Annotated in this window: 56 protein-coding genes and 2 tRNA genes (1 of these 58 only partly in view); 33 read left to right on the top strand and 25 right to left on the bottom strand. The window is 62.8% G+C overall.

What is annotated here, in order from left to right; all coding sequences use genetic code 11:
• Positions 1-1167, bottom strand: the 5' portion of a protein-coding gene (locus CEW89_RS19170) for a multidrug effflux MFS transporter (RefSeq protein WP_096806988.1). The gene continues 78 nt to the left of window position 1, outside the view; only the first 1167 of its 1245 coding nucleotides appear in the window; it begins with the start codon at positions 1165-1167; the stop codon falls past the left edge of the window.
• 241 nt (positions 1168-1408) lie between these two features.
• Here CEW89_RS19170 and CEW89_RS19175 point away from each other — a divergent pair, with 241 nt between their 5' ends.
• From CEW89_RS19175 to CEW89_RS19210, 8 genes are all read left to right on the top strand, one after another.
• Positions 1409-2941 carry an acyl-CoA carboxylase subunit beta gene (locus CEW89_RS19175; RefSeq protein WP_096806989.1) on the top strand — a complete coding sequence of 511 codons (1533 nt, stop codon included), beginning with the start codon at positions 1409-1411 and terminating at the stop codon, positions 2939-2941.
• A 29-nt stretch (positions 2942-2970) separates the two neighbouring features.
• Positions 2971-3327 carry a hypothetical protein gene (locus CEW89_RS19180; RefSeq protein ID WP_096806990.1) on the top strand — a complete coding sequence of 119 codons (357 nt, stop codon included), beginning with the start codon at positions 2971-2973 and terminating at the stop codon, positions 3325-3327.
• On the top strand, positions 3324-3737 hold the full coding sequence (locus CEW89_RS19185; protein ID WP_198403460.1) for a DUF6497 family protein: 414 nt from the start codon (positions 3324-3326) through the stop codon (positions 3735-3737). The genes CEW89_RS19180 and CEW89_RS19185 overlap by 4 nt, the downstream gene beginning before the upstream one ends.
• Position 3738: 1 nt before the next feature.
• On the top strand, positions 3739-4146 hold the full coding sequence (locus tag CEW89_RS19190; RefSeq protein ID WP_096806991.1) for a RidA family protein: 408 nt from the start codon (positions 3739-3741) through the stop codon (positions 4144-4146).
• A gap of 14 nt (positions 4147-4160) precedes the next feature.
• Complete coding sequence (locus CEW89_RS19195) at positions 4161-4592, top strand: hypothetical protein (RefSeq protein WP_066705867.1); 432 nt, start codon at positions 4161-4163, stop codon at positions 4590-4592.
• 325 nt (positions 4593-4917) lie between these two features.
• A complete protein-coding gene (locus tag CEW89_RS19200) occupies positions 4918-5118 on the top strand; it encodes a glycine zipper 2TM domain-containing protein (RefSeq protein WP_066705778.1) in 201 nt (66 codons plus the stop codon).
• Between the two features lie 176 nt (positions 5119-5294).
• Positions 5295-7292, top strand: a complete 1998-nt coding sequence (locus tag CEW89_RS19205) for an acetyl-CoA carboxylase biotin carboxylase subunit (protein ID WP_066705776.1) — start codon at positions 5295-5297, stop codon at positions 7290-7292.
• Positions 7293-7401: 109 nt separating this feature from the next.
• Entirely contained in the window at positions 7402-8637 is a 1236-nt protein-coding gene (locus tag CEW89_RS19210) for a Y-family DNA polymerase (protein WP_096806992.1), read from the top strand.
• Position 8638: 1 nt separating this feature from the next.
• Here the strand turns inward: CEW89_RS19210 and CEW89_RS19215 are convergent, their stop codons facing one another.
• Positions 8639-9088 (bottom strand): DUF4174 domain-containing protein, encoded by a 450-nt coding sequence (locus CEW89_RS19215; protein WP_066705772.1) that lies wholly within the window; start codon positions 9086-9088, stop codon positions 8639-8641.
• Between the two features lie 103 nt (positions 9089-9191).
• Here CEW89_RS19215 and scpA point away from each other — a divergent pair, with 103 nt between their 5' ends.
• Both scpA and CEW89_RS19225 read left to right on the top strand, forming a co-directional pair.
• Positions 9192-11315 (top strand): methylmalonyl-CoA mutase, encoded by a 2124-nt coding sequence (gene scpA, locus CEW89_RS19220; protein ID WP_066705770.1) that lies wholly within the window; start codon positions 9192-9194, stop codon positions 11313-11315.
• A gap of 134 nt (positions 11316-11449) precedes the next feature.
• Positions 11450-11683 carry a hypothetical protein gene (locus CEW89_RS19225; protein WP_066705768.1) on the top strand — a complete coding sequence of 78 codons (234 nt, stop codon included), beginning with the start codon at positions 11450-11452 and terminating at the stop codon, positions 11681-11683.
• A 69-nt stretch (positions 11684-11752) separates the two neighbouring features.
• On the opposite strand, the gene nhaA is transcribed toward CEW89_RS19225, so the two are convergent.
• Positions 11753-12973, bottom strand: coding sequence for a Na+/H+ antiporter NhaA (gene nhaA, locus CEW89_RS19230; protein WP_066705766.1), 1221 nt, complete (start codon positions 12971-12973; stop codon positions 11753-11755).
• A 92-nt stretch (positions 12974-13065) separates the two neighbouring features.
• Between nhaA and CEW89_RS19235 the strand changes: the two genes are divergently transcribed.
• From CEW89_RS19235 to CEW89_RS19255, 5 genes are read left to right on the top strand one after another with little or no spacing between them, the layout of a single operon-like run.
• A complete protein-coding gene (locus CEW89_RS19235) occupies positions 13066-13698 on the top strand; it encodes a VOC family protein (RefSeq protein ID WP_096806993.1) in 633 nt (210 codons plus the stop codon).
• Positions 13695-14198 carry a GNAT family N-acetyltransferase gene (locus CEW89_RS19240; RefSeq protein WP_066705762.1) on the top strand — a complete coding sequence of 168 codons (504 nt, stop codon included), beginning with the start codon at positions 13695-13697 and terminating at the stop codon, positions 14196-14198. The genes CEW89_RS19235 and CEW89_RS19240 overlap by 4 nt, the downstream gene beginning before the upstream one ends.
• 52 nt (positions 14199-14250) lie before the next feature.
• The gene (locus tag CEW89_RS19245) at positions 14251-14934 is read left to right on the top strand and encodes a molecular chaperone DjiA (protein ID WP_066705761.1); all 684 of its coding nucleotides are present in this window, start codon (positions 14251-14253) and stop codon (positions 14932-14934) included.
• Positions 14935-14936: 2 nt separating this feature from the next.
• Complete coding sequence (locus tag CEW89_RS19250) at positions 14937-15977, top strand: endonuclease/exonuclease/phosphatase family protein (protein ID WP_198403570.1); 1041 nt, start codon at positions 14937-14939, stop codon at positions 15975-15977.
• 25 nt (positions 15978-16002) lie between these two features.
• Entirely contained in the window at positions 16003-16338 is a 336-nt protein-coding gene (locus CEW89_RS19255; RefSeq protein ID WP_244906106.1) for a hypothetical protein, read from the top strand.
• Positions 16339-16355: 17 nt separating this feature from the next.
• Here the strand turns inward: CEW89_RS19255 and CEW89_RS19260 are convergent, their stop codons facing one another.
• From CEW89_RS19260 to CEW89_RS19275, 4 genes are all read right to left on the bottom strand, one after another.
• Positions 16356-17909, bottom strand: a complete 1554-nt coding sequence (locus tag CEW89_RS19260; RefSeq protein WP_096806996.1) for a Ppx/GppA family phosphatase — start codon at positions 17907-17909, stop codon at positions 16356-16358.
• A 126-nt stretch (positions 17910-18035) separates the two neighbouring features.
• Entirely contained in the window at positions 18036-18719 is a 684-nt protein-coding gene (locus tag CEW89_RS19265) for a P-loop NTPase family protein (RefSeq protein WP_066705756.1), read from the bottom strand.
• A gap of 2 nt (positions 18720-18721) precedes the next feature.
• Positions 18722-19816 carry an AI-2E family transporter gene (locus tag CEW89_RS19270; RefSeq protein WP_096806997.1) on the bottom strand — a complete coding sequence of 365 codons (1095 nt, stop codon included), beginning with the start codon at positions 19814-19816 and terminating at the stop codon, positions 18722-18724.
• A 76-nt stretch (positions 19817-19892) separates the two neighbouring features.
• Positions 19893-21647, bottom strand: a complete 1755-nt coding sequence (locus CEW89_RS19275; RefSeq protein WP_096806998.1) for a methyl-accepting chemotaxis protein — start codon at positions 21645-21647, stop codon at positions 19893-19895.
• Between the two features lie 173 nt (positions 21648-21820).
• Here CEW89_RS19275 and proS point away from each other — a divergent pair, with 173 nt between their 5' ends.
• The 4 genes from proS to CEW89_RS19295 all read left to right on the top strand — a co-directional run bounded on the left by proS (position 21821) and on the right by CEW89_RS19295 (position 25864).
• A complete protein-coding gene (gene proS, locus CEW89_RS19280) occupies positions 21821-23158 on the top strand; it encodes a proline--tRNA ligase (protein ID WP_096806999.1) in 1338 nt (445 codons plus the stop codon).
• 139 nt (positions 23159-23297) lie between these two features.
• The gene (locus CEW89_RS19285; protein WP_066705748.1) at positions 23298-23804 is read left to right on the top strand and encodes a DUF2937 family protein; all 507 of its coding nucleotides are present in this window, start codon (positions 23298-23300) and stop codon (positions 23802-23804) included.
• A 91-nt stretch (positions 23805-23895) separates the two neighbouring features.
• Positions 23896-25191: a lipoprotein-releasing ABC transporter permease subunit gene (locus CEW89_RS19290; protein ID WP_096807000.1), complete on the top strand. Its 1296-nt coding sequence runs from the start codon at positions 23896-23898 to the stop codon at positions 25189-25191.
• Positions 25184-25864, top strand: a complete 681-nt coding sequence (locus CEW89_RS19295) for an ABC transporter ATP-binding protein (RefSeq protein WP_096807001.1) — start codon at positions 25184-25186, stop codon at positions 25862-25864. The genes CEW89_RS19290 and CEW89_RS19295 overlap by 8 nt, the downstream gene beginning before the upstream one ends.
• Here CEW89_RS19295 and CEW89_RS19300 read toward each other — a convergent pair.
• From CEW89_RS19300 to parE, 4 genes are all read right to left on the bottom strand, one after another.
• Positions 25861-26733: a phosphotransferase gene (locus CEW89_RS19300; RefSeq protein ID WP_096807002.1), complete on the bottom strand. Its 873-nt coding sequence runs from the start codon at positions 26731-26733 to the stop codon at positions 25861-25863. The two genes, CEW89_RS19295 and CEW89_RS19300, sit on opposite strands and share 4 nt — an antisense overlap.
• A 161-nt stretch (positions 26734-26894) precedes the next feature.
• Positions 26895-27317, bottom strand: coding sequence for an RcnB family protein (locus CEW89_RS19305; protein WP_096807003.1), 423 nt, complete (start codon positions 27315-27317; stop codon positions 26895-26897).
• A gap of 172 nt (positions 27318-27489) precedes the next feature.
• Complete coding sequence (locus CEW89_RS19310; RefSeq protein WP_096807004.1) at positions 27490-27990, bottom strand: hypothetical protein; 501 nt, start codon at positions 27988-27990, stop codon at positions 27490-27492.
• A 38-nt stretch (positions 27991-28028) separates the two neighbouring features.
• Entirely contained in the window at positions 28029-29984 is a 1956-nt protein-coding gene (gene parE, locus CEW89_RS19315; RefSeq protein ID WP_096807005.1) for a DNA topoisomerase IV subunit B, read from the bottom strand.
• A 184-nt stretch (positions 29985-30168) separates the two neighbouring features.
• On the opposite strand from parE, the gene ppk2 reads away from it, so the two are divergent.
• Positions 30169-31191, top strand: a complete 1023-nt coding sequence (gene ppk2 / locus CEW89_RS19320; protein ID WP_244906107.1) for a polyphosphate kinase 2 — start codon at positions 30169-30171, stop codon at positions 31189-31191.
• Between the two features lie 45 nt (positions 31192-31236).
• Here ppk2 and CEW89_RS19325 read toward each other — a convergent pair whose 3' ends face one another.
• Positions 31237-31881 (bottom strand): pyridoxamine 5'-phosphate oxidase family protein, encoded by a 645-nt coding sequence (locus CEW89_RS19325; protein WP_096807006.1) that lies wholly within the window; start codon positions 31879-31881, stop codon positions 31237-31239.
• A 112-nt stretch (positions 31882-31993) separates the two neighbouring features.
• On the opposite strand from CEW89_RS19325, the gene CEW89_RS19330 reads away from it, so the two are divergent.
• Positions 31994-32383 carry a winged helix-turn-helix transcriptional regulator gene (locus tag CEW89_RS19330; RefSeq protein ID WP_066705734.1) on the top strand — a complete coding sequence of 130 codons (390 nt, stop codon included), beginning with the start codon at positions 31994-31996 and terminating at the stop codon, positions 32381-32383.
• 11 nt (positions 32384-32394) lie between these two features.
• On the opposite strand, the gene CEW89_RS19335 is transcribed toward CEW89_RS19330, so the two are convergent.
• Complete coding sequence (locus CEW89_RS19335) at positions 32395-33351, bottom strand: isopenicillin N synthase family dioxygenase (protein WP_096807007.1); 957 nt, start codon at positions 33349-33351, stop codon at positions 32395-32397.
• Between the two features lie 179 nt (positions 33352-33530).
• Here CEW89_RS19335 and CEW89_RS19340 point away from each other — a divergent pair, with 179 nt between their 5' ends.
• Positions 33531-33995, top strand: a complete 465-nt coding sequence (locus tag CEW89_RS19340) for a GNAT family N-acetyltransferase (RefSeq protein WP_157779928.1) — start codon at positions 33531-33533, stop codon at positions 33993-33995.
• Positions 33996-34005: 10 nt separating this feature from the next.
• On the opposite strand, the gene CEW89_RS19345 is transcribed toward CEW89_RS19340, so the two are convergent.
• Positions 34006-34509 (bottom strand): HD domain-containing protein, encoded by a 504-nt coding sequence (locus CEW89_RS19345; RefSeq protein WP_066705729.1) that lies wholly within the window; start codon positions 34507-34509, stop codon positions 34006-34008.
• Complete coding sequence (locus tag CEW89_RS19350; protein WP_198403461.1) at positions 34502-34921, bottom strand: DUF983 domain-containing protein; 420 nt, start codon at positions 34919-34921, stop codon at positions 34502-34504. The genes CEW89_RS19345 and CEW89_RS19350 overlap by 8 nt, the downstream gene beginning before the upstream one ends.
• Positions 34922-35225: 304 nt before the next feature.
• Between CEW89_RS19350 and CEW89_RS19355 the strand changes: the two genes are divergently transcribed.
• The 4 genes from CEW89_RS19355 to CEW89_RS19370 all read left to right on the top strand — a co-directional run bounded on the left by CEW89_RS19355 (position 35226) and on the right by CEW89_RS19370 (position 37784).
• A complete protein-coding gene (locus CEW89_RS19355; protein ID WP_198403462.1) occupies positions 35226-36137 on the top strand; it encodes an EF-hand domain-containing protein in 912 nt (303 codons plus the stop codon).
• Positions 36138-36226: 89 nt separating this feature from the next.
• Positions 36227-36817, top strand: a complete 591-nt coding sequence (locus tag CEW89_RS19360; RefSeq protein ID WP_096807309.1) for an RNA polymerase sigma factor — start codon at positions 36227-36229, stop codon at positions 36815-36817.
• A complete protein-coding gene (locus tag CEW89_RS19365) occupies positions 36804-37238 on the top strand; it encodes a hypothetical protein (RefSeq protein ID WP_096807010.1) in 435 nt (144 codons plus the stop codon). Before CEW89_RS19360 ends, CEW89_RS19365 begins: the two co-directional genes overlap by 14 nt.
• Before the next feature lie 3 nt (positions 37239-37241).
• Positions 37242-37784 (top strand): periplasmic heavy metal sensor, encoded by a 543-nt coding sequence (locus CEW89_RS19370; RefSeq protein ID WP_066705721.1) that lies wholly within the window; start codon positions 37242-37244, stop codon positions 37782-37784.
• Between the two features lie 38 nt (positions 37785-37822).
• On the opposite strand, the gene CEW89_RS19375 is transcribed toward CEW89_RS19370, so the two are convergent.
• A complete protein-coding gene (locus CEW89_RS19375) occupies positions 37823-38323 on the bottom strand; it encodes a hypothetical protein (protein ID WP_096807011.1) in 501 nt (166 codons plus the stop codon).
• Positions 38324-38421: 98 nt separating this feature from the next.
• Positions 38422-39801, bottom strand: a complete 1380-nt coding sequence (locus CEW89_RS19380; RefSeq protein WP_198403463.1) for a diguanylate cyclase — start codon at positions 39799-39801, stop codon at positions 38422-38424.
• Between the two features lie 142 nt (positions 39802-39943).
• Between CEW89_RS19380 and CEW89_RS19385 the strand changes: the two genes are divergently transcribed.
• From CEW89_RS19385 to CEW89_RS19405, 5 genes are all read left to right on the top strand, one after another.
• Entirely contained in the window at positions 39944-40222 is a 279-nt protein-coding gene (locus CEW89_RS19385) for a DUF3572 domain-containing protein (protein WP_096807013.1), read from the top strand.
• 9 nt (positions 40223-40231) lie between these two features.
• Positions 40232-40939 carry an HAD family hydrolase gene (locus CEW89_RS19390; RefSeq protein ID WP_096807014.1) on the top strand — a complete coding sequence of 236 codons (708 nt, stop codon included), beginning with the start codon at positions 40232-40234 and terminating at the stop codon, positions 40937-40939.
• A gap of 130 nt (positions 40940-41069) precedes the next feature.
• The gene (locus CEW89_RS19395; RefSeq protein ID WP_096807310.1) at positions 41070-41669 is read left to right on the top strand and encodes a heme NO-binding domain-containing protein; all 600 of its coding nucleotides are present in this window, start codon (positions 41070-41072) and stop codon (positions 41667-41669) included.
• Between the two features lie 5 nt (positions 41670-41674).
• Positions 41675-42697 carry a GGDEF domain-containing protein gene (locus CEW89_RS19400; RefSeq protein WP_244906108.1) on the top strand — a complete coding sequence of 341 codons (1023 nt, stop codon included), beginning with the start codon at positions 41675-41677 and terminating at the stop codon, positions 42695-42697.
• A gap of 157 nt (positions 42698-42854) precedes the next feature.
• Positions 42855-42929: transfer RNA gene (locus tag CEW89_RS19405), tRNA-Glu, on the top strand.
• A 377-nt stretch (positions 42930-43306) separates the two neighbouring features.
• Here the strand turns inward: CEW89_RS19405 and CEW89_RS19410 are convergent.
• The 5 genes from CEW89_RS19410 to CEW89_RS19430 form a co-directional block, all read right to left on the bottom strand.
• Positions 43307-43381: transfer RNA gene (locus CEW89_RS19410), tRNA-Glu, on the bottom strand.
• A gap of 104 nt (positions 43382-43485) precedes the next feature.
• Positions 43486-45231, bottom strand: coding sequence for a single-stranded-DNA-specific exonuclease RecJ (gene recJ / locus CEW89_RS19415; protein ID WP_096807016.1), 1746 nt, complete (start codon positions 45229-45231; stop codon positions 43486-43488).
• A 214-nt stretch (positions 45232-45445) separates the two neighbouring features.
• Complete coding sequence (gene glpX, locus CEW89_RS19420; protein ID WP_066705708.1) at positions 45446-46420, bottom strand: class II fructose-bisphosphatase; 975 nt, start codon at positions 46418-46420, stop codon at positions 45446-45448.
• Between the two features lie 231 nt (positions 46421-46651).
• Complete coding sequence (locus tag CEW89_RS19425; protein WP_066705706.1) at positions 46652-47962, bottom strand: homoserine dehydrogenase; 1311 nt, start codon at positions 47960-47962, stop codon at positions 46652-46654.
• 89 nt (positions 47963-48051) lie between these two features.
• A complete protein-coding gene (locus CEW89_RS19430) occupies positions 48052-48438 on the bottom strand; it encodes a hypothetical protein (RefSeq protein WP_157779929.1) in 387 nt (128 codons plus the stop codon).
• A gap of 59 nt (positions 48439-48497) precedes the next feature.
• Between CEW89_RS19430 and CEW89_RS19435 the strand changes: the two genes are divergently transcribed.
• A complete protein-coding gene (locus tag CEW89_RS19435) occupies positions 48498-48980 on the top strand; it encodes a hypothetical protein (protein ID WP_096807017.1) in 483 nt (160 codons plus the stop codon).
• Between the two features lie 17 nt (positions 48981-48997).
• On the opposite strand, the gene CEW89_RS19440 is transcribed toward CEW89_RS19435, so the two are convergent.
• The 3 genes from CEW89_RS19440 to CEW89_RS19450 are packed head-to-tail and all read right to left on the bottom strand — an operon-like array spanning position 48998 to position 51998.
• Positions 48998-49714, bottom strand: coding sequence for a TadE/TadG family type IV pilus assembly protein (locus CEW89_RS19440; RefSeq protein ID WP_096807018.1), 717 nt, complete (start codon positions 49712-49714; stop codon positions 48998-49000).
• Positions 49715-49725: 11 nt separating this feature from the next.
• Positions 49726-50271, bottom strand: a complete 546-nt coding sequence (locus CEW89_RS19445; RefSeq protein WP_066705698.1) for a TadE/TadG family type IV pilus assembly protein — start codon at positions 50269-50271, stop codon at positions 49726-49728.
• Entirely contained in the window at positions 50268-51998 is a 1731-nt protein-coding gene (locus CEW89_RS19450; RefSeq protein ID WP_157779930.1) for a TadE/TadG family type IV pilus assembly protein, read from the bottom strand. The genes CEW89_RS19445 and CEW89_RS19450 overlap by 4 nt, the downstream gene beginning before the upstream one ends.
• Positions 51999-52361: 363 nt before the next feature.
• On the opposite strand from CEW89_RS19450, the gene dnaG reads away from it, so the two are divergent.
• Entirely contained in the window at positions 52362-54320 is a 1959-nt protein-coding gene (dnaG, locus tag CEW89_RS19455; RefSeq protein ID WP_096807020.1) for a DNA primase, read from the top strand.
• The last annotated feature ends 148 nt before the right edge of the window (positions 54321-54468 follow it).

Raw genomic sequence — 54468 nt, forward strand, 5'->3', positions numbered from 1 at the left:
CATGATGACGAGAAGCGGTGTGCCGCCGCTTTCCGGGCTGAGGACGGAGCCTGCGAAGGCCGAAAGCACCGCTCCGCCACCGATATACATGAAGCCGCCGAGCCCCGCCGCCGTGCCCGCCAGATGCGGACGCACGGAGAGCGAGCCGGCGATGGAATTGGGCAGTTGCAGCCCGTTTCCGGCGCCCAGGAGCGAGATCATGGCGAAGAAATTCATCGGGGTTGCGCGGTCTGCGAGGAAGGTCAGGAGGGAGACGAATACGCCGAGGGCGCAGATGCCTGCGCCGATCAGGATCATCGTGTTCATGCCGAAACGGGCGGAGTATCTTCCGGCGATGAAATTGCCGAAGAAATAGCCGATCGCCGGGGCGGCCATGTAGAGGCCGAGCTTGTCTTCTGTCAGATTGAACACCGTGGAGCCGAGGAAAGGCGCGCCGCCGAGAAAGGCGAAATAGGCGCCCGAGGCGGTGGCGGCGGAGAGCGCATAGCCGAGGAAGCGCTGGGATGTCAGAAGCTCCGGGAAACCGCGCAGCATGTCCTTCATCGAACCACCGGTTTTCGGTGCGGTTTCTCCTGCATCGAAGGTCACGAGGAGCAGAAGGACAAAGCCGACCCCGAACAGCAGCCAGAAGGCGCTTTGCCAGCCGTAGATATGGGTGAGAAATCCGCCGACCGTGGGGGCGACCATCGGCACCAGAGACATGCCCATGGTGACATAGGCGATCATCTGCGCGGCCTCTTCGCCGGGCACCATGTCGCGCACGATGGCGCGTGAGAGCACCATGGCGCTGACGATACCGGCCTGGGCGGCGCGCATCAGGAGGAAGGCTTGCGCGGAGGGGGCGTAGATGGCGCCGAGTGTGGCGGCGAGAAAGATCAGGATGCCACCGATCAGCACCGGGCGGCGCCCGAACCGGTCCGAAAGCGGACCGATGACCAGTTGCAGCCCGGCGTTCACCGCGAGGAAGATCGCGATGGAAAGCTGCATGACGCTGTAATCCGTGCCGAAATAGTCGGTCATCTCCGGCAGGGCTGGCAGGAAGACGTTCATCGTCATGGCCGAGACTCCGGCCATCAGCACGAGGGTCAGGATGTGCGGCGGGGTGCGGCGGTCGAGAAGGCGGGCCGACGGTGTGCGGTCCGGAGAGGAAATGCGGTTTTGCGACATTGCGCCACCATGAGGAGGGCGCTGCGATCTGTCTACGGGGAATCTGCCGCAGGCCGCTGTTGTTTTCGCACAGCCCAGGCGTTGGTTTGTGCGATGCAGGGTGTTTCGAGGGGGCGCAAACCTTGCAGATTTGCATTTTTCAGCGCAATGATTTTGCATGTTTTGCAAATCTGCCAGAACTTGCTTTGAAAGAATATTTCGCTGGCATATGGTGCCCGCGAAATGACGAGGAGGCTTACCCGTGAAAGACATCATTAAAGAACTTCACGATCGCCGCGACAACGCCCGCCTGGGAGGGGGACAACGTCGCATTGACAGTCAGCATGCCAAGGGCAAGCTGACGGCGCGTGAACGGATCGAACTTCTGCTCGATGATGGCAGTTTCGAAGAGTTCGACATGTTCAAGACCCATCGCTGCACCGAATTCGGCATGCAGGACAACAAATTCTACGGCGATGGCGTGATCACCGGCTGGGGTACGATCAACGGTCGCATGGTCTATGTCTTCTCGCAGGACTTCACCGTGTTCGGCGGCTCGCTGTCGGAGACTCACGCCCAGAAGATCGTCAAGATCATGGATATGGCGGTGCAGAACGGCGCGCCGGTGATTGGCCTGAACGACTCGGGTGGTGCACGGATTCAGGAAGGCGTCGACTCGCTTGCGGGCTATGCCGAAGTGTTCCAGCGCAACATCATGGCCTCCGGCGTGGTGCCGCAAATCTCCGTGATCATGGGGCCGTGCGCGGGCGGTGCCGTGTATTCGCCGGCGATGACCGACTTCATCTTCATGGTGCGCGACACCTCCTACATGTTCGTGACCGGTCCCGATGTGGTGAAAACCGTGACGAATGAGGTGGTGACCGCCGAGGAACTGGGCGGGGCCTCCACCCACACCAAGAAATCCTCCGTCGCCGACGGGGCCTTCGACAATGACATCGAAGCGCTCTCCGAAGTGCGTCGGCTGGTCGATTTCCTGCCGCTCAACAACCGTGAAAAACCGCCGGTGCGTCCGTTCTTCGACGCGCCCGACCGGATCGACGACGCGCTCGACACGATCATCCCGGACAATGCGAACACGCCCTACGACATGAAGGAAGTGATCCACACGATCGCGGACGAGGGCGATTTCTACGAAATTCAGGAAGATTACGCCAAGAACATCATCACCGGTTTCATCCGCCTCGAAGGCCAGACGGTCGGCGTGGTGGCGAACCAGCCGATGGTGCTCGCGGGCTGTCTCGACATCGACAGCTCCCGCAAGGCGGCGCGGTTCGTGCGGTTCTGCGATGCGTTCGAAATTCCGGTTCTGACGCTGGTCGACGTGCCGGGCTTCCTGCCGGGCACCTCTCAGGAATACGGCGGCGTCATCAAGCACGGTGCGAAACTGCTCTTTGCCTATGGCGAAGCGACCGTGCCGAAAGTGACGGTGATCACCCGCAAGGCTTACGGCGGTGCCTATGACGTGATGTCGTCGAAACACCTGCGGGGCGACATGAACTACGCCTGGCCGACCGCCGAGATCGCCGTGATGGGGGCCAAAGGCGCGACCGAGATTCTCTATCGCTCCGAACTGGGCGATTCCGAGAAAATCGCCGCCCGCACCAAGGACTATGAAGACCGCTTCGCCAACCCCTTCGTGGCGGCGGAACGTGGCTTCATCGACGAGGTGATCCAGCCGCGCTCGACCCGCAAACGTGTGGCCCGGGCTTTTGCGGCCCTGCGCAACAAGAAGCTCGATAACCCGTGGAAAAAGCACGACAACATTCCGCTTTGAGCGGGATCGTGTGACCCGCGAGTGATCCCATGGCCCGCCATGACTGGCATATCCTGAAGGACGAGGGCGCGCTGATCTTGGCGCGCCGTCTGCCCGCACGTTTCGATGTCGCCGCCACGGCGGTGATCGAAGGGGGCGCGGTGTTGCGCAAATCGCGCATCGCTTCTCAGGTACGCCAGGACATGTGGCGCAGCCTGCAAAACCTTCGGGGCTTTGCTCCGGTGGTGCGGGTGGCGGAGCGGGGGGAGGATCTTGAGATCACCGCCGGCGGCATGGTTGCCGGACGGTTTCCGAAATTCGAAACCGAGGCGTGCATTCGTGCGCTCCTTGATAGTCAAGATCACCGCGCCCGTTGGGTCCGGTTCGCCAGGGAGGGTGAAAGATGATCGCACGTGTGTCCGCATTTGCCGCGCTGGCGTCCGGCATGGCCTTTGCCGGTTTTGCCGAACTGGCCCCGCTTGAGGCGCAGGAGCTGAGCGTACCTTCGGGCCAGCCGGTGACATTCTTTGAGACCGTGATGGACCAGCCCGCCATGGGGGTGACCGCACGGTTCCGCTTTCTCGCCCCCGAGCTGCCTGCCTATCTGGAGCGGCTGTCCTATGAGGAGCTGGAAGCGGATCTGTCGTCGCTCTGCGTGAGCTATGCCCTGCCGCGGATCAGCGCGCCGGAACCCGCGATGATCGTCATTTCCCTGTCTTCCGCTCCGACGGAATTCGGCACGCCGGACCCGGATGTGGCGCAGGTCTTCGAGGCCTATCGCCCAATGGGCGGCAGTTGTGAATGGGAGGCGTTCTGAGATGGCTCCGAAATTCCACATGTTCTCCAACGGTCCGCGCCCGGTCGCACCGTTTTCCCACGCGGTCGAGGACGACGGCTGGGTGATCCTCACTGGCCAGATGCCGACCGAACCCACCGCGCCCGATGCGCCGCTGCCCGAAGGCATCGAAGCGCAGACCCGGCGGGTGATGGACAATCTGTTGCTCATTCTCGGCGAATTGGGGCTTGGTGCGGAGCATATCGTGCAATGCCGCTGCTTCCTCACCGAGTTCGAACGCGACTACGCCCTGTTCAACGAGACCTACAAAAGCTACTTCGCCTCAGACAGGCTTCCGGCACGCACCACGGTGGGCGTGACCGCATTGGCCGTGGGGGCTCTGGTCGAGATCGACCTGATCGCCCGCAGACCGCAGGAGGGCGAGAGCTGATGGCACGCGACTACATGTTGAAACACAAGGGATTTCCGGGGCGGCTTCCGGGCTCGGATTACCAGTTCACGATCCGGCGGGCGAACCCCAAAGGAGTGACGCCGCTCAAGGGGCTTGAGCGTTACAAGGATCGCAAATCGGCGGACAAACGCGCCGATGCGGCGTTCATGGCGGCGCTTTGGGCGCATTTCGGCGAAGAGGAATTCGAACGCGGCAACCTCGATGCCGGGCGGCTGTCCTGGCTTTTCGGTCGCGAAGTGGTGCCCGCCGACCCCGAGACTTTCGACCCGGCCTCCTATGAGGCGCTTCTGAAGATCGACGTCAAACGGGCGATGGCGGCCTTCCCCGAGATCTTTGCCGAAGGCGGAGACGAGGATGAGGAGATGCCGGACTGGGACGCCATGTGGAATGGCGACGACGACTACGACGGGGAGATGGACGACTGATGCGCGGGATTTCGCTTGGCATTCCGGGGTTTGCGCGAACTGCTGCCGAAAATGGCGGGCAGGGCGGGCGTGCCCTTGTGAGCATGGCCGGGCGGGTCCATCTTACTCACAGGCCGCACGGGACCAGCAACCCGTCGACCTGTTCTGAAAACCGTTACCCTTCCCCTCTGGCGAGGTCCGTGCTTCCCCCGCACGGCCCTCGCCTTTCTTTCCCTGACCTTGGGCGTTCTTCCGCCGAGGGGCTTGACGGGGCATTTCACGGCTTTGCGACGGCGCGCGATTGCGTTAGAATCCGCTCAGTATCAACCAAATCACGAGCAGAAAAATGCGCAAATCCATTCTCGTTTCCGCCCTTGTCTCCGTCGCGGCGCTCGCCGGCTGCATGCAGACCGACGGTGAACGTGCCCTCGCCGGTGCGGCTGCCGGTGCCGTCGTGGCCGATGCGACCGACAACAATGTGCTCACCGGTGCGGCTCTCGGCGCGCTCGCGGGCACCTATTGCGACGACGCGGGCGTCTGCAACTAATTCCATTCGTCTGACCGGCGCGCTCACGCGTCGTGACGCTATGAAATCGAAAAGCTCTCCGGACCTTTGCGTTCGGGGGGCTTTTTTCGTGACTGTAACCCAAGAGACAAGTTCCGGCCCGGCGCGTGGCGCGTCTGGCCGGGGCGGACCGATTTGAGAAAGGGAGAGGGCAGGACATGTTCGACAAGATCCTGATTGCGAACCGCGGCGAGATCGCTTGCCGGGTGATGAAAACCGCCAAGAAGATGGGGATCAAGACGGTCGCCATTTATTCCGACGCGGACAAGAATGCGTTGCATGTGGCGATGGCCGACGAGGCGGTGCATATCGGCCCGCCGCCGGCGAACCAGTCCTATATCGTCATCGACAAGGTGATGGACGCGATCAAGCAGACCGGCGCACAGGCGGTGCACCCGGGTTATGGCTTCCTGTCCGAGAACTCGAAATTCGCTGAGGCGCTGGCCGACGCGGGCGTGGCCTTTGTCGGCCCGCCGGTGAAAGCCATTGAGGCGATGGGCGATAAGATCACCTCGAAGAAGATTGCACAGGAAGCCGGTGTGAGCACCGTTCCGGGTTACATGGGCCTCATCGAGGATGCCGACGAGGCGGTGAAAATCTCCAACGAGATCGGCTATCCGGTGATGATCAAGGCCTCCGCCGGTGGCGGTGGCAAGGGGATGCGGATCGCATGGAACGACGAGGAGGCCCGCGAAGGCTTCCAGTCGTCCAAGAACGAGGCCGCGAACTCCTTTGGCGACGACCGGATTTTCATCGAGAAATTCGTGACCCAGCCGCGCCACATCGAAATTCAGGTGCTCTGCGACGCGCACGGCAACGGCATTTACCTCAACGAACGTGAATGTTCGATCCAGCGCCGTAACCAGAAGGTCATCGAAGAGGCGCCGTCGCCCTTCCTCGACGAAGCCACCCGCAAGGCGATGGGCGATCAGTCCGTCGCGCTGGCAAAGGCCGTGGGCTACACCTCTGCGGGGACCGTGGAATTCATCGTCGATGGCGACAAGAATTTCTACTTCCTCGAAATGAACACGCGTCTTCAGGTGGAACACCCGGTCACCGAGCTGATCACCGGTATCGACCTTGTCGAACAGATGATCCGCATCGCCAATGGCGAGCCGCTTTCGATCACTCAGGACGACGTGAAAATCAACGGCTGGGCGATGGAAAGCCGTCTCTATGCCGAGGACCCGTATCGCAACTTCCTGCCCTCCATCGGGCGTTTGGCGAAATACCGTCCGCCGGAAGAGATCGTCACCAAGACCAATGTCGTGCGCAACGACACCGGCGTCTATGAGGGCGGCGAGATTTCGATGTATTACGACCCGATGATCGCCAAGCTCTGCACCTGGGGCCCGAACCGTCTGACCGCGATCGAGAACATGCGCAATGCGCTCGACGCGTTTGAGGTCGAAGGTATCGGTCACAACCTGCCGTTCCTCTCGGCGGTGATGGATCACGAGAAATTCGTCTCCGGCGACATGACCACGGCCTTCATTGCCGAGGAATATCCCGAAGGCTTCCAGGGGGTTGAACTGCCCTACGAGGAGCTTGAGCGGATCGCGGCGGCGGTTGCGGCGATGTACCGGGTGGCCGAAGTGCGCCGGGCGCGGATCTCTGGCCGGATGGACAACCACGAACGCCATGTCGGCGGCGACTGGGTGGTGCAGATCGGCGGTCATGATTTCCCGGTGCAGGTCGAGGCCGACAAGCGCGGTTCCACCGTTCTGGTGAACAACACCCGTCACCGTATCGAAAGCTCCTGGACGCCGGGGCAGACGCTGGCCCTGATCGACATGGAACATGGTACGCTGACGCTCAAGGTCGGCGACATTCCGGGCGGCTTCCGCATCCGCAACCGCGGCGCGGACCTCAAGGTCTATGTGCGCAGCCCGCGCGCAGCCGAGCTGTCGAAACACATGCTCGAAAAGCTGCCGCCGGACACCTCGAAGCTCCTGCTCTGCCCGATGCCGGGCCTTCTGGTGAAGGTCAATGTCGAGGTTGGCGACGAAGTTCAGGACGGTCAGGCGCTCTGCACGGTCGAGGCGATGAAAATGGAAAACATCCTGCGCGCCGAGCGCAAAGGGGTGGTGTCCAAGATCAACGCCAAACCGGGCGACAGCCTTGCCGTTGATGAAGTGATCATGGAGTTCGAATAATCCATGGTGGCCGGGCGGGCATATCCGGGGCGGCGAGACGCAGAGACTGGACAAATGTTCTCATTTTGTTCTAGTCTGATTGCGTCTGCCCCCTCCCGTCTGCCCGGTCATGTCCCAGCTTTCGCATCTGCGCGTTTCGACGCTTTTCTTCGATATGAACAGCTACTACGCCTCCGTGGCGCAGGCCGAGGAGCCTGCGCTGATGGGGCGGCCTGTCGGCGTTTTGACAACGGACGCGCCGAATGCGGCCTGTATCGCGGCGAGTGTCGAGGCCAAGCGGCGCGGCGTGCGGATGGGCACGCGTCAGGACGAGGCCCGGAAGCTTTGTCCGGGGATCGTCTTTCGTCCCGTCAAACACGACATCTGTGTCGACTATCATCATGCGATTTTGCAGGCGGTGGAAACGGTTATTCCCGTGCATCGGGTCTGGTCGATCGACGAATGTTCCTGTCTTTTGATGGGATCGGAGCGGGACCTGTCCCAGGCTCTGGAAATCGGGCGGTCGTTGCAACAGGCGGTGTTGGGAATCAGTCCGGCCTTGCGCTGTTCCGTGGGGCTTGGGCCGACGCGGCTTCTGGCGAAGATCGCCGCCGAGCTGGAAAAGCCGATGGGGCTCAACTGGCTCACGCCGGAGGTTTTGCCGGAGAAGATCGCGCATCTGGGGCTGGACGATTTGCCGGGTGTGTCCTGGCGGATGAAAGCACGGCTGGAAGCGGCGGGCATTGCGGATGTGGGGACGCTCTACCACATCGCGCCGAAACGTGCCCGGGCGATCTGGGGCAACGTCGCGGGCGAACGGTTTCTCCGCGAGCTGCGTGGCGAGACGGTGGTTTGGCCGGAGACCAAACGCGGCATGATCGGTCACGGGCAGGTGCTGACCGGACCGAACGCGACGCCCGAGGGCGCGCGGCTTGTGACCCGGAGACTGCTTGTGAAAGCGGCGGCACGTTTGCGCCGCGAGGGGTTCTTTGCCCGCAGCCTGTCGATCAGCGTCAAAGGCGGGGACAAGAGGCGGCAATATCGCGACAGCACATTGCGCGCGACGCAGGACACGTTCTTTCTTTTGGAAATCTTGGCGGGGCTTTGGGCCGAGTTGACGCTCTGTCCGCGACCGAAAGCCGTCTCCGTGACGCTGGGCGGGCTGATCCGGGAGGCGCGGGTGATGGACGATCTCTTCGCGCCCACACAGGATCGCGCGCCACTGTGTCTGGCCATCGACCGGCTCAACCAGCGGTTCGGTCAGGACACGGTGCGCTACGGTCTTCTGCCGCCGCATCACGTGCCCTATACAGGGGCGAAAATCGCCTTCGGGCGCATTCCGCTGGCGGAGGATTTTCGCGAGTAGCTCAGCGTCCGCTTTCCATTTCCTGCTGCCGGAGCGGCGTCTTGTCGATGGCGCGGGTAATCTCGCGTACGTCCCACGGGTCGGGTTTGCGGAGCATCACGCGCCCGTCCTTGTCGACGATCACAAGCGCGAAGCCGCGCGGGCGGAGTGCCGTGCGCAAAGGCGAGCGGAGGTCCGGGTCGGTGTCGGTGAGCACCACCACGTCACGCTCCAGAAGGGCATCGGGACGGGATTCGAGAAGTGAGATCTGTTCATTGTACGACGGGTCCAGCGTGCTGTCGGCGAAGACGGCGATGACGCGGGACTGCCATTTGAAGCTGGACAGTTCGGTGTCTCCGGCGCTCTGGATCAGCGGAGTTGCCTCCGCCTCCACGGCTATGTCCTCCTGCGCCAGAAGCGGGGCGGGGATCAGAAAAAGCGCTGTGATGGCGGCGAGATAGATTTGTTTCATCGGTCCTCCCGGGGTGTCCTCTATATAGGGCGACGGGACGGCCAAACCAAGGTTGAACGTGCCCTCACGGGGGTATGAGAGGAAAACGGGAAGGAGCCTGACGATGACGGACAGGAAAAAATGGGAAGAGCTTGCCGAGAAGGAGCTTCGTGGCAAGCCGCTTGAGAGCCTTGAGTGGGACACGCTTGAGGGGATCAAGGTCAAGCCGCTCTATGCCGAGGACGATCTCGAAGGCATGGCGCATCTGGGCAATACGCCGGGGTTGGAGCCGTTTACGCGCGGCGTGAAGGCGACGATGTATGCGGGCCGCCCCTGGACCATCCGGCAGTACGCGGGCTTCTCGACCGCCGAGGAATCGAACGCGTTTTACCGCAAGGCGCTGGCCGCCGGTCAGCAGGGCGTGTCCGTGGCCTTCGATCTGGCGACGCACCGCGGCTACGATTCCGATCACCCGCGCGTGGTCGGCGATGTCGGCAAGGCCGGTGTGGCAATCGACTCTGTCGAGGACATGAAAATCCTGTTCGACGGCATTCCGTTGGACAAGGTTTCCGTCTCGATGACAATGAACGGCGCGGTGATCCCGATCCTCGCCAATTTCATCGTGACGGGCGAAGAGCAGGGGCATGATCGCGCTTTGCTCGCAGGGACCATTCAGAACGACATTCTGAAAGAGTTCATGGTGCGCAACACCTATATCTACCCGCCCGAACCCTCGATGAAGATCATCGCTGACATTATCGAATTCACCGCGAACGAGATGCCGAAATTCAACTCGATCTCGATCTCCGGCTATCACATGCAGGAAGCGGGCGCGAACCTCGTGCAGGAGCTGGCCTTCACACTGGCCGACGGGCGCGAATATGTCCGCACCGCGATCAAGGCGGGGATGGATGTCGACAAGTTCGCGGGCCGTCTGTCGTTCTTCTTTGCTATCGGCATGAACTTCTTCATGGAGGCCGCGAAGCTACGCGCCGCGCGCTATCTCTGGACCCGCGTGATGGAGGAGTTCGAACCGAAGCTCGCCAAGTCCAAAATGCTGCGAACCCACTGCCAGACCTCAGGCGTGTCGCTGCAAGAGCAGGACCCCTATAACAACGTGATTCGCACCGCCTATGAGGCGATGTCGGCGGCTCTGGGCGGCACGCAGTCGCTGCACACCAACGCGCTGGACGAGGCCATCGCGCTTCCGACCGAGTTCTCGGCGCGCATCGCCCGGAACACGCAGCTCATCTTGCAGGAAGAGACCGGGATCACCAATGTGGTCGACCCGCTCGCAGGCTCTTACTACGTCGAAAGCCTCACCAAGGAACTGGCCGACAAGGCCTGGGCCCTGATGGAGGAAATCGAAGAGATGGGCGGCATGACCAAGGCCGTCAATTCCGGCATGCCGAAACTCCGCATCGAGGAAACCGCCGCGAAACGTCAGGCGATGATCGACCGCGGCGAAGAGGTGATCGTCGGTGTCAACAAATACCGCAAGGACAAGGAAGACCCGATCGACATTCTCGACGTGGACAACGTCGCCGTGCGCAACAGCCAGATCGCCCGCCTCGACAAGATCAAGGCGACCCGCGATGCCGCCAAGGTCGAGGAAACCCTTGGCGCGCTGGAAGCGGCGGCACAATCCGGCGAGGGCAACCTCTTGTCGCTGGCGGTCGAGGCCGCCCGTGCGCGTGCAACCGTTGGGGAGATTTCGATGGCCATGGAAAAAGCATTCGGACGTCACCGTGCCGAGGTGAAAACGCTCGCGGGGGTCTATGGCGCCGCCTATGAGGGCGACGAGGGCTTTGCCCAGATCCAGAAAGACGTCGAGACCTTTGCCGAGAAAGCCGGGCGTCGTCCGCGGATGCTCGTCGTCAAAATGGGTCAGGACGGCCACGACCGCGGCGCGAAAGTGATCGCCACCGCCTTTGCCGACATTGGCTTTGACGTGGACGTTGGCCCGCTGTTCCAGACGCCTGAAGAGGCCGCTCAAGACGCCATCGACAACGATGTGCATATCGTGGGGATTTCCTCGCAGGCGGCGGGTCACAAAACGCTTGCTCCGAAGCTCATCGAAGCGCTGAAAGAGCAGGGCGCCGAAGACATTATCGTGATCTGTGGCGGTGTGATCCCGCAGCAGGATTATCAGTTCCTCTATGATGCAGGCGTCAAGGCGATCTTCGGACCGGGCACCAACATCCCGGCGGCGGCGCGCCAGATCCTCGATCTGATCGCGGTCGATTAAGCACGATTTGCGTGTTGAAACAAAAAGGGGCCGGGGGATGGAAATTCCCCGGCCCCTGCCCGTATTCGGTCTTGGTTTGTGCCGGGATATATTGCAGATAGAACGTCTTGGTATGTGTTCATGAAAGGTGTTCTATGGCTGTCATCATGGAAAATTCTGGCTCTGGTGTGCAACGTCCCGTTCTGGGCGCGCTTCACAGGCTTTGGGCTTTTCTTTTCGGTTTCATTTATTACGCGGCGAAGGGCGCATGGGGCTGGGCAATCATCAGCTTCTTCACGGCCAACGGGCTGTTCATTCTGTTGCCGCTCTTCAACCGTACAATCATTGTCCGGACCTACGAAAATCAGGGCTGGCGCGAGCTGCGCTGAACGCAGAGTGACAGGAAAAGGGCCGGGGGATTGCTCCTCCGGCCCTTTTGTTTTGCGATGAGCGGTGCGTTAGTGTGCCGCTTCCTGAACTTCGGGAGCGGTCACATCGGCCTCTTTCAGGGCCGGTTTGTCGGTCGCTGCGGGAGCGAGCTTGAGCACCACGAAACCGATGATCGCGGAGATCACGGAGCCCGACAGAACACCGATGCGCACTTCGTTCATGTGGAAGGCGTCGTCAAAAGACAGCCCGCCGATGAAGAGCGACATGGTGAAGCCGATGCCCGCCAGAGCCGCCACACCGTAGATGTGCAGCCAGGTCGCGCCGAAAGGTTTCTTGGCCACACCGAATTTCACCAGAATCCAGGTCATGCCGAAGACGCCGATCTGTTTGCCGAGGATGAGACCAAGCGCGATACCCAGAGGTAGCGGTGAGAACACATCGGCGAAAGTTACGCCGGTCAGCACAACGCCCGCATTCGCAAAGGCAAAGATCGGCACGATCAGGAAGAACACATAGGGCGAGAGCGCGTTCTCAAGCGCATGCAGCGGTGACTTGCCCCATTTGTCCTTCATCGGAATGAAGAAGGCGGTGATCACGCCCGCAAGCGTCGCATGTACGCCGGATTTGAGCACCAGAACCCAAAGCACCGTGCCCAAGAGGATGATCGGTGCAATGCGGTGAATGCCCGCACGGTTGAGATAGAACATGATCGCCAGCGGAATGACCGCAAGGAACAGGTAATCCAGATGAAGTTCGGCGGTATAAAAGAAGGCGATGATCAGGATCGCGCCAAGGTCGTCGAGGATCGCCAGCGTCAGCAGGAAGACCTTGAGCGAGGAGGGGACGCGGTCACCGACGAGGGCCAGAATACCAAGCGCGAAGGCGATGTCGGTCGCTGCCGGGATGGCCCAGCCGGAATGGGTCTCGGGGGAGGAGATGTTGAGGGCAAAATAAACCACGGCGGGCATGATCATGCCACCGACGGCGGCCATACCGGGCAGAACCACGTCGCGCGGATTCTTGAGTTTGCCTTCCATCAGCTCGTGCTTGAGCTCAAGGCCCACAAGCAGGAAGAACACTGCCATCAGACCGTCGTTGATCCAGAGGATCAGCGGTTTGGACAGGCCTGTGTCGCCGAGTTGCACGGTGAAATACGACGACAATGCGCCATCGTAATATGGGTAAAGCGAGGAATTGGCCACGAACATGGCAGCGACGGCGGCCACCATGAGCACGATACCGCCTGAGATCTCACTGTCGAAGAACTGTTCCAATTTGCGCAGGAGCATTGTCTTTTTCTGGTCTTTCCTGAAAGTTGATTTAAGGGTGCGTTATAGGGAGATGGGGACTCGTCTCCAAGGTTTCAATAAGGGCAATAGCAATGACCTACCGGATTGATCACCTTGTAATTTCCGCCTCCGATCTGGAGCAGGGCAAGGATGCGATGGAGGCGTTGCTGGACGTCGAATTCGGCCCGCGCGGGGTGCACAAGGATATGGGCACGGAAAACGTGCTTGTGGCCATGGCGCGCCCGGATGGCAGCGACGCCTATCTCGAGGTGATTGCCCCCGATCCGGCGGCAAAGCGCCCCGATTTTCCGCGTTGGTTCGATCTGGACAACTTCGGAGGGCCGCCGCGATTGACGAACTGGGTCGTGTCCTGTCCCGATCTGGAGGAAGCCTGGGAGCTGGCACCCGCCAATGTCGGGCGGATCATGTCGTTCCAGCGTGGTGATTACGCCTGGCGGATGATCGTGCCGGAAACGGGTGTTCTGCCCTTTGACAATTGCTTTCCGGCTCTGATCGAATGGCACTCGCCACGGCCCGTTCCGGGGTTGCCGGACCCGGGGCTGGCGCTGCGTCGGCTGAAGATCTCGCATCCGAATCCCGAAGAGCTGCGCGAGGCACTTGCACCTTTCATCTCCGCCATGGAGAATGTTCGAATTGTACAAGCCGATACGCCGGGAATGACCGCAGAAATTGGCACGCCGTCAGGGGAGATCTGGATCGCATGACCGAGAAACCGCATCTGCGCGTGGCGCGGGCCGAGGACGCGGGCGCCCTCATTGCCATCATGGCACCGGTGATTGCCGGGTCCACCGCTTCGTTTTCTTCCGTCGAGCGGGACGCTGCGGGATGGATCGCGATGATCGGCGACCGTCTGGCGCGGGGCCGGGCGTTTTACGTGGCCGAGATCAGGGGCGAGGTGGTGGGCTACGCCACCTATGACCAGTTTCGTCCGGGTAACAACGGCTATCGCTTTACCATGGAGCATTCCGTCTACCTGAACGATACGGCACAGGGCCACGGGCTTGGCCGGACGCTGATGCTCATGGTCGAGCAGCACGCGCGCGAGGCCGGGCATCATTCGATGATTGCGGCCATCGACGCCGACAACACCGGCTCCATCGCCTTTCACAAGACGCTGGGCTATGCCGAGGCGGGGCGCATCCCGCAGGCCGGGTTCAAGTTCGACCGCTGGCTCGACGTGCTCTTCTTACAGAAATTCCTTTGAACTCACGGATTTGTCGCGGGACTTGATCGGCTTTCGCGGATAAACTGCGGCCATGTCGATCTGGACCCGCATTCTCGAAGCGCTCAAGGCGCTTGGCGCAGGCGAAAGCCTCGCTTCGGTGTTCGAGCAGTTCCGCTCGGAGCCGGAGCGGCGCATGGGCTTTACCATCGCGGTCATCGGACTGGGCGCGAAGATGGCCAAGGCCGACGGGCTTGTCACCCGCGATGAAGTGACGGCGTTTCGCGAAGTGTTCCAGATCGCGAAAGAAGACGAGGCCGCCGCCGCACGGGTGTTCAATCTCGCGCGCCAGGATGTGGCAGGCTTCGAGGATTACGCGAAAAGCGTCAAGAAAATGTACGGCGACGAGTGCCGCCCGCTGATGGATCTGATGGACGGGCTGTTCCATATCGCCATGGCGGATGGCGAGTATCACCCCGGTGAGGATGCCTTTCTGACCCGGGTGGCGGAGATTTTCGACATCGAGGACCGGGCATTTCGGATGCTGAAGGCGCGCTATGTGCCGGAGGCGGCGCGCGATCCCTACGATGTGCTGGGGGTCGATCCTGCGGCTTCGCTCGAGGAAATCAAGAAGGCCTACCGTGCGCTGGTGCGCGAGACCCATCCCGACAAGATGATCGCGCGTGGTGTGCCGGAAGAGGCGGTTAGGCTGGCCTCCGACCGGTTGGTCGAGATCAACGCCGCCTGGGAGGAGATCGAGGCGGAGCGGGCGGCATGACGATCCGGGTCGCCACCTACAATGTCGAATGGTTCGACAACCTGTTCGACAACACGGGGCGGCCTCTGGCGGACGATGCCTGGTCGGCGCGGCATAATGTGACCCGGGAAATGCAGCTTGAGGCCCTTGGCAAGGTGTTCACGGCGATGGATGCCGATGCGATCATGGTGATTGAGGCGCCGGACACCAACCGCCGCCGCGACACCCGCCGGGCGCTCGAGCAATTCGCCGATTGGGCGGGGCTTCGGGCCATGGCCGTCGAGATTGGCTATGTGAACGAAACCCAACAGGAAATCGCCCTGATGTACGATCCGCTGGTGCTGCGCGCCCGGCACGATCCGATGGGCGCGCCTGCGGGATTGGGGGACAATTTCGAACCGCCCGCGTTCAACTCGATCTACCGGCTCGATCTCGACACCGATAGGGACCGGGAGGAAGTACGGTTTTCCAAACCGCCGCTGGAACTGGCGATGGAGGTGCGCGAAAGCGGTTTTGCCTTTCGCATGATCGGCGTGCATGTGAAATCCAAGGCGCCGCATGGCGCGCGCAACCGCGATGACGTGATCCGTATCTCGATCGAAAACCGGCGCAAGCAACTGGCGCAATGCATCTGGTTGCGCGAGCGGGTCGAGGGGCATCTGGAGGCCGGAGAGCCGCTCATTGTGCTGGGAGATTTCAACGACGGGCCGGGGCTCGACGAGTATGAGAAGTTGTTCGGGCGCTCGGGGGTCGAGATTGTCATGGGGCGCGAGGACCCGGATGTGCCGCCTGAGATGCGGCTGTGCGATCCGCATGCGACGGAGGCGCTGGCCAGGCGCGGCAATCAGGGGCCGACCTCGGCGCGGTTCTATATCGACGAGGAGAAACGCTACCTCTCGGCTTTGCTCGATTACGTCATGGTGTCGCAGGATCTGAAGGATGGCGCGAGATGGCACATCTGGCACCCGTTCGACGATCCGCTCTGTTTTGGCACGCCGGAATTGCAGCAGGCGCTTCTGACCGCTTCGGATCATTTCCCGGTGACGGTCGATCTCGATCTTTAAGACATGAGGCGGGGGTGAAAACGTCATGAAAAGCCCTTATATGAAGGCCATGAAACGGATTGTCCTGATCATGATGCTGATGGCTGGCCCTGTCGCCGCAGAGGAGACCGGAGCTTCCGAGGGATCGGAAGGCTGGGATATGCTGCGCGAAGGCTCTCGGCTTTTGTTGCAGCAGTTGTTCGAAGAAATGGGACCTGCGCTTGAGGATCTCGAGGGCTTCGTCGGCGATCTGGGGGCCTATGAGGCGCCGGAAATCCTGCCCAATGGCGACATCCTGATCCGGCGCAAACCGGAACGGGCCTTGCCGGAGCCGGAAACCCCCGAAGAGGCGCCGAAGGGCGAGGGGATGATCGACCTCTGAGTTCTGTCTTCTGCGGCTCAGGCCTTGGCGTGGCGCACGTCGGGGGTCGCGCCGAGACTGCTGGCCAGCGACTGGAAGCGCGCGTTGGTGACCTCGCCAAACAGGTCTTCGGCATCCGGGCTGAGCGTCAGGATCAGTTCCTTGCGTTTCGGGAAGTAATCGAGCTTGGCGACATCGGTGGGGGCATCGACGGCGAACATCGCGCCAAAGCGCATCGCCTTGCCGAGCACTTCGGCGTCACGGATTTCCTTGTCCGACAGCATCTCGATCAGCTCGGCGAAGGGCGTGTTTTCGCGCGAATTCTTGTAGCGATGGAGCAGGGCAAGGCCGAGAAAAATCCGCTCGTTATGCGTAAGCCCGCCAAGATTGGCACGCGTGGCATTGTCGAAACAGACTTCCGCCCGGTAGTCCGGATGCGCCCGCCATGTCACGTCGTGGAGCAAACAGGCGGCGCGGATCAGCCGCATCTTTTCATATTGGCGCGCACGGAACACCGGCTCGATGAAGGCGTGCAGGCGCTTGCCGAAACCCGGCATGCGCGCGTCCTTCTGTTCGGAAAACCGGCAAGCCTCGATCAGCGGATCGCGGGCGCGTACGCTTTCGGGCATCTGTTCGTACAAAAGTCCCTCGCGAATGCCGTAGGACGAGATGCAGATCTCTTTCGGATGGAAGGTGCGCACGAGCTGGCGCAGCACCTCGGCAGCAATCGGCACAAGCGACATCCGCGCCGAGGAGGTGCCGGTTTTGGCGCGCAGTTCGGCCATGTCGCTCTTGCGGATGAACTTGATCGTTTCGGTCACCGAGCGGCTCGACATCCGGTATTCATGCAGCACATGCAGCGGGTAATTGCGCCGCTCCATGTCGATCCGGGCGATGGCGCGCCACGATCCGCCGACGAGATAGATCCGTTTGTGATTCGTGCCCATGGCGGCGGCCAGATCCTTCATGATCGGCGCGATATGGTCCTTGAGCCCCTTGCGCCCGCCGGTCAGGCCGAGAAGTTTCAGCGGCCCGAGCGGCGAGGTGATGCGTTGGCCGACGGTGCCTTTCGAGACGATCGCCAACTCCATCGACGAGCCGCCGATGTCGCAGACCAGCCCGTCCGCCTCCGGCCAGCCCAGAAGCACGCCCTGCGCCGAAAGACGGGCCTCTTCCTCGCCGTCGATGACCCAAAGGCTGAGGCCGGTCTCCCGCTCGATCTCCTCCCGAAACGCGGGACCGTCCTCAGCCTCCCGTACCGCAGCGGTCGCAACCGCCGTCAGTGGTGGGATTCCCATGCCTTTTGCCAGTGTCTGAAATCGGCGGATCGCGGACATGGCGCGGATCTTGCCTTCCGGGTTGAGCCGACCGGTTTCCCGAAGCCCGGCGCCCAGTCCGCACATGATCTTTTCATTGTAAAAATAGGCCGGGCTGCGCGCAGCCCCGTCGAAGACCACGAGACGCACGGAGTTCGAGCCGACATCCACGACGCCGACACGCGACAGGGCGCGGGCTTCCTGATCGAGAAACAAAGGCCGCCCGAAGATGCCCCAATCCTGTTGCCCGGGCTCGGTGCGAGGAAGATCGGTCATATCAGTCACGGCGTATCCTCTGGATCATGCCGGGCATGGATGGCTCCGGCAGGCGCGACAGTGCCAAATGCCCCGGCCTTCGTCAATCGCATGATTATTGAGCGAAAACAAAACTTTCCCGCGGGGTCACTCGTCTTTCGGGAAAAACTGTGCCGCGAGGTTTCGCGAGATCGGCCTGCCGGAACGCAGTGCCGCCGCATCCAGCGTTTCCACCATCCGGCGCGCAGCCTCCGCCGAGCGTTCCATGCGTTTGACGAGCCAGAGGATCAGGGTGCCGGGGACGGCGATCTGCCGGTCGTCGAACTGTTTGACCAGCATGGCGGCGAGCAGCTTGTCATCGGGCGGCTCGATCCGCGCCACGGTAGTGCCCTGCATGCGCGAGGCGAGATCGGGCAGGCCGAGCGTCCAGTGATTGGGCGCACTCTGGGCGGTGAGCAACAACCGCCCACCTTCGGCCAGCGTCAGGTTGTGCAAATGGAACAGCGCCTCTTCCGCATGCTGCGGATCGGGCAGGCTGGACAGGCGGTCCGCATCTTCGACGACGACGAAACGACGGGCCGCGAGGGCAGGGATGTCGGCCTGCGCCAAGGTCTGCGCCGGGACGATCACGGCCGCATGGTCGCTGGCCCAGACATGCGCCATATGGGTTTTGCCCGCCCCCTTGGGGCCGATGAGTACGAGCTTGCCCGAGGGCCAGTTGTCGACGGCGTCGAGCGTGGCCATGGCGACGGCGTTCGAGGGCGAGACGAAAAATGCATCGCGTCCCAGGGCCTGACGCACCGGCAGATCGAAGATGAGCTGTTCGGCCATGGTCAGATGTCGTCGTCCGTGTCGTCCACGTCGTCCGGCGCATTGGCCTCGAGGCCCCGGTAGAGGCGGCTGTCGCGGTATTGATCGACGGCGAAGCGGGCCACCACGCCGAGGGCGGCGGCGACCGGGACGGCCACGAGCATGCCGACGAAACCGAACAGCGTGCCGAAGGCGGAGAGCGCGAAGATCAGCCAGACCGGGTGCAGTCCGACCGAGGAGCCGACGAGGTTCGGGGTCAGGATATTGCCTTCGACGAACTGGCCGACGGCAAAGATCGCGACCACGGCAGCGATCCACTGCCATTCGCCCCAGAACTGGAACAGCGCCAGCCCGATCGACAGCAGCCCGCCGACGATGGCGCCGACATAGGGGATGAAGGTCAGGGCGCCGGCCACCGCGCCGGCGACAAGGCCGAATTTCAGCCCCACGAGCATGAGGCCCGCGGCGTAGAACGTGCCGAGGATGAGACACACCGTTCCCTGTCCCCGGATGAAGGAGGCAAGCGTGCGGTCGATGTCGGAGGCCAGACGGCGGATCACCGGGGCATGGTCGCGCGGCAGAAGCTTGTCGACCTGTGCCACCATACGGTCCCAGTCCATCAGCAGGTAAAAGGTGATCACTGGCACCAGCACCAGCAGCATCACCACGTTCACGAGGCTCATCGCCGAGGCCAGCGCGCCCGAAAGCAATTCGCCGCCTTTCGACTGGATGGTCTCGCCGATCTGCGCCAGCGTCTGGCGTAACTGGCTGCTTTCATCGAGCAGAACCGGGAATTTTGCGGTCAGAAAACTTTGCAGATTGTTGATCAGGTCGGGGGCGGTGTTGACGAGATCGGTGGCCTGTTTCACGAGTGTCGGGATCACAAGCAGGGCAGTCAGAACGAAGAGCACGGCTGCCACCAGCGTGATGACAATGGTCGCGGCGATCCGGCTCAGCCCCCATAATTCGAGGCGATCCGCCACCGGATCGAGCATATAGGCCACCGCCATGCTCAGCACGAAGGGCAGGATGACGTCGCCCATGAGCCACAAAAGCGCCAGAAACACCGCCGCAGCGGTGCCCCAGTATTTCATCTGATCGCGGACAGGTAACGCCATACTCGCCTTTCCATCTTTCCCTTCATATCGCCCGCATGGGTTTGCGTTTCAAGGGGAAGCGCATGATCGGGCCGCCTCAACCGGTTCTTTGCAGCGGCGCGGCGGTCGAGGGCGGCGGGAACGCCCTTGCACCGTATTGCGCTGAGCGGCGTGACCGGGCGGTGACGAAGGTCCGCACGAGATCGCTCAGCACACGGGCACGTTCGGAGAGTTGGGTGTTGGCGGCGGTGGTCTCCTCGAACATCGCGGCGTTTTGTTGGGTGACGGTCTCGAGATCGGAGATCGCGCGGTTGACGCGGGCGAGGTGGTCGGATTGCGATTGCACCGCACGGGCCGAGGCGTGCAGCCGTCCGGTAATCGTGTCGACGGAGGTCTTGATGCCGCCCAGGGCCGCGCCCGTGCGCCTGACCAGATCGGCGCCGGATTGCACCTGCTGGTTCGAACGCAGGATGAGCTGGTTGATTTCGCGTGCCGCATTCGATGAGCGTTGCGCCAGCGCGCGCACCTCGGCGGCGACGATGGCAAAGCCCCGCCCGGCCTCGCCGGCCCGCGCCGCCTCGACACCGGCATTGAGCGCCAGGAGGTTGGTCTGAAAGGCGATGTCGTCGATGACCGAGGTGATCTTGTCTATCTCGCCGGCGCTCCGCTCGATGTCCTGCATGGCTTCTACCGCCTGTTGCACGATGTCCACGCCTTCAGCCGCCTCCCGAGAGGTGGTTTCCGAGAGCGATCCGGCGAGCGTGTTCACCGTGCGCGCGGCATCGGCCAAAGTGGCCGCCTGGCGCTCCGTGCGACCGGCCAGATCGGTGGCGGACGCCGCGATTTCCCCTGACAGCCCCTGCATCTCGCCGGATTGCGTCCGCACGTCTTCGATGGCGGCGCCGAGGGTGGCCATGGACTGGTTGAAACTGTCGCGCAGGACAAGATAGGCGTCATCGAGCTCTTCGTCGATGCGCGTGCTCAGATTGCCTTTCGCGAGATCCTCCAGATGCGCTTCGAACACCGTGAGAAGAATGTCGAGTGCGGCTTCGCGCTGCGCCCGTTCGGCATCTTCGCGCTCGCGCAGACGCTGACGTTCCGCGCGGGCCTCCTGATTGTCGCGCAGGGCGGTCTCTGCGGTTTTCTGTGCCTTGGCAGCGCGGGCGCCAGCCTTCTGTGCCTGTACAAGCGCCTGTTCGGCGCGGGTTTTCTCGCTTTCCGCCAAGGAGAGCGCGTTCTGCGCCTTGCGCGCAGCCTCCTGTGCGGCCTCGGTCCGGTTCGCGGCAAGGGCGCTCAACTCTTGCCGCCGTGCGAGCATGTATCCCAGAGCGAGGAACTCGAGCAGGCTGATGACCGAATGAAACGCCAGGCGGGACAGGTTGAAACCGAGGCCCGCATCCGGGAAAACCAGTGTCGGAGCGAAGCCCAGAAGAACGGCGTGGTGAATGGAAATGGTCACGGCGGCCCAAAACAGGGCGCGGAAATCCGACATGATCACGATGCCGGCGAGCATCGCGAAGAACAGCATGTTGGTGTCGAGATGCAGCGGCAGGCCCGTCAGAGCCGTGTTCAGCGTGATGGTGAGACCGACCAGCGCCTGACCGACGACGATGGCGGCGAGGCTTTGCGGCAGACGGGGGGCAAACCCACCCATCGTGGCAAAAAGCACACCACCCGCCAACGCCAGGGGCAGGATGCCGTCGAGGAGGGCCACAAGCCCGACGAGCGCCAGAGTGAGTGGCGTACTACACATATGGGCCAGGACCCGCACAGCCTCCGTCGAGGCCGCGTCCGCAGGACGGGTCAGCGCCATTTCGATGAGATGTCGAAGTCGGGCGAGCGGAAGGGCCATATGGTCTGGGTTCTGTCTGAAATCTGTTGCGTTTCCCTGAGCCTTAAACCAAGTCGCTTTCCGAAAGTTTAATATGCATGCGCCGTGGGCAAGTTTCCCGTGTTCTGCGGCTTGTCTGGTTCACAGCGATGGCATAGACCGTTGCAAACACTGATCACTCGAGGGCTTCACACATGCGTCTGTCGCGCTATTTCCTTCCGGTTTTGAAAGAAACCCCCGCGGAGGCGCAGATCGCCTCGCACCGTCTCATGCTGCGCGCGGGGATGATCCGTCAGCAATCTGCGGGGATCTATTCCTGGCTGCCGCTGGGCTACAAGGTGCTCCGGAATGTCGAACGGATCGTGCACGAGGAACAACAGCGCGCGGGTCACATTCCGGTGCTGATGCCGACGATGCAATCCGCCGATCTGTGGCGTGAATCCGGTCGCTATGACGCCTATGGCGACGAGATGCTGCGGATCACCGACCGGCACGGGCGCGATATGCTCTACGGTCCGACCAACGAAGAGATGATCACCGACATTTTCCGGGGCTATGTGAAGTCCTACAAGGATTTGCCGCTGACGCTCTACCAGATCCAGTGGAAATTCCGTGATGAGATCCGTCCGCGTTTCGGTGTGATGCGGGGCCGTGAGTTCTTCATGAAGGACGGCTATACCTTCGATTTGACGATGGAAGACGCGCTGCATGCCTATAATCGCCACCTCGTCAGCTACCTGCGCACCTATGAGCGCATGGGGCTTCAGGCGATCCCGATGCGCGCCGATGGCGGTCCGATCGGCGGTGACTACACGCATGAATTCCTCGTGCTGGCCGAAACCGGCGAATCCGAGGTATTCTATGACAGCGAGATCACCGATCTGAAATTCGGCGACCGCGAGATCGACTACGACAGCGTAGATCAGTGCCAGGCCGTGCTCGAAGAGTTCACCTCGCGCTACGCCCGCACCGACGAGACCCATGACGAGGCGATCTTTGCCGAGGTCCCCGAAGAGCGCCGTCGCAGCGCGCGCGGCATCGAGGTCGGTCAGATTTTCTACTTCGGCACGAAATACTCCGAATCCATGGGTGCGACCGTGCAAGGCCCGGATGGCAAACCGACGCCTGTGCACATGGGCTCGCATGGCATCGGCGTGTCGCGTCTTCTGGGCGCGCTGATCGAGGCGAACCATGACGACAAGGGCATCATCTGGCCGGAGGGGGTGACGCCGTTCCACGTCGGCATCGTCAACCTGAAACAGGGCGACGAAGAGGCCGATGCCGCCTGTGAGGCGCTCTATAAGTCCTTCGAAACGCTGGGCCTTGAGGCGCTTTATGACGACCGCAACGAACGTGCGGGCGGCAAATTTGCCACCATGGACCTGATCGGTCTGCCGTGGCGCATCACCGTCGGTCCGCGGGGCCTCAAAAACGGCGTGGTCGAAGTGACCTGCCGCAAGACGGGCGAGAGCGAAGAGATGACGCCGGAATTGGCGGTTGAGAAAATCGTGAAAATCTACGCGGGTGTCTAACGACGCCATCGGCGAGTTTTCGCGAGATTTCGCACATTCGGGGGCGGGGCATTTGTGTCCCGCCCCCGAATCCTTTTAGCCTCTGCGCCATAGAAATTCCGCAAAGACGGATTCCGCAGCAGACGGAAGAGAGGCAGCCATGTTGAGAGCACTCGCCCTTGCGGGCGGCCTGTTGGGGGCCGCCGTTGTGTCCCAGTTTCCCGAGTTCACCCAGCAATATACCCAACGCCTCGCCGGTCAGGTCGAGGCCCTCGGCGTTGTGATTGCCGATTTCGACGCCTCCGCGCAGAAAGCGGAAATGACCCGGGAGGAAGCGTTGGCCTCCATGGGCGGTTCGGTATTTCTCGAAAACCGCCGTCGTGACATGCGTGAAACCATCGACCGGCACGGACGTCTCTCCGACGACCTCACCGTGTTGCGCGCCGCCACGCCGCTCGAGCGGCTGACCATGCCGCAGCGTGTGGCCGACACGAAACTCGCCCGTGCCACCTTCGACGATTTTCGCCCGGCTTTGCCGCTCACGCTCGAGGGCGGGATTTCCGCGCTTGCGGGCTATGCGGCGGGCTGGGCCGCGCTCTCGGGGCTTCTGGCGCTTCTGCTCTGGCCGTTCCGGCGCAGCAAGACGCGTGCGGGTCTCACGTTCTGATCGCTGGCGTTCACGCAGGCTTCACCCCGCCTGCGCTTGACCTTTGGCGTGCCAAAGGGTTTGGTCTGGCAAACTTGTGAGGAGCCCCCCGGTGGACGCGGCCAGAACGACCAAGCCCTTTTCCCGCTTCGAGTGGAAAATCGCCTTTGCCTACCTGCGCGCGCGGCGCGAAGAGGGGGGCGTGTCGGTGATGACATGGATTTCTCTGATCGGCATCACTTTGGCCGTGGCGGCGCTGATCATCACGCTTGCGGTGCGCACCGGGTTTCGCGATGAATTCGTCGATACGATCCTCGGCTCCAATGCGCATGTGACGGTCTATTCCTCGATCTACGTGACGCCGGAGGGCACCACCTCGCGTGCGCTCACGGATTATGACGACTGGGCCGCCAAGCTGCGCGAGGTGCCGGGTGTGACCCGCGCCGCGCCTCTGGTGCGCGGGCAGGTCATGGTCTCGTCTAACGGTCGCAATGCAGGCATCGAGGTCTATGGCATCACGCCCGAGAACCTGATGACTATCCCGCGTGTGGCGATCTCGCCGGACGAGCATTGGGGCGATGTTTCGCGCTTCTCTGAGGGCATTGCCATCGGCTCCGGCGTGGCGCGCGAGCTGGGCGTTACCGTCGGCGACAAGATCAAGCTGATTTCACCGGATGGCGCCAAGACCGCCTTCGGCACAAGTCCGCGCGTATCGGCCTTCGAAGTCGTCTATGTCTTCTCCGCCGGGCGCTATGACATTGACAAGACACGCGCTTACCTGCCTTTCGCCGAGGCGCAGAAATTCTTCAACCGGCAGGGTGCTGCCGACGAGATCGAAGTGATGGTGGAGCACCCGGATCAGGTCGACGACATCACCCTGCCGCTCTTGCAAGCCGTCGGAGAGCGGGGCATGGTCTGGACCTGGCGCGATGCCTCGGGGGCCTTCCTGCGCGCGCTCGACATCGAGGACAATGTGATGTTCGTCATCCTTTCGGTGCTGGTGCTCATCGCGTCGATGAACATCGTGTCCGGCCTCATCATGCTGGTTAAGAACAAGGGCCGGGACATCGGCATCCTGCGCACCGTGGGGCTGACCGAAGGGTCCGTGTTGCGGGTGTTTTTCATCTGCGGGGCGATCACCGGCGTGTTGGGGACGCTTTTCGGCGTGATCCTCGGGTCGTTGTTTGCGATTTATATCGACCAGGTGTTGAGTTTCGTGAACTGGATGAGCGGCGGCGGCGCCTGGGACCCGTCGATCCGGGGCATTTACGAACTGCCCGCCGAGCTGCGTGCCGTCGATATTTTCAAAGCGGTCGGCCTCTCGCTTGGCCTGTCCTTCATCGTCACCATCCTGCCCGCGCGCCGAGCCGCACGGATGAACCCTGTGGAGGCGCTGCGCTATGAGTGACATGCTGTCCCTGAACCAGATCCGAAAGACCTACAACGCCGGAAAACCCAACGAAGTCGATGTGTTGCGCGGCGTGGACCTCACCGTCGCACGCGGCGAGATCGTTGGGCTGATCGCGCCGTCCGGGGCCGGGAAATCGACGCTTCTGCACATCGCGGGGCTTCTGGACCTGCCCGACACGGGCACGGTTCGGATCAATGGGCAGGACATGACCGGGCAGGGCGACAAGACCCGCACCGCCATGCGCCGCGCGGGGGTGGGGTTCATTTACCAGTTCCACCATCTGCTGCCCGAGTTCACGGCGCTCGACAACGTCATCCTGCCGCAACTCGCCAATGCCGTTCCGGAGCGCGAGGCGCGGGACAGGGCGATGAATTTGCTCGAAAAAGTCGGCGTCGGCAAACGTGCCTCGCACCGGCCTTCGGCGCTTTCGGGCGGCGAGCAGCAACGGGTCGCCTTTTGCCGTGCGCTGGCCAACAAGCCGGGGCTTTTGCTTGCGGACGAACCGACCGGGAACCTCGATCCGACGACCTCGGCTTTGGTGTTCGATGTGCTGATGGGGATTGTGCGCGACGAGGGGCTGTCGGCCCTGATTGCCACGCATAACCTTGAATTGGCTGCGAAAATGGACCGGGTGGTGCGGCTTGAAGACGGCCAGATCGTGCCGGTTTAAGGGGTTTCCCCGAGAAACCGGGCGCGCTCATGGGCGTAGCCGAGACCGCCCCCGGCATGGAGCTTGCGCGCCAGCGCCAGACCGCTGAAAATCGGAAAGGCGCGGGTGGTTTCCGCCTCCGGCAGGAGCGACAAAAGCGGTGTGGTGATCGCAGAAGTCAGGCCAAATTCGCTATGTTCTGCAAGGCCTTGCGCGAAACAGGCGATGTCTTCGAGGAGCGCGTTCGACCGCCGTCCGGAGAGGTCGATGGCGGTGACGCCCGCGGGGCCTATGATCAGGTTTGCGGGCCAGAAATCGCCATGACCGCCACAGATCGTCAGGGTTTCGGGCGCGTGTTTTAACAAATCGCGGGTGCGCAGGACCACGTCGCGGGCGGGGCCGTCGGCGCAGTCGTCGAGGATGCGCCGGGCGCGGGCCATGGGGAAGGCGCCGGGGTGCCGGTCATCGCGCGTGGCCTCTGACAGCCACAGACGCGCCGCTTCGACAAGCTCGGGGAGGGCTGCGGCTCCCCGGTCGCGGAGCAGCTCATCCCCGCTTTTCCCCTCGATGAAGGAGATCACGAAAAACCCGGATTTCGGAGCGATATGAAGCACTTGTGGCACATGGGCAGGGCGGCCCATGAGAGTTTCAACCATCTCGCGCAGCGCGGAGGTCTGGCCATTGACAGCGCGGGTTTTCTCGCTGTGCCAGATCAGCTTGGCAATCGCCGGATGGTCGTCCCAGAGGAGGCGAAACACCGCGCGCTGACCACGGGTCTGGACGGCATCGACGTCTTTGGCGCGGGCGGCGAGATGGGGGCGTTCGGTGAACAGCGCTTCGAGCCGCCGATGGGCGGCGGTGAGGGCCAGAGTGTCGAAAGACCGGATCATGGCGCGACTATGCGGCGTGGAAGCCGGGCGGTCAAAGGCTTTGATCGGGGCTTTCAGGATGCGTTGAGAGCTGTCGGCAAAGCGTCGGATTTGCGTCGGACTTTTGTCGGCCCCTGATGGTGGACCCTGCGCGAGCGGGCGCAGGGTCGGGGACGACGGGGTCAGTTGCCGGTGATGTTGTTGTAAATCCCCATGGCGGTGATCACGATCGCGGCGTCGCGGGCGATCTTGTAGATCGTGTCGCCGGAGACCACGTATCGGTCGCCTTTCGGATCGGGCAGACCGTAGCGGTCGTAATCTCGGATCACCCGGTAGCCGTCGGGCAGACGGTCGCCACGCTCGTAGCGGTAAGCCGCCTGTTTGCCGTAGCATTGCTGTGCGAGGCCCGGCGGCAGGGTGCTGCGCTTGCCCTCACGCATCTGCTTTTCGATCCCCGGCGGCAGGTGGCAGCCTTTGGGCACGTGGTAGACATAGACCTCTTGCGGGGCGTTTCTGGGTTTCTTGTCTTTGTGCCCATCGGCGAGCGCCGGGGCGGCGGCGAGTACCGCGGCGGCAAGGAGAAGGGGTTTGGTGAAAGAGATCATGCTCTGTCCTCCGAATGTCGTTTTCGGAGATATAACGTGGCCGGGCGCGGAAGGGTTCCCCTCAGTGAGGGGATGGGCGGAAGGGTGCCGAGGCGGGGGGGATTGTTGCCGGTGGGCGGCATTGGGCCGTCGGCAGGATGCTTGCGCCCCACCACGGGCAGGACGCTTGGAGTTATCGTTTGAACGCTAGATATTGAGAAAAGATGGCGTATGCTTTGTCTTGTTCGTGCTTAAATATCTCGTTTAGTAGGGCATGTTTCTGTGAAACATGAGATTGGTATTCTTCTTGGGGGCCTTCTATCCGAGTGTGCGCCATCGTCTCTTCGTGGTATCGAACTTTTATAAGGCGATCACGAAAATCCCAGATATAGTCGGACACTTCTTTTCCAAAAAGAAATTTTGATGTGTGCCAAGCTGTCCCTAATTCCGAAAAGTGAACTTGCTTTCCGTCTGGGGCGCTAGCTCCTCCATCTCTGATAACAAGTGCAATCGCGTCAGATACCTTCTCGAAGACAGTCATTCGGCGATCAAACATCTTTTCGCGAAAGGTGTCTTTGCTAACCCGCCATTGCTGATAGGCAATATATGCCACAAAGAGGGCAATAATCGTTGGGCCAATTGCTTTGAAGTATTCAGTCCAATGCAATGAAGTTTCTAAAACTTCTTTCTCCATCCATCCCCCTTCTCGAAAGTAAAACTTTTGAGAACTCCCTACACATCCAATTCCTCAACAAACCGCGCGTTTTCCTGAATGTACTGGAACCGCAGCTCGGGCTTTTTCCCCATCAGACGCTCCACCAGATCGGCGGTTTCGCCGGGTTCGTCTTCGTCGATCGTCACCCGGATGAGCTTGCGCGTGGCCGGGTCCATTGTGGTTTCTTTCAGATCCTTGGCGTCCATTTCGCCAAGACCTTTGAAGCGTGAGACGTCGATTTTGCCTTTGCCGCCAAGGCCTTTGTCGAGCCATTCATCGCGCTCCGCCTCGTCGAGGCAGTAGACGCGTTTCGCGCCTTGGGTCAGGCGGTAGAGCGGCGGGCAGGCGAGGTAGAGGTGGCCTTGGTCGATGAGGGGGCGCATCTGGGTGTAGAAGAAGGTCATCAAGAGGGACGCGATATGGGCGCCGTCGACGTCGGCGTCGGTCATGATGATGACGCGTTCATAGCGCAGGTCGTCGACGTTGAAGCGCGTGCCCATGCCAACGCCCAAGGCCTCGCAGAGATCGGAGATTTCCTGGTTCGAGGTGAGCTTGTTCGAGGCCGCGCCCAAGACGTTGAGGATTTTACCTTTGAGCGGCAACAAAGCCTGCGTTTCGCGTTTGCGGGCACCTTTGGCGGAACCGCCGGCGCTGTCGCCCTCGACGATGAACAGCTCGGTGTTCGAGCGGTCTTTCGAGGTACAGTCGGTGAGCTTGCCAGGCAGGCGGAGTTTCTTGGTCGCGGATTTGCGCTGGGTCTCTTTTTCCTGACGGCGGCGCATGCGTTCTTCGGCGCGGAGCACAAGGAAATCGAGGATCGCACCGGCGGATTTGGTGTCGGCGGCGAGCCAGTTGTCGAAGTGATCGCGGACGGAGTTCTCGACCAGACGCGCGGCCTCGGTGGTGGCGAGGCGGTCCTTGGTCTGGCCGACGAATTCGGGGTCGGCGATGAAACAGGAGACAAGGGCACAGCCGCCGGTCAGGAGATCGTCGCGGGTGATGTCCTTGGCCTTCTTGTTGCCGACCAGTTCGCCGTAAGCGCGCACGCCCTTGAGCACGGCGGCCCAGAAGCCCGCCTCATGGGTGCCGCCCTCGGGGGTCGGCACGGTGTTACAGTAGGACTGGATGAACCCGTCGCGCGACGGGGTCCAGTTGATCGCCCATTCGACCTTGCCGGGGACGCCGAAGCGGGGGCCGAATTCGACCACGCCAGCGAAGGGCCGCTCGGAATAGGTGGTCACGGCGCCCAGCGTCTCAGACAGGTAATCGGCGAGGCCGCCGGGGAAATGGAAGGTGGCCTCAGTGGGCGTTTCGCCATCGTCGATCTCGCTCTTCCAGCGAATTTCGACGCCGGAGAAGAGATAGGCCTTGGACCGGGCGAGCGTGAAGAGGCGTTTGGGCTTGAACCGGTGCGAGCCGAAAATCTCGGCATCGGCGTGGAATTTCACCGAGGTGCCACGCCGGTTCGGGGCCGCGCCGATTTTCTCGACCGGACCCTGCGGAATGCCACGGGAGAAGCGCTGTTCGAACAGCTCCTTGTTCTTGGCGACCTGCACGATCATCAGATCGGAGAGCGCGTTCACCACGGAGGAGCCGACGCCGTGCAGACCGCCGGAGGTCTGATAGGCCTTGCCGGAGAATTTGCCGCCGGCGTGGAGCGTGCAGAGGATGACCTCGAGCGCGGATTTGCCGGGGAATTTCGGGTGCGGATCGACCGGGATGCCGCGACCGTTGTCGGTGATCGTCACCGAGTAATCCGCATGGAGCGTCATCTCGATGCGGTTGGCGTGACCGGCGACGGCCTCGTCCATCGAATTGTCGAGAATCTCGGCCACAAGGTGATGCAGCGCGCGCTCGTCGGTGCCGCCGATATACATGCCCGGACGTTTTCGGACGGGTTCCAGCCCTTCGAGCACCTCGATGGAGGAAGCGTCATAGGCGGGCTCGGCCCCTGCGAGGAGATCGTCGGACATGGTGATTGCTCGATTCTTATGATGGCGAATTTGGTCAAGGATTAGACCATCGGGGCGCAAAAGGCGCAAGCGCTTGCGGGGGAAAGGTCGAAAACCTTGCCTCAGATCAAGGAAAAGCAAAGGATTTTCGTGTAACAGGGAGATGACAAGCGCACAGTTTGCCGAACAATGGAGATATGCCCGCATGACGACGCCCATGACGCCCGCCACCGAAACCCCTGTGTCCGTCGAGAACCCGACCGGGACCGTGAACGGAACCGTCAATGGCACGTCTGCTGCGCCGCAGGCAAGCGGGGCGGATGATGCGGTCGTGCATGGCGGGCCGAAGCAATTCCCGACGGTGACGCCGGACAAGATCCGCGCCGCCTTCGAGACCGGCAAATACCCGTATCGCAAGAAGATGTCGCGGCTGGAATACGAGCGCACCAAGGTGGCGCTTCAGGCGGAATTGCTCAAGGCGCAGCTTTGGGCGCAGCAGACCGGCGAGAAATATGTGTTGTTGTTTGAGGGGCGCGATGCGGCGGGCAAGGGCGGCACGATCAAGCGGTTCATGGAGCATATGAACCCGCGGCATGCGCGTGTCGTGGCGCTCAACAAACCGACGGAGACCGAAAAGGGCCAGTGGTTCTTCCAACGCTATGTCGAACACCTGCCGACCAGCGGAGAATTCGTGCTCTATGACCGCTCGTGGTACAACCGCGCGGGGGTCGAGCGGGTGATGGGGTTCTGCACGCCGAACGAATATCTCGAATTCATGCGCCAGACGCCGGAATTCGAACGCATGCTGACGCGTTCGGGGATCAAGCTTTACAAATACTGGTTCTCGGTGACCCAGGCCGAACAGCAGCGCCGGTTTAAATCGCGCGAAACCGATCCGCTCAAGCAATGGAAACTGTCGCCGATCGACAAGGCCTCTCTCGACAAATGGGACGATTACACCGAGGCGAAAGAGGCGATGTTCTTTTACACGGACACGGCGGATGCGCCATGGATCATCGTGAAATCGAACGACAAGAAACGCGCCCGGATCGAATGCATGAAGCACTTCCTGATGACCCTCGATTACCCGGATAAGGACGAAGACCTGATCGGCGAGCCGGATCCGCTGATCGTGGGGCAGGCGGGGCATGTGGTGCATAAGAGCGAACATATTCTTGCCTCCGCACTGCACCCGGATGCGCGGCGCGGCAGGAACGGGAAAGTGTAAACGGAGCCGCCCCTCTTACGTTTCTTGGGCTTAGGTCTGCCCGGCTTACGTTTCCCAGAGATCGTCTCCGCAGCCCTCCCAATTCGGGAAGCGGCTGCGGATGCCTTCGATCTCGCGTTCCAGTTCGTCAATCCTGCGGTCTTTTTCGGCCAGCGCGGCGGCCACATCCTCGGCTTCGAAGCGCTGGGGGATATGCTGCGGGCAATTCACGTCCCAGGCTTCGACCTCGATCAGAAAGGCTCTCTCGGCCCGGCCTCGCATGGCGTCAGGCATCAGGCGGGCGACCAGATCGGGGTCGTCCTCGACCATGCGCGCCCGGCCCCAGATCTTGACCCGGCGCCTGTGGGCATAGTCAATCAGGAACAGCTCCACCCTGTCGTTTTCGGACAGGTTGCCGAGGGAAATATACTGACCGTTGCCGCGCAGATCGGCCATGCCGATGCTGCGCGAATCCAGCACTTTCAGAAAGCCCGGCGGACCGCCGCGATGCTGGACATAGGGCTGGCCTTCGGCGCTGGCCGTTGCGAGGAAGACGCTACGCTGGGCGGAGATGAACGCTTCGAGGTCCGGGGAGATGTCGATGGGCCATTGGGCCCGTGCATATTGTGGACGGGAGCCAAGCCTGTCTTGTGCCGCCTGAACGGCGAGGGAAAAGGCAAGGCCGTCGGGGGAGCGGTCGAAATCGGACATGTGTATTCCTCGGATTTTGCGCGGCGCGCGGAGCGGCTGACACATGTATCGGATTTCGGTATATCATCGGCAAGAATGCACTATTTATATACTCAGTATCAAAGAGGATACCATGGAGGACCGGAACACCGGCGCGCCGGGACGGGCGCAGCGTTTCACCAGCTACAGCCATTCGAAGAATTGTGCGGTCGAAAGCGCGCTCGAGGTGATCGGCGGCAAGTGGAAGGGCGTCATCCTGTTCCATCTGCTGAGCGGAGAGATGCGGTTCAGCGAAATCAGGCGCGCGGTGGGCGCGATTACGCAACGCACGTTGACGAAGCAACTGCGGGAGTTGGAGGCGGACGGCGTGTTGACGCGCACCGTCTATCCGGTGGTGCCACCCAAGGTGGAATACCGGTTGACGGAGAAGGGCGAGGCGCTAACACCGATCCTGACGGGGCTGCGCGCTTGGGGGCTTCGGTATACGCTGTCGGAAACGGATGCGACCGGGGAGGAGGCGTAAGCCTCTTTGTCTTAGCCGTTGGCGGCGGCGAATTTGCTCATCAGATAAGGCCCGGAGGTGACTGCCTCGGAGGCGGGGCCGGAGAGCGGTTTGACCTCGGCGTGCCAGTTCGGCTGATGGAAATAGGCAATCGACATGCGCGTCTTGGTGGCCCAGTCCGGCGGCGTGACGACGCGGTGCAGGGTCGAGGTCCAGCGGCCACCCGTCCAGAGCGCCATGAGATCGCCGATGTTGATCACGAAGGCGCCGTCGACGGGCGGGATGCCTTTCCAGTTCCCTTCCGGCGTCAGGATTTCCAGACCGCGCGAGCCGGGTTCGGGCAGGAGGATCGTCAGCGAGCCATAGTCCGTGTGGGCGCCGGCGCGGAGCTGATTTTCTTCGGGGGTCTTGTCTTGCGCGGGGTAATTGAGCGCCCGCATGCCGGAGATCGGCGTGGTGATATAGGGTGCGAAATGATCGGCGGGCAGCTTCAGTGCGACGGCGAAGACCTCCATGATCCGGGCCGCCAAGGCCTCCATTTCCGCATAATAGCTGCGCCATGCGTCTTTGAAGCCCGGCAGGTCCGGGAAGGGTGTCGGGGCGTAGCAAAAGGCGAGCGCATCGGGGTCGGTCTCGCCGGGCGGGATGGCAGCGGGGCCGCCGTTGAAACTTTCCTTCAGGTCCGGGGGCGTGTCCTCACCGCGGGATTTCGCCAGAGCCTCGGTGCCGGGGCCGAGATAGCCATAGGGACCGCCCGGAGTGGGGGCGACCTTGTGTTTCGCCTCAGGCGATTGCGCGAAAAACGCACGGGCGTGGGACCAGAGCGCCGCGATCACATCCGTGGGCACACCGTGGCCGGTGACGGCGAGAAAGCCGGTTTCGCGACAGATGCGATCCACCTCGGCACCGATGGCCGCGCGGCCCTCTGGCCCCGCGGCGGCAAAGGCGGCGAGGTCGAGCAGGGGAAAGTCGGGGGTGGTGTCGGTCATGGTGCGGGCTTTCTGTTGTGCTGTGCCGATAGAACGGGCGCGCGGGGCTTCTGTCAATTTCTGCCGTGACGCGCGGCGGTGCACAGGGCCGTTGCAGGGCCATTGCAACGCGGGCAGGCTCTATCTCTGAGCAGATCTGGCCCCATGACAGGGCGCGGGCGATGTGGATGAGTGGTGCGATGAGTGAAACGATGCCCCCGATGCTGCGCCCGGCCGTGCCCGAAGATGTGGCGGCGATCACCGATCTGGTGGTGACGGCCTTTGCACAATATACGCCGCTGATCGGCAAGCCGCCGGCGCCCGCGCTTTATGATTATGCGGAGATCGTGGCGCGGGGGCGGGTGACGGTTGCGGTCCGGGGCGCGGCGGTTTTGGGGGTGGTCTTCATCTATCCCGAGGAAGACGGGGCGATGATGCTCGATGTGCTGGCGGTGTCGGAGACGGCGCGGGGGCAGGGGCTTGCGCGGCGTTTGATTGAAGCGGCGGAGGCGCAGGCGGGCGATGAGGGCGCGGCCCTTATGCGGGTCTATACCAATGAGGTGATGGCCGGGCCGCAGGCGCTTTATCCCAAGCTTGGATATCACGAGACCCATCGCGGCGAGAGCGATGGATATCAGCGCATTCATTATGAAAAGGCGCTCTGAGCGGGCGGGCTCAGGCCGGGAAGCTGTGCCAGGCTCCGTCGCGGAAGACCAGTCGCTCCGGCGTCGCGGAGGGGGCCCCGAGCGTGTCGAGGACGTGCCGGTATTTTGCGTCAAAAGCCCGGGCGCGTTCCGGATCTGTCTCCGCCAAGAGATGCGCCTTGCCGAGATTGTGCGCGGCGTCGGCGATTTTGACCTGGACCGCATCGGGATTGCGCATCAGGCGTGGCAGGTAATCGCGAAGATAGTCCTCGCCGTCGCGTTTGGTCATGGCGCCGACCGCGGCGCGGACCTTTGGGCCGAACCGGGCGTCGATCTCGTCCAGTGTGGCACCGGTGTCCTCGACACAGTCATGCAGCCATGCGGTGCAACGGATGACCGCAGAGCAGGACGAGACGCGATTCGCGACGTCTTCGAGATGGTGCCGATAGGCGATGCCGAGCTTGTCCGTCTGACCGTCGTGGCGCGCGAGGGCATAGGATTTTGCCGCTCGCGGATCGGGCGTGCCGTCACGCATCTTCGTCACCAAATCCGTGCATGCGTTTCGCCCATTGGAAGGCGACGATCATCCCCTTGAGGCGCGGCAGGAGATAGAGCGAGAGCGCGACCGTGCCGGTGGCGAAGATCGCGACCAGCACCAGAGGATCGGGACGGAAGGCGACGAAGACCCAGCCGAGAAGCGGCGCCATCAGGTGGCCGACGATCAGGATGGTGAGATAGGCCGGCCCGTCATCGGCGCGGTGATGCGACAGGTCTTCGCCACAGACCGGGCATTCGTCACGCACGGTCAGGTAGCCCTTCATCATCGGCCCTCCGCCGCAACAGGGGCAACGGCGTTTCCAGCCGCGTGTCAACGCGGGGCGCAATTCGCGCTCGCAATCGGAGGGGGAGGTCTGTGCGGCCATGTAGCCGTGAGAAAGATCAGTCATCTGGTGCGCGCCTTCATGTGCGGTTCGGGCGAAGTCTAAAGGATAGCACAATCGAACGTGCCGCGCGGATTGTCCTTGCGGCGCGATGTCGCGCGCGGGGCCCGTCGCGCTCTCCTCCACGGGCAGGCTGACATGTTTTCGGCGGCAAAGCTACCGTTCACGACGCCGTGATGCGGGTTTGATGCGGGTTTTCGCCGGAGGAGGCGACGGAAACCGGGAGATGGCGCGTTTGTATTCCTGAAAGCGCGGTTTGAAGGGGAGTTCGACACGACCGCGCAAGGGTAGCCTTGAGAGGATGAAAGACATGAAACGTAAAAGCATTGTTTCCGCCGTTGCAGTGATCGCTGTTCTGGGCGGCACCACCGTGGCGATGGCTGCGGGCATGGGGCAAAAGGACCGGATGGCGCGCATGGGATGCGCGACCGGTCAGATGGGTGGTCAGATGAACGGTCAGCGGGGCTTTGGTCCCTTCGGTCCGGATTTCGATTTCACGACGGTCGATGCCGATGAAGACGGCAAGATCACCCAGGAGGAAATCGACGCCTTCCGCGCGGCGCAATTCGCCACGGTTGACAGCAACGGTGACGGTACCGTCGACGCGGATGAGCTTTATGCCCGACAGGAAGCTCGGCGTGCCGAACAGATGAAGGCGCGCGCGACGGCGATGCTTGAGGCTCGCGACGCCGACGGCGACGGCGTGTTGAGCGCCGAGGAAATGCAGGGACCCGGGGCGGGCACGATTTTTGACCGTCTCGACCGCGACAATGACGGGGCGCTGAGCGAAGAAGAACTGTCGATGATGACCCGCTGGATGCAGGGCCGCCAAGGTGGTCAGATGCAGGGCAAACAGGGCCGCATGGGCGGTCAGATGAGGGGCCAGATGCAGCAAGGCCATATGGGCATGATGGGCCATCCGGGCATGGGCTACGGTCCGATGAACGGTCAGGGCTATGGTGCGATGCAGGGCCAGCCGGGGATGGGCTATGGCCCGATGTATGGCCAAGGTTCCGGCCAGGGCTACGGTCCGATGAACGGTCAGGGTTATGGTCCGATGCAGGGGCAGCCGGGAATGGGCTACGGCCAGGGCTATGGCCCGATGTATGGTCAGCCCGGCATGGGCTACGGTCAGGGATACGGCCCGATGAACGGCCAGGGCTACGGCCCTATGTATGGCCAGCAAGCCCCGGTGGATGCACCTGAGGCCGACGGCAACTGAGCCGTCACGTGAGCGGATCGGGGGCGGGTGCGTCCCCGATCGAGCGCGCGATGGACCTGCCGCGACGTATGCGCTACGCAGAACCGGTGATGACCATGCCCTTCGACGCCCTCAATGATGTTTCCGACGAAGCCCTGCTCGTTGCCTTCGGCAATGGCGACAGGGCGGCGGCGCGCGCGTTGACCCTTCGGCTGACGCCACGGGTTGTGGGCTATGCCGCCCGGCTTCTGAAGGATCGCGAAGAGGCGGAGGATGTGGCGCAGGACGCCATGTTGCGGCTTTGGAAGATCGCGCCGGAGTGGCGGCAGGGCGAGGCGCAGGTGACGACATGGCTCTATCGGGTCGTGACCAACCTGTGCACCGACCGGCTGCGCAAGCGGCGCAGCAAGGGGCTCGACGAGATCGCCGAGCCGGAAGACGGACGGCCTTCGCAGGATGCGGTGCTGATGCAGCGTCAGAGGGTCGATGCGTTGCAGGCCGCGCTGGATCAGTTGCCAGACCGGCAACGTGAAGCGGTGGTGTTGAGACATATCGAGGGATTGGGCAATCCGGAGATTGCCGAGGTTCTGGAGATCAGTGTCGAGGCGGTCGAAAGTCTGACCGCGCGCGGCAAGAGGGCGCTGGCGGCGGCTTTGGCGTTGCAACGCGAGATATTGGGGTTCGAAAATGACGGATCGTGACGACAAACGGACGGTTGAGTTTCCGGAACGGGAGCTGGAGGCGCTTTTTGCCGACATGCGGCACGAGACCGTGCTGCCGTCTGGCGGGCTGATGGAACGCGTCCTCGCCGATGCCGAGGCGGAGATCATGGCACGCGAGGCCGCCGAGGCGGCACGGCTTGCGGCGCTGCGTGCCCCTGCGAAACAGCGTCACCCGCTGATGGCGGCCATGGTGGCGGCGCTGGGCGGCTGGCGTGCGGTGGCCGGGCTTGCGACGGCAGGTGTCGCGGGGCTTGCGATCGGGCTTGGAGCCCCGTCTGCGGTGACCGTTCTTGCGACAGGATCCTATGTATCCGGCACGGAAGCCTATGACACGGCGACGAGCGAATACGGGATCGACGCGCTGCTCCCGAGCTTTTACGAACTGGCGGCGGAAGGATAAGCGATGACGGATGAACAAAACCCCAGCACGGCGCCGGGCAAGGGCGTGCACTGGAGCCGCATCGTGCTTGTGCTGTCCCTGGCGCTGAATGTCGCGATCCTCGGGATCGTCGGCGGTGCGGTGTTGCGCTGGAATGCGGGCATGGACCGGGCGCGGACCTTGCAGGCGCGCGATTTCGGCTTTGGGCCTTTTGTCGGGGCGCTTGAGACCGAGGACCGGCGGGCGCTGGGGCGTGAATTTGCGCGCAGCGCGGGCGATCCGAGAGCCGCGCGGGCCAAGGTGGGCGCGATGTTCGGCGCGATGATCACGGCGCTCAAGGCGGACGATTTCGACGCGGCCGGGTTCGAGACGCTGCTCTCCGAACAGCAAAAGGAATTTGCTCGCGGCCAACAGATCGGCGCCCGCCTCGTGGCGCAGCAGATCGCGGAGATGAGCGCGCAGGAACGTCAGGCCTATGCCGAACGGCTCGAGGAGATGCTGCGTAACCCGCCGCACCGACCGCATGAACAGGGCGCGCGCGGGCCGGGAAATAGTCCGGGCCGCTGAGAATGGAAAAAGCGCCCTGAGGGGCGCTTTTGCACGTCTCAGTCGCGGGGCCGGGGCAGCATCCAGTCGGTACAGCTCACTTCGCTGAGCGTTTGGAGCGTCGTCTCCTCGCCCTCGGCAATGGCGGTGTAGATATTGCGCGGGCCGAAAATCTCCAGATACCAATCGGACAGGGCGTCGGCGCTCTCGGAAGAGCCGAGAGAGAGGGTTTGACCCGGAGACGTGCCGGGGCCGCGATAATAAAATTCGGGATGGCTGGCCTGCAGCGAGGGGGATTCTTCGTAGACGCAAAGGCTCTCGAAGGGCATTCCGGCGAGGGTGAGGCCCCCCACGATCTTCCAGCAACTCAGACTGTCATATCCGAGGTTGTCGCCGGGGGTGATTTGTCCGTTGTCCGACAGGTTGCGCAGGATGGCGAGAGAGTTTGGTGCGCGCTCACAGGTCAACTCCTCAAGGATCATGCGCTCCAGCGGCGAAAAGGCGAAGCTGGCCGCCGGGCAGAGCGTGAGAAGGAGAAGGCCGGTCAGGCGTTGCATCATGTCGGGTCCAGACGTGACAAGAGGGCTTTGCGAGCATGTGCAGATCATGCTGGCAGAGCGGACGTGTCATGGCAAGATCAGGTGGATGTGCGCCGTCGTCAGGCGGCGTAAGAACCCAGCGTGACCTGGTTGCGGCCTTCGGCCTTGGCGGCGTAAAGCGCGCGGTCGGCGATGGCCAGAAGCGTGTCGATATCGGGTGTCGCGGCGCCCTGATCGCCCCCCATGGCGAGGCCGATGGAGACGGAAACGCTGATCGGGGTCGTGTCGGGGGCGATTGCAGCCGGACGGGCACAAATCCCGGCACGCAGCCGTTCGGCGACGGCGCGGGCCTCCATCAGAGAGGTCATCGGCATGCAGATCAGGAATTCCTCACCGCCGAAGCGCGACACCAGATCCATGCCGCGGAGATTGTCCGCGAGCCGTCTGGCCACTTCGATCAGAACCGCGTCGCCCGTGGCATGGCCCCAGGTGTCGTTGACGGATTTGAACCGGTCGATGTCGATCAGCATGAGGGCGAAATGCTGGCCGGTTGCGCGGGCTTCGCGAGCGATCTTGTCGAGATGGGGCAGGGCATAATGCCGGTTGTAAAGCCCGGTGAGCTTGTCGCGGGTGGCGAGGCGGAGCCCCTCGTCGAGGGTGAGTTTGAGCAGGTCGGTTTCCTTCTTGCGCCGCATCTGGCTGCGCAGGCGCAGGGCCATTTCTTCGGGGTCGGCACCGCGGGCGATCAGATCGTTGGCCCCGAGATCGAGCGCCATCAGCGCCTCGCGCCGGTCTTGCCCCCCATGCACGACGACGATCCCGGCGCCACGGGTGGCTTCGCGGGCGCGCAGATCGGAGATCAGTCGCAGCCCGTCGCCTCCGGCGCGGGTGGAGATCACGTAGAGATCGGCAATCTCGCCATGATAGATGGTTTCGAGCAGGTGATCGGCGCGTTCGATGGCAATCTCGTCATGCACCATGCCCTTGAGCCCGGCGCGCCAGCTCATCGCCTCCTCGGTGGTCGCTCCGATCAGAGCGATCTTTCCGGGAGTCTCGTACTGGCTTTGCGCTTCGGAAAACCCCAGCGCGCGGGCGGTCTCGTTGCGGCGGCGCAGCTCTTCGGAGGTGGCGGAGGCGCGCATCAGGGCGCGAACCCGCGCGGTGAGGGTCAATTCGTCAAGCGGTTTCGACAGCACCTCGTCGGCACCGACCTTGAGCGCCGCGATCTTGGCTTCGGGGTTTTGCGCGGGGGTGAGGATGGCGACGGGAATATGCGCGGTCAGCGGGTCGGCTTTGAGCCGGGCGCAGGTCTCGAAGCCCGACATGTCGCCGAGATCGACATCGAGGAGAATGAGGTTGGGCCGCTCTGCGCGCGCCTGTGCGAGCGTCGCCGTGCCGGTTGTGGCCTGGGAGACGTCGTAGAAGGCGGACGCGAGCTTGACCTTGAGGATGATCCTGTTGGTCGGCACGTTGTCAGCGATCAGAATTCTGCCCGCCATCGGGGTTCCTTTTTGGCTGCGGCTTTGGGGGAGAGCGCCATGCCGCATTTGATTTTTGTTGTGGTTCTGGTGTTGCGTCTGGTTAATAATTTCGGTCACAAAGGTTAAGAAAGTGTTTCCAACCCTTTGGAGTTATCCCCAGATGCAGCAGGAATCCGCCGAGGTCATCGGCCTGAAAGTTCTGGCCTGGCTGGCCTCGGAAGAAGAGATTTTTCCGGTGTTTCTGGGCTCTAGCGGCATTTCTGCGGGCGAGTTGATGGCCCGGGCCGGAGAGGTCGAGATCCTCACGGCGGTTCTCGATTTCGTGACCATGGACGACGATTGGGTCAATGCCTGTGCGGCGGCCACGGGGCTTGATCCGTATGAGCCGATGCGCGCGCGTCAGGCCCTGCCGGGTGGGGCGCAGATCAACTGGACCTGAGGCCGGGGTATGCGCGAAATCGGGAGCGAGATTGGGGCGGTGCTGTTCGACAAGGACGGCACGTTGATGGATTTTCAGGAGAGCTGGGGGCCTTGGGCGGCCTCGGTGATCGCGCGGATCTGCGGTGCGGATGCGGGGCTGAGCGCTGCCGTGGCCGAGGCGTTGGGATTCGACCGCGGGGTGCAGAGGTTTCACCCGGACAGCGCCGTGATCGCGGGCACGCCGCAGGAGGTTCTGGACCTGCTCAGCCCGTTTTTCCCCGAAGCCGCGCCGGATCGACTCCTGTCCTGGCTGGAGCCGGACCCGGCGGCCTTCGTCCCGGCCCCGGTGGCGGGGCTGGCCACGACCTGTGCGGCATTGCGGGCGCGCGGACTGGCGCTTGGCGTCGTAACCAACGATTTCGAGGCGGCGGGGCACGATCATCTGCGCAGGATGGGCGTGGCGGAGTTTTTCGGCACGGTGGTGGGCTATGACAGCGGGTTCGGCGGCAAACCGGAGCCGGGCCCGTGCCTTGGTGCGGCAGATCGGCTGGGCGTGAGCGCCGGGGCCTGTGTCATGGTGGGCGACAGTCTGCACGATCTGGAGGCGGCGGCGCGGGCCGGGATGATCCCGGTGGCGGTGCTGACCGGTGTGGCGGGTGCGGCGGCGCTTGCGCCCTATGCGGAGGTGGTTCTGGGCAGTGTCGCGGACCTGCCGGAGTGGTTGTCCGGGCGGTAGAATTTCGCAAAAAGTACCAGAAATCGGATTAATTTTAGGAAGATGGCGGACACTGTTTCGGCAGTATTGGTAATTTCTTAAGGGACAGGTCGTAACACTCCCACAAGTGGTACTGGGAGACATGGCCGTCATGCATGGGATGATCAATCGCGCGATTCAGTGCTTCATGCGCGATACATACGGGGGGGCGACCTGGCAGGCGGTGGCGGAAAGCGCCGATCTCGGATTTGACAATTTCGAGGCCATGCTGAGCTATCCCGACCAGTTGACGATCGACGTGTTGGGGCGGGCGGCACGCCAGTTGCACAAGCCTGTCGAAACCTTTCTCGAGGATCTCGGAACCTATCTCGTGTCGCATCCGAATGTCGAAGCGATCCGCCGGTTGTTGCGCTTCGGCGGTGAGAATTTCACGGAATTCCTGTTCTCGCTCAACGATCTGGAAGGGCGGGCGAAACTGGCCCTGCCGGATCTCGAGATGCCGACCTTGCGGGTCGAGGACAATGGCGACGGCACGTTCCGGCTCAGTTGCCTCAGTTCGATGCCGGGGTTCGGCTATGCGATGGTGGGGGTGATGCGGGCGATGGCGGACGATTACGGTGCGCTGGTGTTCCTCGAACATCAGGGCTGGATGGATTCTGGCGAAGAGATCATCACCATCAACCTGCTGGAGGCCGCCTATGCCGAGGGCCGGGCCTTTGAACTGTCCGAGCGGATCGGGGGTGAACCTTGAGAGAGATGAGATTCGATCCAGCTTCTTTGGTCGCCTTCATGCCGATGAGCCTGATGTATGACGATGCCGGCGTGATCCGTTATGTCGCGCCGACGCTGGCGAAGCTGCGCGATCCGGCGTGCCTGATCGGAGCGCAGATCGCCGATGTGTTTTCCGTGCGCGACAACGGACGGGGCAGCGGCGCGGGGCCGATCCCGCTGGGGACGAAGCTCTATCTGAATTTTCTCACGGGGATTTCCACGCCGCTCAAGGGCATGGCGGCGGAGATCCCGGGCACCGGGCTGAACCTGTTGAACCTGTCCTTCGGAATTTCGATCGTCGATGCGGTGGCGGATTACCGGCTGACCTCGGGGGATTTCGCCCATACCGATCTTGCGATCGAGATGCTCTATCTGGTGGAGGCGAAGTCGGCCGTCCTCGAGGAAACGAAACAGCTCAACGCCCGTCTGCAAGGCGCCAAGGTCGCCGCCGAGGAACAGGCCTATACCGATACGCTCACCGGGCTGAAGAACCGCCGGGCGATGGATCATGTGATGGAGCGGATGCTGCGCTCGAGTGTGCCGTTTGCGATCATGCATCTCGATCTCGATTACTTCAAATCGGTCAATGACACGCTGGGCCATGCGGCGGGGGACACGGTATTGCAGCGGGTGGCGAAGATTCTGCTCGAAGAGACCCGGGGTGACGACATGGTCGCGCGCGTGGGCGGGGATGAATTCATCCTGATCTTCAACAAGTTCATGGAGCACGACGGGCTTATGCGCACGGCGGAACGCATCATCACGCGGCTCGAGGAGCCGATCCCCTATCAGGATGAGCTGTGCCGGATTTCCGGCTCCGTGGGCGTCACGACGACCGAGTTCTATGAGACGCCCAATGCCGATGTGATGATTCACGATGCGGATCTGGCGCTCTACAGTTCTAAATATGAGGGCCGTGCGCAGGCAACCATGTTCGATCCCAAGGTTCACAAGGGTCATGTGAGCGACCATGTCAATGACCCCGTCGAGCATCGGGTGAGGGGCTGACCGCTCAATCTGCACGCGGTTTGCAGACCATCCGGGGCCTGTCTGCGCGTGGTTTGCGCGGGACATGTGGGATGGCTGCTCAGGAAATGCAGGTTTCGCACATTTTCCTCTTGCGCCCCTCGCGCGCATCTCATAAACACCCGCTCACGCCAAGCGCGGTCCGTTCGTCTATCGGTTAGGACGCCAGGTTTTCAACCTGGAAAGAGGGGTTCGATTCCCCTACGGACTGCCACTTTCCCCACTCAAATTTCTATCTTACGGCCGCCACGGTCGCAGTCCGCTGTTGCGTCATCCATTATCTCCATGTCCGAGCTGCCACTTGGGGCATCGCAGAGAATTGACGGGCACTGTGCGCCAAAACCGCTCCGCCAAGATGCATGACCTTTTGCGCCGGAATGCACTGAGAATGTCGAAGTCTGCAGGACAGTCGCCCCGGCTTACTTCAAAGCACATGCCACTCCGCGAAGAGCGGGGTGCGCATCCGCCGATGCAACGCGGTAGACAATCCGGCCCTGCCACACAGGTCATGGTTCTCCGCAGGCCACTCATGGCTCAAAGCACAACAGAGGCGTTTGGACAGGCTGGAAACAGGCATATATCGGGGGGAAGTGGCAGTCCGTAGGGGAATCGAACCCCTCTTTCCAGGTTGAAAACCTGGCGTCCTAACCGATAGACGAACGGACCGCGCTTGGCGTGAGCGGGTGTTTATGAGATGCGCGCGAGGGGCGCAAGAGGGATTCTCACAGAATTTTGCAGTTTTTTTGACAGGGGGGATTTCATACGCGAAATCAGGCTTCGGCGGCATCTTCGAGGCGCAGTTGGACGGATTGCCGCCCTCCCCATGTGTTGAGCTCGAGCTTGCCCGCGAGGTGGAAACGCGCGCCACCATGGCGTTCGAGCGCGGGGCCGAGCGGGCCGTCGAAAGCGCCGAAACAGATGGCGTCGAGACGCGGCCCCTGACCTTCGGAGAAGGTCACTTTCAGGTGGTTCGAGCCGACCCGCTTGGCGAAATGAATCGCGCATGCGGGGAAGGCGAAGCGCGGGGCGGGGGCGGAGGCACCATAGGGGCCGGCGGCTTCAAGCTGTGCGATCAACTCCGGCGTGGCGGCGCCGGGCATCAGGAGGCCGTCGAGTTTCAGGTCGGATGGCCCCATCGCGCCAGCGCCCTGTTTGGCGAGAAGTTCGGAGAGGCGTTCCATCGCGGGCTCAAGCCGGTCGCGCATCACGGTGAGGCCCGCGGCCATCTTGTGCCCGCCGCCCTTGACCAAAAGCCCTTCGGCGGCGAGGCGTTGAATGGAGGCGCCGAGATCGACGCCGGAGACGGAGCGACCGGAGCCCTTGCCGATGCCGTCCTCGTCAAAGCCGATGACGACGGCGGGGCGGTTGGTGGCTTCCTTGAGACGCGAGGCGACGATGCCGACCACGCCGGGGTGCCAGCCATCGCCTGCGGCCCAGACGAGCGGGGCGTCGAGGCCGCGCTGTTCGGCCTGCAACAGCGCGTCGTCGCGCACGGCGCTTTCGATGTCACGGCGCTCGGTGTTGAGCGCGTCGAGCCGTTCGGCGAGGGCCTGTGCCTCATGCGGGTCTTCGGTGGAGAGCAGTCGTGCGCCCAAATCCGCAGCGCCGATCCGCCCGCCGGCGTTGATCCGGGGGCCCAAAAGAAAGCCGAGGGAATAGGAGGTGGGGGCAGTGTCCATGCGGGATACATCTGCGAGCGCGCGCAAACCGATCCGGTCGCGCCGGGCCATGACCTTGAGGCCCTGACGGACGAGGGCACGGTTGACACCGATCAGGGGCGCGACATCGGCGACGGTGGCGAGTGCGACGAGATCAAGCATGGCCATGAGATCGGGGCCTTTTTGCCCCTCGGCGCGCATTTGCCGCCCGACTTCGACCAGCATGAGAAAGACGACGGAGGCGGCGCAGAGATGCGCCAGATCGCCGCTTTCGTCCTGACGGTTTGGGTTCACCACGGCGACACAGTCGGGCAGGGTTTCCCCGCCCAGGTGGTGGTCGAGAACAATCACATCGGCCCCTATGGCGGCGGCGATGGCGTCATGGGAGAGTGTGCCGCAGTCGACACAGACGATCAGGTCGTGGTCGCGGGCAAGCGCCTCCATGGCGGGCTCGTTGGGGCCATAGCCTTCGTCGATGCGGTCGGGGATGTAGAGCGTCGCGGGACGCCCCATCTGGCGCAACCAGGTGATCAGAAGTGCCGCCGAGGTGCCGCCATCCACATCGTAATCTGCGAAAACCGCGATGTTTTCGCCGCGTTTTGCCGCCGTGAGAAAGCGCGTGGCAGCCACGCCCATGTCCTTGAGGGTCAGGGGATCGGGCAGCAACTCCTTGAGCTTCGGGTCGAGGAATTGCGCCGCCTCATCGGGCGTCACTCCGCGCCGGGCGAGGGTCTGGCACAGTGCCAGAGGCAGGCGGGTCTGTTGCACCAGAAGCTCCGCCTGACGGTCGAGATCGGCGGTGGGGCCGATCCAGCGGCGGCCAGTGAGCGAGGCGGAGACATTGAGAAAATCGGTCATGGGCCCAGTATATCGCCGAGGCAGAGGGCGGATGCAAACGCGCTGTTGGGATGCATCACAGAGTTGATACGACCGTTATCGGTATCGCTGCCATAAGGCCGGGCTAAGTGTCGGTCTGGCACAGCGCATATAACAACTCCCGCCAGTGTCGGACTGGCGGGAGCGTTTCTTCTCGCCGTCGCGCAGATGGGCGATGCCCGGTGCGCGTTTGCGATCAGTCGTGACGCGGCGTCGTCGGGTTGCGGTAGGTCATGCGACGGATCGAGCCGGTTTTCGAGCGCATCAGGATGGTTTCTGTGGTGAGGAAGCCGGGTTCGCGCTTGATGCCATGCACGATGGAGCCGTTGGTCACGCCGGTGGCGGCGAAGATCACGTCGGAGGTAACGAGTTCATCGCGGCAGTAGATCTTGTCGAGATCGGTGATCCCCGCCTTGGCGGCGCGGCCACGTTCGTCGTCGTTGCGGAACAACAGCTTGCCCCACATCTGACCGCCCATGCATTTCAGCGCGGAGGCGGCGAGCACACCCTCGGGCGCACCGCCGGAGCCCATGTACATGTCGATGCCGGTGGTCGGCTCGGCACAGTGGATGACACCGGCGACGTCACCATCGGTGATCATGCGGATCGCGGCGCCGGTGGCGCGGAGCTCGGCCAGCATCTCTTCGTGACGCGGGCGTTCGAGCACGCAGAGCGTGATGTCTTTCGGCGCGACGCCTTTGGCCTTGGCCAGCGCTTCGACGCGCTCGGTCGGGGTCATGTCCAGCGACACGACGTCTTTCGGATAGCCCGGCCCGATCGCCAGTTTGTCCATGTAGACGTCGGGCGCGTGCAGCAGTGTGCCGCGCGGCGCCATGGCGATCACGGTCAGCGCGTTGGGCATGTCTTTCGCGGTGAGCGTGGTGCCTTCGAGCGGGTCGAGGGCGATGTCCACGGCGGGACCGTTGCCGTTGCCGACATTCTCGCCGATGTAGAGCATGGGGGCTTCGTCACGCTCGCCTTCGCCGATCACCACGACGCCCTGGATGTCGAGCTTGTTGAGCTGATCGCGCATGGCGTTGACGGCGGCCTGATCGGCGGCCTTCTCATCGCCGTGGCCGACGTAATCGGCGGAGGCGATGGCGGCCTGTTCGGCCACGCGGGCGAGGCCAAGGGAGAGCATACGGTCAAAGAAATTGGGGGCTTGCGACATGTGTCTTACGGGTCCTTTTCGGGCGGACGGAAATTTCTGCCCCTCTTCATGACCACATGTTCCGGGGCGGGGCAAGGCGGGTGCGGAGCTGTGCGCGCTAACAGATGGGTTGTTTGCGCTAACGTCTTGTCGCGGCGTAACAATTTCACGTCAACAGCATGACGTTTTCCATGGAAACATAAAAAGGGCCCGCCTGAGCGGACCCTCTGAATTCTGCCGGAGCGGGCGGGATCAGACGTTTTCGATGCGGATCGCGACCGGCTCCGAGGCCAGAACGGCGGTCGCTTTCATGCCTTCGAGGGCGGCGTCGAGCGAGGCGCGCGAGGTGGCATCGGTGACGATCAGCACGGGAGCCACCTCGGGATTGGCGTCCTGACCGTATTGCCGCATCCGGTCGATGGACACGCCCGCATCGCCCAGCGCTGCGGCGATTTTCGCCAGCGCGCCGGGTTTGTCCAGAAGCGACATTCGCAGGTAGAACGGCGCGGGGGTGGCGGCGACGGCAGGGGTGGCCTTTTCGAGGGCGGCGGCGGGGACGCCAAAGGTCGGGATACGGATGCCGCGGGCGATGTCGAGCACGTCGGACATCACGGCGGAGGCGGTGGGGCCTTCACCAGCCCCGGCGCCACGCAGCACGATCTGGCCGACCTCGTCGCCTTCGAGCACCACCATGTTGGTGGCGTTTTCGAGCTGTCCCAGCGGCGAGAGCGCGGGGACGAGGCAGGGGGTCATGCGTTGTTCAAGCCCGCGACCTGTCATCTGGGCGACGCCCAGAAGCTTGATGCGATAGCCCATATCGGCGGCGTGGCGGATGTCTTCGATGGTGATCCGCTCGATGCCTTCGAGCACCATATTATCGAAATCCACCTGCGTGCCAAAGCCGATGGCGGCCAGAAGGGCAAGTTTATGCCCGGCGTCGATGCCGCCGACGTCGAGCGTCGGGTCGGCTTCGAGATAGCCAAGCGCCTTGGCGGCGGCGAAGACCTCGTCATAGGTGAGGCCCTCGTTCTCCATCCGGGTCAGGATGTAGTTGCAGGTGCCGTTCATGACACCGGCGATGCGCTCGATCCGGTTGCCCGCGAGACCTTCGGTCAGGGCCTTGATCACTGGAATGCCGCCCGCGACGGCGGCCTCATAGCGCAGCACGGCGCCTTTCGCCTCGGCCTTCTCGGCGAGCATCTGGCCGTGATGGGCGAGCATGGCCTTGTTGGCGGTGACGACATCCTTGCCGACGGCGAGCGCGGCCTCGGTCGCGGCCTTGGCGGGGCCGTCGGAACCGCCCATCAGCTCGACGAAGACATCGACGTCGTCCCGCAGTGCAAGCGCGACCGGATCGTCTTCCCAGGCGTAACCGGAAATATCGACACCGCGGTCCTTGTCGCGCGAGCGGGCGGAGACGGCGGTGATCACCACGGGCCGACCGCTGCGCTCGGCGATCAGATTGGCCTTGCGCTGGATGATCTTGATGACGCCCACGCCGACGGTGCCAAGACCTGCAATGCCGAGGCGCAGGGGGGCTTGGGAAGACGTAGATTTCGGCATGTGGGGCTCCGCTCGAGGATGTGTTGAAAAACCTGTCCGTCGTGATAGCGGCGAATGCGGGGGCGTGCAACTGCCCGCCGTTGCCGGGCTCAGTTTCCGGTTACAAGCGGGGGCAGGGGCTCGGTCTGGTCGTCCGTGGCGAACACGGGGTCGTTCGCGAGCGTCTCTGCCCGGGCGCGGAGCGCTTCGGCGCGGGCCAGCGTCGCACGGGTCTCCTGCGCAAGTTCATCGGCGCTTGCGGCATCCTCAAAGCCGGTTTGCGACGGCGAGGCGATCAGCGAGGGCCAGGGCAGCGCGGTGTCGACGGGTGCGAGCCGGTCGGAGAGGTCCGGGGTCTGAGCGCAGCCGATCAGCGCGACGAGGGGCAGCGCGACCAGGGGCAGGGCGAGAAGAGTGCGGCGAAGGGCGAGCTGCGTCATGAAGGGATCCGGCTGCGGTTGCCGGGCGAGTTTAGCCTTTGGCGGAGGCGGGGACAATGCGGCTTTCCCTTCGGGCGAGGGCGGGCTAAAGCGGAGGGGTCTTTTAGGAGTGTGCCATGACGAGCGGAACCGATCTGAGCCTGACACCTTCGCCCGCGCGGCGGATGAGCGCGGTGGCGCTTCTGGGCGTGCTGGGGGCCTTGTTGCTGCGCGTGGCCCTCGGGGCCGAAGAGATGACGGCGGGCTGGATGGCCCTGCTGGTTGTGATGGCGGCGGCGGTGCTCTGGGTCGCGTGGCGGCTCTGGGTGGCGACGGGCGTGCGGCTTGTGCTGACCGAGGCGGATCTGCGCGAAGAGGGCGGGCGGGTGCTCTGCCGTCTCGACGAGATCGAGAAGGTCGAACGCGGCACCTTTGCCTTCAAGCCGTCGAACGGATTTCTGATCCGGCTAAAAACCCCGGGCAGTCGGGTCTGGGCGCCGGGGCTGTGGTGGCGGTTCGGTCGCAGGCTGGGCGTCGGCGGTGTGACGCCGGCGGGGCAGGGCAAGGCGATGGCCGATGTGATTGCGGCCCGTATCGGCGGCATGGGACGGCTGGACTGAGGCGCGAGCTGTAAGGCTCACCACCACCAGTAATAGCCGCCGCCGCCGTAACGGTCGGAGCCCCAGCCGCTGCTGTTCGAGCCGGTCGAGGTGCCGCCGGTGTCGACATCGCTGTCGTCGGAATCCTCATGAGTGGCATCGTTGATCACTTCGGTGCCGTCGTCATAGATCACCTGCGAGGCGAACCGCGGTTTGGTGGTGACGATGTCCTCGAAATCCATTTCGCTCAGGATGGCGTTGAAGGGCGCGACCCAGCCGCGCTGGGTTTCCACCACGATCACCTCTTCGCCATCGGCCATGAGTGGCAGGCGTTCCTCGATGTCGACGAGAGTGATGTCGGTGAGTTTCTCATAACCGCCGGTGGCATAGGACCAGACCAGCTTGAAGCTCTCGTTTTCATCTTGGTCGATGACGAACTGGACGGCGGAGACCCGCATGTCGATGTCGCCGTCGTTGTTGAGGAAGCGGTAGAGATCGGCGAGCCCCCCCATGAAGGTGTCGTCGATCGTGTCGGTTTGCCGCGAGATGTAATCGGAGATGGTGTAATTGGCCTTGTTCGCGCGGGCCTTGGCCTCGAAGGCGGAGAAGAAGGTGTAGCAGGCCATCAGCGTGAAGATCAGCGCCGGGGCGACGATCAGGGCCTCAATGGCGACCGATCCGGCCTCGTCGCGGGAAAAGCGCTGCAGGAGGCGACGCAGGGCAGATTTCGGGGAGGTCTGGCGGATAGAGAACATCGTCGTCTCCCTTAGCTGTTGGGTTCGTTCACGAAGCCGCCGGTGGCGACGATGGCATAGCCGGAGCCTTCGGTGCGCTGCATGGCGGCCCCGATCCATGTGGTCGGAAAGATCGGATCGACGTTGACGCAGGCGCGCACCAGCATCAGTTCGTTTTCCTTGCCATCCTCGAAGACGGTGGAGGGTGCCACATCGGCGCTGCGGTCGATACATTCGGCGATATAGGTCGGGCGGGTGAAATTCCACGCGTCGACGGGTTCGAGCGCGATGTGGATGTTTTCCTCGCAATTGCGCACGTAGCGCGCGTATTCGCATGTGGCCGATTTCAGGGTGTCGAGCGTGACGGTGGGCATATTGCCGAGACGCACGTCGCGCACCGCGTTGTCGAGGCCGCGCTCCAGCATGGCGGAGGAGACGGTGTAATAACCGATCTCGTAGCTGCCCATGATGAGGAACATGAACATCGGGAAGATCAGGGCGAATTCGATGGTCGCATTGCCGTCGTCGTTCCGGGCGTGGCGTTGACGCAACCGATTCAGTTTGCGCAAAAGTGTCATTCGACCAACCTCAACTCGGTGATCTTGGTCGCGATGGCGGAGAAGGCCTCGGCGATCTCGATCCCTTCCACATCGTAGTAATGCGCATCGGAAGAGGCGCAGGAGCGCAGCACGTTCTGACCGGCCGTCGGAGCCTCGAAGCCGATGGCGAAGATGATGATCCCGGCATTCTTGGCGGCGGTACAAATCTCGTCCAGTCGCGCGTCCTTGGTCGCGGTGTCGTAGCTGGTGCGTGTCGCATTGCGCCAGGTGTAGTAATCGTAGTCATTGCCGGTGGCGTAGGAACGGGCCTTGGCGTGGTTGTAGACGGTCATCGAGGACCAGACCTCGGACCATGTGATTTCCCAGACATTGCCGGAGGCGAGCGTGTAGGGCAGCGAGGTCAGAACGCTGCGGTTGTCGATCCGGGTGTAGCGCATCTCGGTCGAGCAATTGTAGGGGGTTCCGTAGTAGTAGGAGCAGGTGGTGCGTTCGCCGCTGACGTAGATGCGACCGTCCTTGTCTTTATAGACGCCGGTCGACTGGTCGTCGTCGCGGTAGGGGTCAGGCATGAGATACTGGTTGGTGTGCGAGCCGTCGGTCATCACCACCATGAATTTCTGGGCGTCCGAATTGGAGGCAGGGTGGGCGCTGGCGGAGGTGCCTGCGGTCAGGATCTGCGCGCTTTCGTCGAGCAGGGCCGCGCCCCATTTCACGCCAAGATCGATCGAGGTATTGCCATAGGCGGTGAGTGCCTCGATGTAATCGTCGATTTCAGTCTGGTTGTTCGAGAACGGCAGGATTTCGCGGCTCGCGGCCGGAGCACAGGTGTGGTCCGACAGCGCCATGTCGAGGTCATAAAAATTGCTGTTGAACGCATCGAAATCCATTGTCTGGTCGTAAAAGCGGCCGGTGGTTTCGGTGACGGGGAATTCTAGGCCGATCGTCGAGAAATCGTCTTCCTCGAAGTTGATGCAGTAGGATTTGTCATGCGCGTTCAGGCGATGGAGTGAGTCCAGGATGTCTTTGCCTGCGTTCACCTGCGTGGCGTAGGGGATGACCGAGATCGCGATTTCGTCACTGGCGGCATTCTCGAAGACGGTTTCGGTGAAATCCTGGGCGGCGTCCTTCAGGTTGGTCAGGCGGCTGTAGCTGTTCATCGAGCCCGACACGTCGAGCACGAGCGAGATCTCAAGGCCTGCGAGACCCTGTTGTGCCATGGTTTCGCCCGACAGGGACAGGCTGTCGATGGCGGCGAATTTCATGAAATAGGTCGGCACCTCCGCTTCGACCGAAGCATAGACCTGCCGCCCGTCGCCGAGCGGAACGATGTCGATCTCGTCTTCCTTGAGATATTCGCTCAGGCCCGCCTTCGCGAAATAGTCGATGATCACGTCTTTCGGATCGTTGGTGTTCTCGAGGTTGGTGGCGGCGAGCACGGCGCGGTCGAGCGTGTTCTGCAACTCGGTGCGCAGGGTCTCATGACGCACGATGTCGATGCCCATCCCGGCGAGCACCAGAAGAATGACAAAGGTGAACAGGCCGAAGAGCGCGAGCGAGCCCTGCTCGTCGCGCATATGCCGCCGCGCATCGAGTTTGCGCAGATGTGTTGCCGCGGCGCGGGCGAGACCCGAAGCCGGTTCCTGAACGGGCGCCTGCGACGTGTTCTCACGCGCAGCACCACCGGCGGCATGGCCCCGGTCCCTATGAAAAAGCCCCGCTTCGCGGCGCGTGATCTTACCCAACATGACACCGTCTCTCAGATCGGAGTGGTGCCCCCATATTCCCCAGTGTGCATGGTATCTGGCCGGGGTTTTCCCCGTGCATGACAGACGCCACACGACATTATTTTGAGCGGTTGGAAACCATGGGTAAAGTCCGCAGAGGCTCTGCCGCGAAATGGTCATATTGGCGGGCGAGGCGGCGGGAAAAGCCGGGAAAGCCGCATATGCGCGGGGATGCGATTGGCGGGTGGACACGGTTTTGCCGCATTTTGCCACGCTGTTGTCGGATTCGTGTCGGAGTTTCGCCACAAAGCGATTCGCAGCCCGCATGGCGCGGCGTTGCAGGGCCTCTGGACCTTGGGCGATCCAGCGGCGATACTCGCGCCCATGTCACTGCCCCCGGGATTCTTGGATGAGCTGCGCAATCGCCTGTCGCTGACCGATGTGGTCGGCCGAAAAGTCATGTGGGACACGCGCAAATCGAACCCCGGCAAGGGCGACATGTGGGCACCATGCCCGTTCCACCACGAGAAATCCGCCTCCTTCCACGTCAATGACAAGGACGGCTATTATTATTGCTTCGGCTGCCACGCCAAAGGCGATGCGATCACCTTCGTGCGCGAGACCGAGAATGTCGGGTTCATGGAGGCGATCGAGATTCTCGCTCAGGAGGCCGGGATGCCGGTGCCGAAGAGCGATCCGAAGGCGCAGGAGAAATCCGACAAGCGGGCGGAACTGGCCAATGTGAACGAGGCGGCGAACCGGTTCTTCCGGCTCTGCCTGTCGCAACAGGGCGGTACGGCGGCGCGGGCCTATCTCGACAAACGTGGGATGAAACCCGAGACGCGGGAGCGCTTCGAGATCGGCTTTGCCCCCTCCGGCAATGCGCTTTTGCGTGCCCTGAAGGATCAGGGTATTTCCGCCGAGATGGCGGTCGAGGCCGGGGTGGCGGCGAAACCCGACGACGGGCGTGAGCCTTATGATTTTTTCCGTGACCGCATCGTCTTTCCGATCCGCGATGCGCGCGGGCGGCTGATTTCCTTTGGCGGGCGGTCGATGGACCCGAACGCGCGGGCGAAATATCTAAACGGCCCCGAACGGTTGCTGTTCGACAAGGGCAATGCGCTTTACAACCATCAGGAAGCTCGTGTGGCCTGCGGGCGGGGGCAGACCTTGGTCGTCGCCGAGGGCTATATGGATGTGATCGCGCTGGCGGAGGCCGGGTTTGAGGCCACGGTTGCGCCCTTGGGGACGGCGATCACCGACCGGCAGTTGCAACTCATGTGGCGGATGTCGAGCGAGCCGGTGATCGCGCTCGATGGCGACAAGGCGGGGCTTCGGGCGGCCTACCGGGTGATTGATCTGGCGATGCCTCTTCTGGAGGCGGGCAAGGGGCTGCGCTTTGCCATTCTGCCGGAGGGGCAGGACCCGGACGAGTTGATCAAGGCCAAGGGGCCGGAGGCGATGCAGGAGGTGCTCGACGGGGCGTTGCCGATGGTGGCGCTGCTGTGGCGGCGCGAGACCGAGGGCAAGGTGTTCGACAGCCCGGAACGTCGCGCGGCCTTGGACAAGAGCCTGCGCGAGACCATTCGCCCGATCACCGACGCTTCGATCAAACGCCATTACGGCGAGATTTTGAACGACATGCGTCGCGAACTGTTTCGTGGCAAACGCGAAGAGAGCCCGCGCAAGGCCTGGACCCCGGGCGGCGGGCGCGGGCGGTTCGGCAAGCAGGCGGCGGTGCCCACCGAGGGGCTGAAAGCATCCCTGATCGTCTCCGGCGACGAGGCGCAGGCCGATCTGATGCGCGAGGCGGTGGTTCTGGCGGTTCTGATCGCCAATCCGGGGATGGCGATGGAGTTCCTGTCCCAGCTCGAGGCGCTGACGCCGCGTTCGGAGGATCATGCGGCCTTGCTTCATGCGGTGCTGACCCATGCCGAGGAGGAGGACGCGGGCGTGCTTCGGGATAATGTGAGTGCGATGGCGGGGCGCGGGGCCCTTGATCGGCTGATGTCGCATCCCCATGTGCAGATCGCGCCCCCTGTGCGCCGGCCCGACCGCGAGGTGGCGCAGATGTGCCTCACGGAGGAACTGGCCAAGCTCAAGGCGCGGCGGGGCTATCAGGCCGAGCTGGCCGAAGGGCTGGAGGACATGCTGGCCGCCGATGATGAAAAGCTGACCTGGCGGCTTCGGCAGGCGGCGGAGGCGCGCAATCGGGCGACCAAAGCGGAGGCGGAGGACAGGACGGAATTCGACATTGCGGAAAACGGGCTTGAGCTGTCGCGCGACGAACGCAACGCGTTTCGGGCACTTTTGAGCCGAATCGCCCCGGAACGTGGCAAGTGAGCCGCAAAAGCGGGCGGGCGTTGTATGGAGAGGCCCTGTGCCACTGGTGCAGGGATGGTTAAGGAAATATGGGTATTCGGGTGGCGAATCATTGATTCGCATGACATGATTCGGGTTTGAGCAGGCGCTGAGTCGGGTGAAAGGGTTG

The sequence above is a fragment of the Celeribacter ethanolicus genome (genome assembly GCF_002407265.1).
Lineage (GTDB): Bacteria > Pseudomonadota > Alphaproteobacteria > Rhodobacterales > Rhodobacteraceae > Celeribacter > Celeribacter ethanolicus.

What these genes read in the sequence shown, in the direction of transcription:
- CEW89_RS19180 (WP_096806990.1), top strand. Translation starts at nt 2,971, where the DNA reads ATGGCCCGCCATGACTGGCATATCCTGAAGGACGAGGGCGCGCTGATC.
- CEW89_RS19185 (WP_198403460.1), top strand. Translation starts at nt 3,324, where the DNA reads ATGATCGCACGTGTGTCCGCATTTGCCGCGCTGGCGTCCGGCATGGCC.
- CEW89_RS19190 (WP_096806991.1), top strand. Translation starts at nt 3,739, where the DNA reads ATGGCTCCGAAATTCCACATGTTCTCCAACGGTCCGCGCCCGGTCGCA.
- CEW89_RS19195 (WP_066705867.1), top strand. Translation starts at nt 4,161, where the DNA reads ATGTTGAAACACAAGGGATTTCCGGGGCGGCTTCCGGGCTCGGATTAC.
- CEW89_RS19200 (WP_066705778.1), top strand. Translation starts at nt 4,918, where the DNA reads ATGCGCAAATCCATTCTCGTTTCCGCCCTTGTCTCCGTCGCGGCGCTC.
- CEW89_RS19205 (WP_066705776.1), top strand. Translation starts at nt 5,295, where the DNA reads ATGTTCGACAAGATCCTGATTGCGAACCGCGGCGAGATCGCTTGCCGG.
- CEW89_RS19210 (WP_096806992.1), top strand. Translation starts at nt 7,402, where the DNA reads ATGTCCCAGCTTTCGCATCTGCGCGTTTCGACGCTTTTCTTCGATATG.
- CEW89_RS19215 (WP_066705772.1), bottom strand. Translation starts at nt 9,088, where the DNA reads ATGAAACAAATCTATCTCGCCGCCATCACAGCGCTTTTTCTGATCCCC.
- scpA (WP_066705770.1), top strand. Translation starts at nt 9,192, where the DNA reads ATGACGGACAGGAAAAAATGGGAAGAGCTTGCCGAGAAGGAGCTTCGT.
- CEW89_RS19225 (WP_066705768.1), top strand. Translation starts at nt 11,450, where the DNA reads ATGGCTGTCATCATGGAAAATTCTGGCTCTGGTGTGCAACGTCCCGTT.
- nhaA (WP_066705766.1), bottom strand. Translation starts at nt 12,973, where the DNA reads ATGCTCCTGCGCAAATTGGAACAGTTCTTCGACAGTGAGATCTCAGGC.
- CEW89_RS19235 (WP_096806993.1), top strand. Translation starts at nt 13,066, where the DNA reads ATGACCTACCGGATTGATCACCTTGTAATTTCCGCCTCCGATCTGGAG.
- CEW89_RS19240 (WP_066705762.1), top strand. Translation starts at nt 13,695, where the DNA reads ATGACCGAGAAACCGCATCTGCGCGTGGCGCGGGCCGAGGACGCGGGC.
- CEW89_RS19245 (WP_066705761.1), top strand. Translation starts at nt 14,251, where the DNA reads ATGTCGATCTGGACCCGCATTCTCGAAGCGCTCAAGGCGCTTGGCGCA.
- CEW89_RS19255 (WP_244906106.1), top strand. Translation starts at nt 16,003, where the DNA reads ATGAAAAGCCCTTATATGAAGGCCATGAAACGGATTGTCCTGATCATG.
- CEW89_RS19260 (WP_096806996.1), bottom strand. Translation starts at nt 17,909, where the DNA reads ATGACCGATCTTCCTCGCACCGAGCCCGGGCAACAGGATTGGGGCATC.
- CEW89_RS19265 (WP_066705756.1), bottom strand. Translation starts at nt 18,719, where the DNA reads ATGGCCGAACAGCTCATCTTCGATCTGCCGGTGCGTCAGGCCCTGGGA.
- CEW89_RS19270 (WP_096806997.1), bottom strand. Translation starts at nt 19,816, where the DNA reads ATGGCGTTACCTGTCCGCGATCAGATGAAATACTGGGGCACCGCTGCG.
- CEW89_RS19275 (WP_096806998.1), bottom strand. Translation starts at nt 21,647, where the DNA reads ATGGCCCTTCCGCTCGCCCGACTTCGACATCTCATCGAAATGGCGCTG.
- proS (WP_096806999.1), top strand. Translation starts at nt 21,821, where the DNA reads ATGCGTCTGTCGCGCTATTTCCTTCCGGTTTTGAAAGAAACCCCCGCG.
- CEW89_RS19285 (WP_066705748.1), top strand. Translation starts at nt 23,298, where the DNA reads ATGTTGAGAGCACTCGCCCTTGCGGGCGGCCTGTTGGGGGCCGCCGTT.
- CEW89_RS19295 (WP_096807001.1), top strand. Translation starts at nt 25,184, where the DNA reads ATGAGTGACATGCTGTCCCTGAACCAGATCCGAAAGACCTACAACGCC.
- CEW89_RS19300 (WP_096807002.1), bottom strand. Translation starts at nt 26,733, where the DNA reads ATGATCCGGTCTTTCGACACTCTGGCCCTCACCGCCGCCCATCGGCGG.
- CEW89_RS19305 (WP_096807003.1), bottom strand. Translation starts at nt 27,317, where the DNA reads ATGATCTCTTTCACCAAACCCCTTCTCCTTGCCGCCGCGGTACTCGCC.
- CEW89_RS19310 (WP_096807004.1), bottom strand. Translation starts at nt 27,990, where the DNA reads ATGGAGAAAGAAGTTTTAGAAACTTCATTGCATTGGACTGAATACTTC.
- parE (WP_096807005.1), bottom strand. Translation starts at nt 29,984, where the DNA reads ATGTCCGACGATCTCCTCGCAGGGGCCGAGCCCGCCTATGACGCTTCC.
- ppk2 (WP_244906107.1), top strand. Translation starts at nt 30,169, where the DNA reads ATGACGACGCCCATGACGCCCGCCACCGAAACCCCTGTGTCCGTCGAG.
- CEW89_RS19325 (WP_096807006.1), bottom strand. Translation starts at nt 31,881, where the DNA reads ATGTCCGATTTCGACCGCTCCCCCGACGGCCTTGCCTTTTCCCTCGCC.
- CEW89_RS19330 (WP_066705734.1), top strand. Translation starts at nt 31,994, where the DNA reads ATGGAGGACCGGAACACCGGCGCGCCGGGACGGGCGCAGCGTTTCACC.
- CEW89_RS19335 (WP_096807007.1), bottom strand. Translation starts at nt 33,351, where the DNA reads ATGACCGACACCACCCCCGACTTTCCCCTGCTCGACCTCGCCGCCTTT.
- CEW89_RS19340 (WP_157779928.1), top strand. Translation starts at nt 33,531, where the DNA reads ATGAGTGAAACGATGCCCCCGATGCTGCGCCCGGCCGTGCCCGAAGAT.
- CEW89_RS19345 (WP_066705729.1), bottom strand. Translation starts at nt 34,509, where the DNA reads ATGCGTGACGGCACGCCCGATCCGCGAGCGGCAAAATCCTATGCCCTC.
- CEW89_RS19350 (WP_198403461.1), bottom strand. Translation starts at nt 34,921, where the DNA reads ATGACTGATCTTTCTCACGGCTACATGGCCGCACAGACCTCCCCCTCC.
- CEW89_RS19355 (WP_198403462.1), top strand. Translation starts at nt 35,226, where the DNA reads ATGAAACGTAAAAGCATTGTTTCCGCCGTTGCAGTGATCGCTGTTCTG.
- CEW89_RS19360 (WP_096807309.1), top strand. Translation starts at nt 36,227, where the DNA reads ATGACCATGCCCTTCGACGCCCTCAATGATGTTTCCGACGAAGCCCTG.
- CEW89_RS19365 (WP_096807010.1), top strand. Translation starts at nt 36,804, where the DNA reads ATGACGGATCGTGACGACAAACGGACGGTTGAGTTTCCGGAACGGGAG.
- CEW89_RS19370 (WP_066705721.1), top strand. Translation starts at nt 37,242, where the DNA reads ATGACGGATGAACAAAACCCCAGCACGGCGCCGGGCAAGGGCGTGCAC.
- CEW89_RS19375 (WP_096807011.1), bottom strand. Translation starts at nt 38,323, where the DNA reads ATGATGCAACGCCTGACCGGCCTTCTCCTTCTCACGCTCTGCCCGGCG.
- CEW89_RS19380 (WP_198403463.1), bottom strand. Translation starts at nt 39,801, where the DNA reads ATGGCGGGCAGAATTCTGATCGCTGACAACGTGCCGACCAACAGGATC.
- CEW89_RS19385 (WP_096807013.1), top strand. Translation starts at nt 39,944, where the DNA reads ATGCAGCAGGAATCCGCCGAGGTCATCGGCCTGAAAGTTCTGGCCTGG.
- CEW89_RS19390 (WP_096807014.1), top strand. Translation starts at nt 40,232, where the DNA reads ATGCGCGAAATCGGGAGCGAGATTGGGGCGGTGCTGTTCGACAAGGAC.
- CEW89_RS19395 (WP_096807310.1), top strand. Translation starts at nt 41,070, where the DNA reads ATGCATGGGATGATCAATCGCGCGATTCAGTGCTTCATGCGCGATACA.
- CEW89_RS19400 (WP_244906108.1), top strand. Translation starts at nt 41,675, where the DNA reads ATGAGATTCGATCCAGCTTCTTTGGTCGCCTTCATGCCGATGAGCCTG.
- recJ (WP_096807016.1), bottom strand. Translation starts at nt 45,231, where the DNA reads ATGACCGATTTTCTCAATGTCTCCGCCTCGCTCACTGGCCGCCGCTGG.
- glpX (WP_066705708.1), bottom strand. Translation starts at nt 46,420, where the DNA reads ATGTCGCAAGCCCCCAATTTCTTTGACCGTATGCTCTCCCTTGGCCTC.
- CEW89_RS19425 (WP_066705706.1), bottom strand. Translation starts at nt 47,962, where the DNA reads ATGCCGAAATCTACGTCTTCCCAAGCCCCCCTGCGCCTCGGCATTGCA.
- CEW89_RS19435 (WP_096807017.1), top strand. Translation starts at nt 48,498, where the DNA reads ATGACGAGCGGAACCGATCTGAGCCTGACACCTTCGCCCGCGCGGCGG.
- CEW89_RS19440 (WP_096807018.1), bottom strand. Translation starts at nt 49,714, where the DNA reads ATGTTCTCTATCCGCCAGACCTCCCCGAAATCTGCCCTGCGTCGCCTC.
- CEW89_RS19445 (WP_066705698.1), bottom strand. Translation starts at nt 50,271, where the DNA reads ATGACACTTTTGCGCAAACTGAATCGGTTGCGTCAACGCCACGCCCGG.
- CEW89_RS19450 (WP_157779930.1), bottom strand. Translation starts at nt 51,998, where the DNA reads ATGTTGGGTAAGATCACGCGCCGCGAAGCGGGGCTTTTTCATAGGGAC.
- dnaG (WP_096807020.1), top strand. Translation starts at nt 52,362, where the DNA reads ATGTCACTGCCCCCGGGATTCTTGGATGAGCTGCGCAATCGCCTGTCG.